A 57,671-nucleotide genomic window follows, 5' to 3' on the forward strand; every position below is an offset into this window, starting at 1 on the left:
TTCATGCCTCGGGGGGTGCGCCGCAACACCCTTAACCGGCAGGGTTGCGGGCGGTTCTCGCGCGCCCTACGGTGAGGGCCGGAGCGCCGGTTGGGGGTGGGGCCGGCGGGAGGAGGGGTGGGCCCGCCGAAGCCATGCCCGCGGCTCGGAGCGCCCCCTACGCCTCCCCCGCGAAGTGGCACGCCGCCAGCTGGTCCGCCTCCCCGTGCGGCTCCAGCACCGGGTCCCGCTCCGAGCAGATCCCCGGCGCCCGCGCGATCGGGCACCGCGGGTGGAACCGGCATCCCGACGGCGGATTCACGGGCGAGGGGATCTCCCCCTTGAGCGTGATCGGCGCCCGCCCCCGCTCGACGATCGGGTCGGGCACCGGGATCGAGCTCAGCAGCGCCTTCGTGTACGGGTGCTGCGCGTGCTCGTAGATGTCCCTCCGGTCCGCCGTCTCGACCACCTTGCCCAGGTACATCACGGCGATCCGGTCGGAAAGGTGCCGCACCACCGCAAGGTCGTGCGCGATGAACAGGTACGTGAGGTTGAACTCACGCTGAAGGTCCTGCAACAGGTTGATGATCTGCGCCTGGATGGAGACGTCCAGCGCCGACACCGCCTCGTCGCAAACGATGAACGACGGGTTGACCGCCAGGGCGCGCGCGATGCCGATGCGCTGCCGCTGGCCGCCCGAGAACTCGTGCGGGTACCGGTTGGTGAAGTTCGGATTCAAACCCACCAGCCGCAGCAACTCCTGCACGCGGCGCTGTCGCTGCTTGCCAGAGCCGATGCCGAAGTTGTCCAGCGGCTCCTCGATGATGTCCCCAACCGTCATCCGCGGGTCGAGCGACGCAAACGGGTCCTGAAAGATCATCTGCATCTTTCGCCGCATCCGCCGCAGGCGCGCGCCACGCATGGCGGTGATCTCCTGGCCTTCGAAGATGATCTTGCCCTTGGTCACCGGCAGCAGGGCCGTGATCAGGCGCGCAAGCGTCGACTTGCCGCAGCCGGACTCGCCGACCAGGCCCAGCGCCTCGCCGCGGCGGATCTCCAGGTCGACGCCGTCCACCGCCCGCACGGCCAGGCCCCCGAAGCCGGCAATCGGGAAATGCTTGTAGACGTCCTGCACGCGCAGGATGACCGGGTCGGCCTTGACCGCCGTCTGCGGAGCCTCTTCAGCCACCTGCACGAGCGACCGCCTTCACTCCTGCCGCCGGCGTCAGCATCCCAAGCTAGCCACCGGAGTTGTTGCCGTTACCGGCTGCGGGCGCCTTCAGCTTCTGGGCTACGTCGCGGCTGATGGCCGAGGTCTTGGCGGATTCGACCGCCTCGTCGCTGACATTGCGCATCAGCACCCAGCAGCGCGCCACCTGCCCGACCGCCACCTCACCCAGCGGCGGCTCCTCCGCCTTGCACCGGCTGATGACGAACGGACATCGCGGGTGGAACTTGCACCCGGGGGGCGAATTGGACAGGTCGGGAGGCAGGCCCTTGATGCTGACCAGCCGGTCTTTTCGCGCCTCATCGACTCGCGGCACCGAGCGGAGCAGAGACCAGGTGTAGGGGTGCTGGGGGCTCTTGAAGATCTGCTCGACCGGCCCCTCCTCGACCACCCGTCCCGCATACATGACGACCACCCGCTGGCACAGGCTCGCGACGAGCGCCATGTTGTGGGTGATCAGCATCATGGCGGTGCCGAGCTCGCGATTCAGCTGCTTCATGAGCTGGATGATCTGCGCCTGGACCGTGACGTCGAGCGCCGTGGTCGGTTCGTCCGCGATCAGCAGCGACGGTTCGTTGGCGAGCCCCATGGCGATCATCGCCCGCTGGCGCATGCCGCCAGAGAACTGGTGCGGGTAGTCATGGACCCGCCGTTCGGCCGAGGGCACCCGGACCCTGGTCAGTAGCTCGATGACGCGCGCCTTGGCCAGCTGAGGCGTGAACCGGTTGTGGGCGGTCATCGCCTCCTCGATCTGCCTCCCGATCTTGGTCACGGGGTTGAGCGAGGTCATAGGATCCTGGAAGATCATCGAGACGTCGTTGCCGCGGAAGTCTCGGATCTCCTCCTCGTTCATGTTGGTCACCTCCCGGCCGCGGAAGAGGATGCGGCCGGAGACGATCCGGCCCGGATCGGGGACGAGGCGCAGGATGGACAGCGCGGTGATCGTCTTGCCGCAGCCCGACTCTCCCACCACACCGAGGGTCTCCCCCGCATCGACATGGAAGCTGACCCCGTCGACCGCGCGCACCACTCCGCGCGAAGTGAAGAACTGCGTGTGCAGATCTTCGACCTGCAGGAGGGTTGGTGCCACCTGGGGGAAACTTTAGCTTTAGCGCCGCATGCGGGGGTCGAGAGCGTCACGCAGTCCGTCTCCGATGAAGGAGAAGGCCAGCAGCGTGAAGCCGATCGCGAGGGCGGGGAAGACGACCGACGACGGGTTCGCGTAGATGGCCTCGTAGCCGTCGAACACCATCTGGCCCCACGTCGGGGTGGGCGGCTGGATGCCGACGCCGAGGAAGCTCAGCACCGCCTCGAGGAAGATGGCCTGCGGGATGCCGAACGTGATGGTCACGATGATCGGCCCGAGCGAGTTGGGCAGCAGGTGCTTGAGGATGAGCTTGAGCGGCGGCGAACCCGAGGAGCGTGCCGCCTCGATGAACTCCTTCTCTTTGATGGAGAGGACCTGGCCGCGCACGAGTCGAGCCAGGCCGACCCAGTTGACCAGGGCGATGGCGCCGAAGATCGAGAGCAGGCTGGGCCCGAAGACCGACACCAGCACGAGGACGAAGATGAGGTCCGGGAACGCATACCAGATGTCGGTGAACCGCATCAGGATGTTGTCCACCCGGCCGCCGAGGTAGCCCGCCAGGAGGCCGATGGCCAGGCCGATCGGCAGGATGATGCCCTGGACCAGGATCCCGACCGAAAGCGAGATGCGGCTGCCGAACATCAGCCGGCTCAGCGTGTCTCGACCCAGCTCGTCCGATCCCAGCGGGTGTCCGGCCTGGCCCGGGCCGACCTCGATGTTGGCGACATCCTGCTTGAGCGGGTCGATGATGGCCCCGAGGTGCACCAGCAGCGGGGACAGGAAGGCAATCAGGATGAGTACGATCACGAGCCCCGCGCCCAGGACGGCCAGGCGGTTGCGGCGGAATCGCTGCCAGGCGTCCGACCATAGTCCGATCTGCTGCTCTGAGACCTCCCAGTCGACGGCCTGGTCGATGGCGGCCGCCGGCAGCGCCATCTAGGTGAGCCTCACCCGTGGATCGATGAACACGTAGGCCACATCGACGATCAGGTTGGCGACCGCGATCACCACGGAAAAGAGCACGGTGGTGCCCAGGATCATCGGGTAGTCGCGCGACTCGACCGCCGTCACGAAGGCGCGACCGATGCCGGGGATGTTGAACACCGTCTCGACGATGATCGAGCCGGTGACCAGGAAGGCAAAAGTCGGGCCCAACGTGGTCACGACCGGGATCAACGAGTTCTTGAGCACGTGCTTGATCACGACCAGGCGCTCGGTCAGGCCCTTCGCCCAGGCGGTCCGGATGAAGTCCTGCCTGATGGTGTCAAGCGTGCTCGCGCGCGTCAGGCGCGCGGTGAAGGCGATCGGCAGCAGCGACAGAGTGATCACCGGCATGATCAGGTGGTCGTCGAGCCCGAAGTCCGCCGCGGGAAGGAAGAAGGCGCGCTGGGTCCAGTTGGCCATCAGGACCGAGAACACCACCACCATCAGGGCTCCGACCACGAAGTTCGGAAACGAGGCCGCAACCGTGGCAAAGCCCATGGTCATGTAGTCGATGCGGCTGTTCTGCCGCAGCGCCGCCAGCACTCCCAGGCCGACGCCGACCGGGACGATCACGAGAAAGGCGAGCACGCCGATCGTCGCCGTGTACGGCCAGCCCTCGCCGATCAGGGCGCCCACGCTCTTGCCCTCGTACTGGTAGGACAGCCCGAAATCGAAGTGGGCGGCGTTCCAGAGGTACAGCCCGAACTGGGTGCTCAGCGGCTTGTTCAAGCCGTACTTGGCGTTGAGGTTGTTGACCACCACCTGAGACAGCTGGCGCCCGCCGGCCTTGTCCCAGGGACTGCCCTGGGCCATGTGCATGAGGACGAAGGTGATGAGGATGACGAAGAAGACGATCGGGATCATCCACAGGATCCGGCGGGCGACAAAGATCGCAAGGCTGCCGGCCCGGCTGTCCGTCAGCGCTGAAACGCGAAACGGGAGAAGGGCGCCCCGGTTGGGGCGCCCTTCGATTACTGCCAAATGAGCGGTCTCCTAGTGGGCCGTTATGTACGCGGACTGGTAGTTCTGGTTGCCAGGCAGGTTCTGGTCGTCGAATGCGGTGTGGGTGATGCTGACGTACGGCGCGACGAGGTCGTACTCATACGCCTGGAAGATGAACCCTACCGCGGCGTTGTCGATCAGCATCTTCTGAGCGGTCAGGTAGTCCTTGTTCCGCTGGTTCTGGTCGAGCTCCGTGTCCGCCTTCTGGACCAGGTCGTCGTAGCCCTGCAGTGTCGGGCATCCCCAGTTGAGGCTGTGGCAAGAGCCGGTCGTGAAGATGTCGAACCAGTCCTGCTGGTCGGGGTAGTCGGCGCCCCAGCCGTCCGGGCCGTAAATGTCGAAGTTGCCCTTGCGGATGCGGCTGGTGACGGTCTTGCTGTCGAGGACATCCAGCTGGATGTTCAGGCCGAGGTTGGTGTTCCACTGGTCGACGATGAACTGGTTGAGCGTCTTGTTGCGGGTGGTGTTGCGGGTGAGCAGCTTGTAGGTGTTGAGCGTGGAGGCGCTGACACCGGCGTCGGCCAGCAGCTTCTTCGCCGCTGCCGGGTCGAAGCTCTGCGCGTTGTCGGACGTGTCGTATCCCGCCATGCCCTTGGGGATGAAGCTCTGGATCGGCTGGTCGGTGTCGTGCTCGACGTCCTTGGTGAGCTTCTGGCGGTCGATCGACTTGGAGAACGCCATGCGCACCTTCGCGTTGTCGAACGGCGCCTTGTGGGTGTTGAAGGTCATCCAGAACGTGGTGAGCTGAGGGTACAGGTGCGCCTGCTTGCTCAGCGTGGCGTCGCCGCGGACCACAGTCACGTCGGCGACCGGGACGCCGATGATGTCGAGGGCGCCGGTCTGGTACTTGGAGTAAGCCGTGTTGCCGTCACCGATGAAGTAGTAGATGAGCTGCTGCAGCTTGGCGGCACCGCCCCAGTAACCGGGGTTCGGCACCATGGTCACGTGGTCCTTCGAGACGATCTCCGAGATCTTGAAGGGACCGTTGCCGATGATGGTCGAGGCGTTGTTCGCCCACACTTCGGGCTTGGTGGTGTCGGTCGAGGCGAACGACCCGCCGGCCGCCTGCTCGACGACATCCTTGCGGATCGGCACCGCGACCCACAGCGTGACCACCCACTTGAAGTAGGCGGCCGGGTGCTGCAGCTTGATGACGAACGTGTTGGCGTCGGGCGCGGACAGGCCGAGCCCCGAGATGAAGCTGTCGATCGCGCTGGCGCTCGCCACGTCAACGTTGCTGTAGTTCTGGGCACCGGCGATGGTGCCGTCGAAGAACGGGTCGACGTAGCCGGCGGCCAGGGCCGGGTTGAGCAGGTGCTGGTAACCGTAGACCCAGTCACTTGCCGTCACGGGCTTGCCGTCGCTCCACTTGGCGTTCGGGCGCAGGTGGAACGTGTAGGTCAAACCGTCTGACGAAACGTCGTACTTCTCCGCCGCCGCCGGCTGCACGTCGCTGAGGTCGGCCTTCGGCTTCAGCAACGCTTCGAATACCTGCCGGCCGACCGCCGCCTCGTAGCTGTACGTCTGCTGGGTCGGGTCGTAGCTGTTCGGCTCGGTGCCGTCGTTGGCGCGCAGGATCTGCTTGTCGGGTGGCGCAAGGTTGACACTTGTCGTGCTGGTGCCGCCACATGCAGCGGCGACGAAAAGCCCGGCGCTCGCGAGCGCGATGGCCCGGATGCGACTTAATTGCATACGCGTCTTACCTCTCAGACTGATCCTGCGGCCTTCTTCCCGGGGTCCGGGGCGAGAGTGCGCCGGCAGCAGGTCTTACTCAGAGCCTCTTCGGCTGCCTGAATTCTGTTGCTCGCCGCCATGGACTGTCAAGTCGTGTCGGTTACGGTTTACTGAACGCCTGTTCGCTCAATGCGGCGCGATCGAGACGGACGCCGGCGACAAATCTCCCGGCCAGTCCTCCCCAGGATAGGTGACGACGCCGCGCACGTAGGGCCTGACGAGGTTCCAGCTCACGGTCTGGGCGAGGAAGGCCACGGGCGCATCGCTCACCAGCATCTGCTGCGCCTCCTGATACTCCTGGTCGCGGCGCGCGGGTTGGATGTCGGTGCGCGCGACCCTGACGAAGTTGTCGTACTGCTGGTTCTGATAAAGGGCGACGTTGTTCGAGCTCGTCGTCAGGAAGATGTCGTACCAATCCGCCGGGTCGGGGTAGTCGGCGCTCCAGCCCATCGGACCCGCGATCTGGAAATCCCCACTCCCCAGGCGCGAGCTCAACGTGTTCGTGTCGAGGCCCTGCAGCGTGAGGTCGACGCCGAGGTTGGCCTTCAGCTGGTCGCGGACGAAGTTCGCGGTCGCTTTGCCGAAGTCCGATGACTGGTCGTACGCAAAAGTCAGCCCGGACAGCTGTTGTGGCGACGCTCCTGACGCCGCCAGCGATGCGCGAGCCTGCGCCACGTCGAACTTCTGGGCGGAGCCCAGGCCCGCAGCGTAACCGTGCATGCCTTTGGGGATGAACGTCTCGGCCGGCATTCCCTGCCCCTGGAAGATCTGAGCCACAAATGCCGCTCGGTCGATCGCCTGGGCGATCGCCTGCCGGACCTTCGGGTTGCCGAGCAGAGGCGAGTTGACGCGAAACACGATCCAGAAGACGGTCAGGTCCGGGGTCCTGATCAGGTCCTGCTTGAGCTTAGAGTCGCCGGCGGCGGCGGCCGCCTGCGCCGGCTGCACGGAGATCTCGTCCAGCTCGCCGTTCCGATACTTCGTCAGCGCGGCCGCGCCATCGTTGACGACGACAAACTCGATCTGTTTCAAGGTCGGCCTGGCGCCCCAGTAATGACCGCTGGGCGCCACCGTGATGTGGTCGTTGCGCACCATCTCGGTGACCCTGTAAGGCCCGTTGGTCACCAGCGACTCCGGGCTGGCCGCCCACCCGTCGCCGTTCTTGGCCACGACGTCCTGGCGGATCGGGGCGCCCGCGGGCATCGCCGCCAGCCAGATGAAGGCGGGGTCGGGCCGCGACAGGGTCGCCTGGAACGTGTGGTCGTCGACCGCCTTCAATCCCAGCGTCCCGAGCGCGGTGTCGATGCTCGGGGCGTCGCGCTGCGGGTCCATGACGGAGACCTTGTCGCCGTTGAGGATCGCGCTGGCGAAGAACGTCTCGTTCGGGGCGGCCAGGCGCGGGTCGATCAGCCGCCGCCAGGCGTAGACGAAGTCCTGCGCCCTCACGGGCGTGCCGTCCCAGTACTCGGCGTTGGTGCGCAGGTGGAACAAGTAGACGGTGCCGTTGCTCAACACGTCGTAGCTCTGCGCGGTGGCCGGCACGACACCGCTCAGGTCAGGGGTGGGCTTCAGCAGGGGTTCGGAGATCGCCCGGAGGATCGCGGTCTCGTACGGGTACTGCGTCTGCCCCGGGTCGAGCGAGAGCGGCTGGTCGTCGAGCTGCACGCGAAGCGTCTGATCCCCGGCCAGCCGGGGCCCCTGGGTGAGCCCGCCGGGGCTGCACGCGACGCTGACCGTCACCGCCAGCGCCGCCGGCGCGACGGCGCGCAGCCACCTGGCGCCTGGGATCACGGGCCCATCATCCCAGGTTCACACCCATAAGCAAAAGGGGCCACCCTTGGCGGGCGCCCCCTGTGCACGTAGCGCTGACTGTAAACCAAACCGGGGCCGCGTGCCTCCGGGTTTTAGACCGAGAGCGTCTCCAGGTCGATGGGCTCCTCCTCGAGGATCTTGGCCGCCTGCTCTCGCTGCTTTTTGTAGTAGTCCAGGCCGGTCCCGGCGGGGATCAGCTTGCCGATGATCACGTTCTCCTTCAGACCGCGCAGGCGGTCCACCTTGCCCGAGATCGCGGCCTCGGTGAGCACGCGGGTGGTCTCCTGGAAGGAAGCGGCCGACAGCCACGACGTGGTGTTCAGCGCCGCTTTGATCAGGCCGAGCAACACGGTCTGCGCGGTGGCGGGCTCGCCGCCCTCCGCCAGCGCCCGCGCGTTGGCCTCCTCGTACTCCCACTGCGAGATGATCTCCCCCGGCAGCAGGCCGGTGTCCCCGGCCGAGTCGATGCGGACCTTTCGCATCATCTGCCGGACGATCACCTCGATGTGCTTGTCGTTGATGTCGACGCCCTGGCTGCGGTACACCTTCTGGACCTCGTCGACCAGGAAGGTCTGGACCGCCTCCTTGCCCAGGATGTGGAGCAGCTCCTGCGGAGAGATCGAGCCCTCGGTGATCTGCTGCCCCGCCTTGATGACCACCTTCTGCCCGTCTCGGCGGTCGAGCTCCGGGCGGATGCGGACCTGGTGCGGAATCGGGTACTCGCGCACCTCCTCGTCGAGGGTCCGCACGGTGATCTCCTTGGCCGACACCGTCGCCTTGCCGGCGTGCCGGGTGCGGATGACGTTGTTCTTGGCGTCGCGGCCCAGCTCCTGACCTTCCATGACGTCGTCCTTGCTCTTGACCAGGAGCTGCATCGCGGGGTCGATCGGGTAGGAGACCTCGAACTCCTCCTTGGAGGTCACGCGCACCTTGCGCGAGCCTTCCTGGCGGATGATCTCGAGCTCCCCGTCGATCTCGGAGATGATGGCCTTGCCCTTGGGGATGCGAGCTTCGAACAGCTCCTCCACGCGGGGCAGACCCTGGGTGATGTCCACGCCGGCGACGCCGCCGGTGTGGAACGTGCGCATGGTCAGCTGGGTGCCCGGCTCGCCGATCGACTGCGCGGCGATGACGCCCACCGCCTCGCCGATCTCCACCACCTTGCCAGTGGCGAGGTTGCGGCCGTAGCACGTGCGGCAGACGCCCTCGCGCGCCTCGCACACGAGCACGGAGCGCATCTTGACGGGGACTCCCGCCGCGATGATCTTGCGTGCGAACTCGTCGGTGATCGCGGTGCCGGCGGGCACCAGGACCTGGTCGCCGACGGCCACGTCCTCGGCCGCCACGCGGCCTGCGATCTTCTCGAAGATGGGGTCGTTCTTGGCCCGCTCGGGACTGATGTCGCGGACCCAGATACCGTTGGTGGTGCCGCAGTCCTCCTCGCGCACGATCACGTCCTGGGCGACATCGACCAGACGCCGGGTCAGGTAGCCGGAGTCGGCGGTGCGGAGCGCGGTGTCGGCGAGTCCCTTGCGCGTGCCGTGCGTGGAGATGAAGTACTCGAGCACGGTCAGGCCCTCGGTGAAGTTGGCCTGGATCGGGAGGTCGATGATCCGGCCGGTGGGGTCGGCCATCAGGCCGCGCATGCCCGCCAGCTGGCGGATCTGCTGGATGTTGCCGCGGGCGCCCGAGCCCATCATCATCCAGATCGGGCTGAACTTGTCGAAGGCGTGCTCGGTGGCGTTGCCCACCTCTTCGTAGGCGCGCTGCCACAGCTCGATCACCTTGCGGTACCGCTCGTCGTCGGTCATGACGCCGCGGCGGTACATCCGCTCGACGTCGGCGACCTCCTTCTCGGTGGCGTGGATCGTCTGCCACTTCGACTCGGGGTGTGGGATGTCCATCGCGGAGACGGTGATCCCGGCCCTGGTGGCGTAGCGGAACCCAAGCCGCTTGATGTCGTTGACCACGATCGCGGTCACGTCGCTGCCGTACAGGCGGAACAGCTCGGCGACCAGGGTGCGCAGCAGCTTGCGGTCGTAGTGCGCGTTCTGGAAGGGCAGGGGCTGCATCGACGCTTCCATCGGCTCCTTGCCGACCGGCAGCGGCTGGTTGAACACCACCCGACCGGCGGTCGTGACCACACGCTGGTCGCCGATCCGCACGCGGATCCACTCTTGCAGCGTCACGACCTTGCTCTCCAGCGCCAGCAGCACCTCGTTCTGCGAGCTGAAGAGCCGGAGCTTCGACGGGTCGCTCGGCTGGTCGCCGCGCGCGGCGGTGAGCCAGTAGCAGCCCAGGACGACGTCCTGCGTCGGGGCCACGACGGGGTGGCCGTCGGCGGCGGACAGGATGTTCTGCGACGACATCATCAGGTTCTTGGCCTCGGCGATGGCGCCGCTGAAGAGCGGCACGTGCACGGCCATCTGGTCGCCGTCGAAGTCGGCGTTGAAGGCGGCGCACACCAGCGGGTGGATCTGGATCGCCGAACCTTCGACCAGCACGGGCATGAACGCCTGGATGCCCAGGCGGTGCAGGGTCGGGGCGCGGTTGAGCAGCACCGGATGGTCCCGGATGACCTCGTCCAGGACGTCCCAGACCTCGGTCCGGCTGCGCTCTACCATCCGCTTGGCCGACTTGATGTTGGTCGTGTAGCCCTTGTTGACCAGCTCGCGCATGACGAACGGTTTGAAGAGCTCCAGCGCCATCTTCTTGGGCAGGCCGCATTCGTGGAGCTTCAGCTCCGGGCCGACCACGATGACGGAGCGGCCCGAGTAGTCCACGCGCTTGCCGAGCAGGTTCTGGCGGAACCGGCCCTGCTTGCCCTTGAGCATGTCGGAGAGCGACTTGAGCTTGCGGTTGCCGGTGCCGGTGATGGCGCGGCCGCGCCGCCCGTTGTCGATGAGCGCGTCGACCGCCTCCTGGAGCATCCGCTTCTCGTTGCGGACGATGATCTCGGGCGCGCCGAGCTCGAGCAGCCGCTTGAGGCGGTTGTTGCGGTTGATGACGCGGCGGTACAGGTCGTTGAGATCGGAGGTGGCGAACCGGCCGCCGTCCAGCTGCACCATGGGGCGCAGCTCGGGTGGGATGACCGGCAGGACCTCGAGCACCATCCACGTCGGGCTGGAGTTCGACTTGCGGAAGTCCTCGACCACCTTCAGTCGCTTGATGGCCTTCTGCTTGCGCTGCCCGCTGGAGGACTTGGATTCCTCGCGCAGGCGGTACATCTCCGCCTGCAGCTCGATGCGCGAAAGGAGCTCGCGCACCGCCTCGGCGCCGATGCCGGCCTTGAAGCACCGGCCAAAGCGCTCCTGGAAGTCACGGAACTGGGTGTCGGTGAGGATCTGCTTGGGGTGCAGGCCTTCGAGATCGGTGCGCGTCGCCTCGATCTCCTGCTCCAGCGCCTCGAGCTCGCCCTGGATGCCTTCGCGCTGGGTCTTGGTGGCGGCTTCGATCTGCGCCTCGAGGGCCTTGCGGTCGGTGTCGAGGCGCTCCTTGGCGCGCTTCTGCGCGGCTTTGGTGTTGGATTCGAGCTTCTCGATCTTCTCCTGCACCTTGGCGAGGACGGCACGAGACATCTCACGGACGAAGGTCTCGCCCTTCTCGACGACGACCTCCTCGTCATCGTCGACGCCAACGGTCAGGTTGCGGCGAGCTTTGGTGCCGACGCCGGCCTTGATGGTCTCGGTCGCCTTCTTGCCGTGGGTGGTGAGCTCGTCCACGGCCTGCTGGAGCTCTTCCTCCAGACGCGCGACCTCGGCGTCGACCTCGGCCTTGAGCTGCTTGGTCTTGCCCTCGTGCTCGGCGCGAAGCTCCTTGGAATGGGCGTCGATGTCCGCGCGAAGGCGAATCGCCCGCTCGTCCCTGTCCATGTTGAGGACGGCCAGCATGTCGTTGCGGGCCTCCTCGTGGACGTCGGTGACGATGTAGTTGGCAAAGTAGAGGATCTTCTCGAGGTTGCGCGGGGACATGTCGAGCAGCAGGCCCATGCGGCTCGGGATGCCCTTGAAGTACCAGACGTGGCTCACCGGCGAGGCGAGCTTGATGTGGCCCATGCGCTCGCGGCGCACCTTGGAGCGGGTCACCTCGACGCCGCACTTGTCGCAGATGATGCCCTTGTAGCGGTAGCGCTTGTACTTGCCGCAGTGGCACTCCCAGTCGCGCGTCGGCCCGAAGATGCGCTCGCAGAACAACCCGTCGCGCTCCGGGCGGAGCGTTCGGTAGTTGATCGTCTCCGGCTTGGTGACCTCGCCGTGCGACCACGACATGATCGTCTCGGGCGAAGCCAACGAAAGCTTCAGCGCGTCGAAGTTCTCCAGCTTGAGCACTAGTACTCCTTCCTTACATCTGACTCATGGCGCCCGCTCCCCTCACAGCAGAGGGGTAGGGGTGAGGGGGCGGAGAGGGCGGCGACCGGCGTCGTAGGGGATATCCTCACTCGGCCGAGTCCTCACCCAGCTCCTCACGCTCGAGGCTGATCCCCAGGTCGAGCGGGATCTCGGGGATGTCCTCTTCCGACAACACGATCTGACGCTCGTCCTCGCTCAGGATCTCGACCCCGAGCGCGAGCCCCTCCAGCTCCTTGACCAGCACACGGAACGATTCCGGAATGCCGGCCTCGAGCGTGTTGTCACCCTTGACGATCGCCTCGTAGGCCTTGACGCGGCCGACGATGTCGTCGGACTTGACGGTCAGGATCTCCTGCAGGACGTGCGCGGCGCCGTAAGCCTCCAGCGCCCACACCTCCATCTCGCCAAAACGCTGGCCGCCGAACTGCGCCTTGCCGCCCAGCGGCTGCTGGGTGACCAGGCTGTACGGACCCGTCGATCGCGCATGGATCTTGTCCTCGACGAGGTGAGCCAGCTTGAGCATGTAGATCATGCCCACGGTCACCGGCTCGTCGAACTCCACACCGGAGCGGCCATCGCGCAGCCGGACCTTGCCGTCCGCCGGCAGCCCCGCCCTCTCCAGCTCGGCGACGATGGTGGCCATCGGTGCGCCGTCGAAGACGGGCGTGGCGATCTTGATGCCCAACGTGTGCGCCACCCAGCCGAGGTGGGTTTCCAAAACCTGTCCGAGGTTCATGCGGCTCGGCACGCCGAGCGGGTTGAGGACGATGTCGACGGGCGTGCCGTCGGGAAGGTACGGCATGTCCTCGGAGGGCATGATCCGTGCGACCACGCCCTTGTTGCCGTGGCGGCCGGCCATCTTGTCGCCGGCCGAGATCTTTCGCTTCTGCGCGATGTAGACCCGGACCATCTCGTTGATGCCCGGACCCAGCTCGTCCTTGTTCTCGCGGGAGAAGACCTTGACGTCGACCACGATGCCGCGCTCGCCGTGCGGCACGCGCAGGCTCGAGTCGCGCACCTCGCGCGCCTTCTCACCGAAGATGGCCCGGAGCAGGCGCTCCTCGGCCGAGAGCTCGGTCTCGCCCTTCGGCGTGATCTTGCCCACCAGGATGTCGCCCTGCTGGACCTCGGCGCCGATGTAGACGATGCCGCGCTCGTCGAGGTTGCGCAGCGCGTCGTCGGCGACGTTGGGGATGTCGCGAGTGATCTCCTCGGGACCGAGCTTGGTCTCGCGGGCCTCGGACTCGTACTCCTCGATATGAATCGAGGTGTACATGTCCTCTTTGACGACGCGCTCCGAGAGCAGGATCGCGTCCTCGAAGTTGTAGCCCTCCCAGGGCATGAACGCGACCAGGACGTTGCGGCCGAGCGCCATCTCACCGTCCTCGATCGCCGGCCCGTCCGCGAGGATGTCGCCCTTGGCGACGTGCTGGCCGGGTTTGACCCTGACTTTGTGGTTCAGGCAGGTGCCCTGGTTGGAACGCGCGAACTTCTGCAGCGGGTAGTGCCGTTCCGCGCCGCCGCCATCCGGCTTGACCACGATCTCGAACACCGGCGTGGCGTGCACGGTCTTCAGGTCCTTGGGGTGCGCGATGTCGGTGACCGTCCCGGCGACCTCGGCGACGATCATCTCGCCCGAGTCCTTGGCCGCGTAGTACTCGACACCGGTGCCGACCAGCGGCGCGTCGGTCACGAGCAGGGGCACCGCCTGGCGCTGCATGTTGGCGCCCATCAGGGCGCGGCCGGCGTCGTCGTGCTCGAGGAACGGGATCATGGCCGTGGCGACGGACACGATCTGCTTCGGCGAAACGTCCATGTACTGGATGTTGCCGACGTCTTCGATCTTGAAGTCACCCCGAGCGCGCGCGGGCACGCGGGCTTCCGCGAAGTGACCCTCGGGCGTGAGCGCGGCGTTGGCCTGCGCGATGCCGTACATGTCCTCCTCGTCGGCGGACAGGTACTCGACCTCGTCGGACACCCAGGGGACGATGTCGACCCCGGGGACGTGCGCCTTGAGCATCATCTGGATCGAGCCGGCGTCGAGGACGTCGTGGGTCGGGAGCATCTCCTTCCCCTTGGGGTCGAGCGCGGGCCGGCGCAGCGTGCGCCCGACCAGCTTGTCGGCCGATTCCTCGCTGAGGGAGACGCGGTTGTAGACCCGGCGGAACGGGGTTTCGACAAAGCCGAATTCGTTGACCTTGGCGTACGTCGCCAGGTTGCCGATCAGGCCGATGTTCGGCCCCTCGGGGGTCTCGATCGGGCAGATGCGGCCGTAGTGGCTGTGGTGGACGTCGCGCACGTCGAACCCGGCCCGCTCGCGCGACAGGCCGCCGGGACCGAGCGCCGAAAGGCGGCGCTTGTGGGTCAGCTCGGACAGCGGGTTGTGCTGGTCCATGAACTGCGACAGCTGGCTGGAGCCGAAGAACTCCTTGATCGCGGCCACCACCGGGCGAGCGTTGATCAGAGACGCCGACGTGACCGTGTGCGGGTCGCTGATCGTCATGCGCTCTTTGATGATCCGCTCCATGCGGATCAGGCCCATCCGGAACTGGTTCTGCAGCAGCTCGCCCACGGCCCGCACGCGGCGGTTGCCGAGGTGGTCGATGTCGTCAGGGATCTGCTTCTCACGCGGCGCGTTGTTCAGCTCGATCAGCTTGCGAATGAAGGCGATGAAGTCGCCCTTCTCCAGGATCCGCAGCTCGCGCTGGCGCACGCGCTCGAGGATGTCCTCCTCGTCGCGGCCGAGGCGCTTGTCGACCTTGTAGCGCCCGACGCGGCCGAGGTCGAACCGGCGCGGGTTGAAGAACAGGCTCTGCAGCAGGTTGCGCGCGTTGTCGACCGACGGGGGGTCACCCGGCCGGACACGGCGGTACAGCTCGAGGAGGGCGTCCTCGGTCTTGGTCGTCGTGTCCTTGTCGAGCGTCGATTCCATGTAGCGGTGCTCGGGGTTGTCGTCCACGTCCCCGAACAGCTCATGCATCGCTCGCTTCTGGGCCTCGCGGTCGTTCTCGGTCCCCTTCATCTGCGGCAATTCGAGCGCCTTGAGGAGGACGGTCACGGGGACCTTGCGCTTGCGATCGATCTTGACCGTGAGCAGGTCCTTGGCCGAGGTCTCGATCTCGAGCCAGGCGCCGCGGTTGGGGATGAGCTTGGCGCCGAAGAGCTTGCGGCCGGTGTTCGGGTCTTCGGCGGCGGTGAAGTACACGCCGGGCGAGCGGACGAGCTGAGACACGACGACCCGCTCGGTGCCGTTGACGATGAAGGTGCCCTCGTCGGTCATCATGGCGAAATCCCCCATGTAGACCTCGGACTCCTTGATCTCCCCCGTCTCCTTGATCGTCAGGCGGGTCTTGATCCGCAGCGGCGCGGCGTAGGTCATGTCCCGGTTGCGACATTCCTCGACCGAGAACTTCGGCTGGCCGAACTCGTAGTCCAGGAACTTCAGCTCGAAGTTCTTGCCCGTGTAGTCGGTGATGGGGTTGATCTCATCAAAGAGCTCGCGCAGACCGTCGGTCTTGAACCAGCGGAAGGACTCGACCTGCGTCGCGATCAGGTCCTTCAGCTCGACCAAGTTCGGAATGCGGCCGTAACTAAGACGCGAGGGAGCTCTCATCTCTGAGATCATTCGGTTCTCCTTTCCGGGAAAAAGGGCGCGCTCAGTTAAGGGGCAGGGTGAGCGGCCGGGCGTGCACGAACCGCCAGTATACGACGAAACGGCCCCGCGTGGGGACAAATCATCGGCACCAGGCGAACGCCCGCCTGGCCGAAGGGTTGCCGGGCACTATAGCACCGCGGTCGGGCTGCCGCTAGCCTGTTGCAGATGCCCGACTGGAAGGCGCTCCGATCCGAGTTCCCGCTTCTCGACCGGTACATCTACTTCAATGCGTGCTCGCTGGGTCCTCTCCCCCGTGCCGGCCAGGCCGCTCTGGCCCGTTACGCGCAGGACTGGGACGCCAAGGGCACCCCGGTCTGGTTCTCCGACTGGCTCCCCCTGCTGAGCCGGTTCCGCGAGAGGATCGCGGAGCTGCTCCACGCGCCCAGCGGGTCGACGGCGATCGCGCCGTCGGTGTCGGTGGCCTTGACCACACTGGCCTCCGGCCTGCCGCTGCCCGCCGGCCGGGACAAGGTGCTGATCGGCGAGCTGGATTTCCCCACCATCGGCCACCAGTGGCTCAGCCGGCGCCAGGCCCCGGGGCCCGCCCCCGCTCCGGCCGGCTTCCGGGTCGAGTTCGTGCCCAGCAAGGACGGCATGACCATCCCGCCGGAGGCGTTCGCGGAGCGGATCGACGAGCGCACGGCCCTGGTCGCGACCACGCACCTCTTCTACACGACCGGCTACCTGCAGGACGTCCGCGCGATCGCCGACATGGCGCACGCCAAAGGCGCGATGTGTCTGATCGACGGCTATCAGACCTGCGGCTGCGTGCCGATCGACGTCGCGCGGCTGGACTGCGACGCCTTTGTCGGCGGTTGCCTGAAGTGGCTGAGCGGCGGTCCCGGCAACGCGTTCCTGTACGTCCGGCCGGAGCTGATCGCGAGGATTCGACCGCAGGGGACAGGCTGGTTTGCGACGCGCGACCCCTTCTCGTTCACGCTGCAGGAGCTGGTCTTCGCGGACGACGCGCGGCGCCTGGAGACCGGCACGTGGGCGATGCCCTCGCATTACGCGGCGCTGGCCGCCCTCGAGCTGGTCCTCGAGGTCGGTGTGGCGGCCATCCAGGAGCGGCTGCGCGAGCTGACCACCCGAATCCTGGAGCGGTGCGACGAGGCGGGCGTCCGGACCTTCACGCCGCGCGAGCGAGAACGGCGCTGCGGCATCGTGGCCCTCGAATGCGAGCACCCCGAGGAGGTCGAGGCGAGGCTGCACGCGGACGGGGTGATCGTCGACTCGCGGCCGGGCCGGATCCGCCTGTCACCCCACTGGTGCGTGACCGAAGAGGAGCTCGAGCGCGGGATGGACCTGGTCCTCCAGCACCTCGAGGCACCCACCCAGGCCGGCTCAGACAGTGATCTCGAATCCATCAAGCCGACCGCTCGCGGTCAGCGGTCGACCACCTGACGCCAACAAAAAAGAGCCGGGCCCAGCGGCCCGGCTCTCGGTGAATCTCGCCTTACTTGAGCTCCGCCGTCGCTCCCGCTTCCTTCAGCCTAGCGACCGCCTTCTCGGCGTCCGCCTTGCTGACGTTCTCCAGGACCGGCTTGGGCGCCGCGTCGACCAGGTCCTTGGCCTCCTTCAGGCCGAGCTGCGTCAGCTCGCGGACCGCCTTGATGACATTGATCTTGCTCTCGCCGACCGCGGTCAGGGTGACGGTGAACTCCGTCTGCTCCTCTTCCGCCGCCGCGCCGTCGCCGGCCGCCGGCGCCGCTGCCGCCACCGCAACCGGAGCCGCGGCTTTGATGCCGAACTCGTCCTCGATTGCCTTGACCGCTTCCACGACATCCAGGATGCTCCAGTCCTTGAGCGCCTCGACGAAGTCCTTCGGGGTGATCTTGGTCGCCATTCCTACGCTGCCTCCAACTTGTTCTTGTACGCCTCGAGCACGCCACGGAGCTGCTGAAGCGGCGTCTGCATGATTCCAACCAGCTGGCCGACGGGTGATTGAAGAGTGCCCATGAGCTGGGCGATGAGCGTTTCACGGGATGGCAGATCAGCCAGCTGCTTCATCTGGTCCGGCGAAAACACCCGGCCCTCGACCAGTCCGCCCACGACCTCGAGCTTCAACCGCGTGGCGCGGATGAACTCGTTGATGAGCTTGGAAGGGACCCCGAGGTCGTCATAGCCGAAGGCTATGGCCACCGGCCCCTTCAGCTCCGGCTCCAGGGCGGAGTGGCCGGCGGCGGCGGCGGCGCGCCGGGCGAGCGTGTTCTTGACGACGCGGTACTCCACGTCGCCGCCGCGGAGCTTGCCGCGCAGCTCCTGGATCTGGCTGACCTTGAGCCCACGGTAGTCGGTGAGCACCGCCACCTTGGCCTTCCTCAGCTTCTCCGCCAGCAGCTCGACCTGCTCGGCCTTCTGTTCCTTACGGGCTTTCGGCAAAAAATCCTCCCTGCCCACACGCGTCGAGGCAGGAAGGATCCATCTGTCCTTCACTTGAGATGCCTCGGCAGGAAATTAAGCCGGCGCTCCCGCGCCGGACGCCTGCGGTCTAGGGCAGGCCCAAGATTATACGGGCGCCGCTCCTCGGTGTTCCCGCAGCTCAGGCCTCGTGGCCACCGGCCTGCCGCTTCACCCAGTCTTCGCGCAGGACCTCGGTCACGATGTGGTCGACCCAGCGGCCGTCGATGAACATCTCGGCCTTGAACCGACCGACCTCCCGATAGCCGGCCGCCGCCTGCGCGCGGGCGCTGGCCTCATTGCCGTCCAGGTAGGCGGACTTCAGCTTGCGCAGCGGCAGCTGCGTGAACGCGTAACCGGCGCGCAGCCGCATCAGCTCGCGGCCGAGGCCTTTTCCCCACAGGGATCTGTCGCCGATCACCGTGCCGGTGGTCCCGATCCCGTGCTTCCAGTCGATGTCGTGGATGGCCGTGGTGCCCACGGCACGCCCCTCGTGCTCCACGACCCACACCACCTGGTTCGGGTCCTTCGACATCCGCTCGATCCACTCCTTCTCGGCCTCGATGCCGGGAGGGTGGCGCAGGAGGAGGAAGCGCGTGACCTCCATGTCCTCAAACCAGCTGAGCATGACCGCAGCGTCCTCAGTCCTCGGCGGCCTGAGCCGGAGCAGCTTGCCCTGGATCACCGGGCCGTTCATGGCCCGTAAGTATGAGGGGCGACCGTTTCGTCTCTTCGGCGCGCCTGCTTCGTCGGGGCGCCCGCTCAGCTTCCCCCGGAAGGGCTGATCAGCTCGAGGAGTGGAGCTTTGCCGCTTCCTTGACGTCGACCGGGACCGAGGGGCCCTGGGTCGCGGTCAAAAAGAACGTGCGCAGGTACTGACCCTTCGACGCCGACGGCTTGTTCCGAATGAGCGCGTCGACCAGCGCCGCCAGGTTCTGGTGCAGCTTGTCCCCGTCGAACGACACCTTCCCGATCGGAGCGTGGACGATGCCGAACTTGTCGGTCCGGAACTCGACCTTGCCGCCCTTGACCTCCCTGACGGCGCGCGCGACGTCAAAGGTCACCGTGCCCGATTTCGGGTTCGGCATCAGGCCGCGAGGACCCAGGATCTTGCCCAGTGGTCCGACCTTGGACATGATGTCCGGCGTCGCGACCGCGGCGTCGAAGTCGGTCCAGCCCTCGGACACCTTCTTCACCAGGTCCTCGCCGCCCACAAAGTCGGCGCCGGCCTCCAGCGCCTCCTTCGCCTTGTCGGCGGTGGCGAACACGGCGACGCGCACCTTCTTGCCGGTACCGTTCGGCAGCACAACCGAGCCGCGCACCATCTGTTCGGCATGCCGGGGATCCACCCCGAGCCGGATGTGCGCCTCGACCGTGGCGTCGAACTTGGAGATCGAGGTCTCTTTCACCATCGCGCAGGCGGCTTCCGGGTGCAGCCCGCCGTCGCCGTTGCCGGCGACCGCCGCTTCGACCTTCTTGGCCGCCTCGATGTACTTCTTGCCGCGCGCCTTCGGCATTATTCGATGACCTCCAGGCCCATCGACCGCGCCGTGCCCTCCACCATCTTCATCGCCGCCACCGCGTCGTAGGCGTTCAGGTCCTTGCCCTTGGTCTCGACGATCGCGCGCAGCTGCTGCCTCGTCACGCGGCCGACCTTCTCCCGGTTCGGCTTGGCCGATCCCTTCTCGATGCCGGCGGCCTTCTTGAGCAGGTTGACGGCGGGCGGGGTCTTGAGGACGAACGTGAAGCTGCGGTCCTCGAAGATGGTGATCTCCGCGGGCACCACGTCGCCGGCCTGCTGAGCGGTGCGCTCGTTGTAGGCCTTGGTGAATTCCATGATGTTGATGCCATGCGGCCCCAGTGCGGTGCCCACGGGCGGCGCCGGCGTCGCCTTCCCGGCCTGCAGCTCGAGCTTGAGGATCGCTCGGATCTTCTTCTTGCCCATCTGAGTTAGCCCTTTTCTTCCTTATCTATGTGATTGCTGTGTTGCTGCTCAGTGGACCTTCTCGACCTGCAGCAGGTCGAGCTCGACTGGCGTTTCGCGACCGAACATGTTGACGAGCACCTTGAGCTTGCCCTTCTCCGGGTTGATCTCGTCGACCTTGCCGTGGAAGTCGGTGAACGGTCCGTCGACGACGCGCACCGACTCGCCCACCTGGAACTCGACACGAATCTTGGGCGCTTCCTGCTTCATCTGCTTCTGGATCGCGCGGACCTCCTTTTCCTGCAGGGGGACCGGGCTGTTCGCGGAGCCGACGAAGCTCGTCACGCCAGGGGTGTTGCGGACGACGAACCACGACTCGTTCGACATCACCATGCGGACGAGGATGTAGCCGGGAAAGATGCGCTTCTGGACGTGGCGGCGCTTGCCGTCCTTGATCTCGATCTCGTCTTCCATGGGCACCAGCACCTGGAGGATCTTGTCCTGCATGTCCATGGACTCGATCCTCTTCTCGAGGTTCTTCTTGACCTTTTCCTCGTGGCCCGAGTACGCGTGGACCACGTACCACTGGGCTTCCGGTTCGGCCGCCGTGCTCTTCTCGACCGCCATCAGTGAGCAACCCCGTTGTAGAGCGCGCGCTTGGTGATCTGTTCCAGTGAGTAGTCGACCCCACCGATGAACGCACCGAGCACGACCACCGTGAAGATCACGATCAGCGTGTAGCGATAGAGCTCGCCCGGCGTCGGCCAGACGACCTTGCGGAGCTCGTCGTAGACGTCGCGAATGAACCGCCCCGCTCTGAACTCGGAGGACGGCTCGACGCGCTTTTTGGCTGTGACAGCCACTACTTGGTCTCCTTGTGCGGGGTGTGCTTGTGGCACCACCTGCAGTATTTGTTCATCTCGATCCGGTCCGGATCGTTCTTCTTGTTCTTCACCGTGGTGTAGTTGCGCCGTTTGCAGACGCCACAGGCGAGGGTGATGATGTCTTCCATAGTTGGCTCTTTGGGTGGGGCTGAAAAGAAAAAAGCCTAGGTTACCTAGGCGCCGTCAATACTAGCAGACAGCCGCCACGTGTTGGCTCACGGCGGCCTGACCGCCACCCATATGATTGCCGTATGCCCGCTCCGGAGATTGTTGTCCTGCACGGCGACCAGACCGGGGAGGAGCTGCTGCGCGAGGCGCTGCGGCTGCTCGAGCCCGACGTGCTCGGGTTCGCGATCGCCAAGCGCGACTTCGACCTTGCCCTGCCGGAGCGGCGTAAGACCCGCAACCAGGTCGTGCTGGACGCGGCGGCGACCCTGCGCGAGCTCGGCTTCGGCATCAAAGCGGCGACGATCACCCCGGAGGGCACCGGCGACGTCGGCAGCCCCAACGCCATCCTGCGCAAGCAGATCGACGGCCGCGTCATCGTCCGAACCGGCCGGCGCATCCCCGGGGTGCGGCCGCTCGCGGGGGTCCACGCCCCCATCTCGGTCATCCGGATGGCCGTCGACGATGCCTATGGGGCCAAGGAGTGGCGAGAAGGCCACGACCTCGACGAATGGGCCTACCGGACGGAGAAGATCAGCCGCCGCACCTGCCGCATCGTCGCGGACCACGCGTTCACCCATGCCCGCCGCATCGACGCCAAAGTGTTCGGCGGCCCCAAGTTCACGGTCAGCCCGGTCTACGAGGGCATGTTCAAAGAGGAGCTGGACGCGGCGGCCAAGCGCCACCCCGACGTCCGCTACGAGCCCCAGCTGATCGACGCCACGTACGCGCTCTTGCTCGCGACGACCGGCGAATCCCTGGTCATCCCCGCCCTCAATCGCGACGGCGACACCCTGTCCGACCTGGTGATGCAGATGTTCGGCACCATCGCCGGCGCCGAGTCGACCCTGCTCGCGTTCGACGATGCCGGCGCGGTCACGGTCGCGATGACCGAAGCTCCGCACGGGACCGCGCCCGCGCTGCAGGGCAAGAACGTGGCCAACCCCATGGCGATGATCCTGGCCGTGGCATCGCTGCTCGGATACATGCAGGGCAGCCAGGCGCACCGAGCGTCGCGGGCGGTTTACGAGTCGGCGCTCGAGGCGGTGTCGGATGGAATCCGGACCGCGGACCTGGGCGGGCAGGCCTCGACCACGGACTTCACCGACGAGGTCATCCGCCGCGTCCGCACCAAGATCGACGTCTGGAGCGCGCTCGCCGACGTCGACAGATAGCACGGCGCCGCTGCGATATCTCGCCCTCGGCGATTCGTACACCATCGGCACCGGCGCGTCGGATGCCGCGCACAGCTATCCCTCGATCCTGGCCGCGCGGCTGACCGATCGAACCGGCCGCCAGGTCGAGCTGACCAACCCCGCCGTCAACGGCTTCACCACCCTCGACCTCATCGACCAGGAGCTCGGTCACGTCGATCGGATAAAGCCGGACCTGGTCACGGTCCTGATCGGCGTCAACGATCTCGTCCAGGGCCGCACGCCGGCGCAGTACCGAGCTTCTTTGGCCACGATCTACGACCGAGTCGCCGCGCTCGGGCGGCCGCCGGGCCGCATCGCGGCCATCTCGATCCCGGCCTGGTCGTACGTGCCGGCCGCCAACGAGTACGGCGGCTCCGACCGCGTGCACGCGCTGACGGACATGTTCAACGACGCCGCCGAGAGGGAGGCGCGAGCGCGCGGCCTCTCGTGGGTCGACATCACCGACGCGAGCACGTCAGGCCTCGGATCGCGAGGCTGGATCGCAGCCGACGACCTGCATCCGGGCGATGCCCAGTACGGCGCCTGGGCGGACGCGATCTGGGAGGCCGTGAAGGCGTCGTGGCTTGCGGCCGCCGGGATGGGGGCCTAAGCCCTCAGGCGGCTCTCTCCCCGATGGGAGAGAGAGGCTCTACACCGTTATGCGCTTGAACGACTCCGCGTAGCGGTAGCCGCCCCTCTTCCCCACCTCACGGTGCCGCTTGCGCATGAACTTTTCGAAATCCCACTCCTGGCCGGGCTTGGCGACCTGGCTCTTGTGCTTCTTCAGCGCCGCGATCTTGAGCTCGAGCGTCGCGCTGATGTCGACGAGGTGATCGCCTGACGTCCAGTAAGGGATCCAGACCTCCTTCACCTCGTGGGGCTGGAGGCCCTCCTTCAGCAGGCCGCGGAAGGCTCGGGGGTTACGGGAGTCCGGGTAGACCGCCGCCAGGGTCGCCTCCCCCACGGCCAGATGGTCCGGGTGAGAGCCGCCCATCGGCGCGTCGAGAACCCGGCCGGGAGTGTGGGTGATGACGAGCTCCGGCCGGTGCTTGCGGATCATGCGCACGATGTCCTGACGCAGCTTGAGGTCCGGCGCCACGTGACCGTCCTTGTAACCGAGAAACTCAACCTTCTTGACGCCGAGCACGCGAGCTGCCGCCTTCTGCTCTTTCTCGCGGATCGAAGTCAGCTCGGAGTCCTTCTGCTTCGGATCCTCGCCGCCCTGCGAACCGTCGGTGACGATCACGTAGGTGACCTGCGCGCCGTCCTTGGCCAGCTTGGCGATCGATCCGCCCGCGCCGAAATCCGGATCGTCGGGGTGTGCCGACACGACCAGCACCCGCTCGAACTTCGGTGTCTGGGAGTTGGACCTGGAGCCGGCCGCACCCCGGGTGCTCGCCGATTTCTTCGTCGATTTCTTCGTTGCCACGACCAAGACGATACGGGATGCAGGGCGCCGCGTTCAGCGTCGCGGCTTCGCCGGGGCTCCCAATGACGCGAGCGGGATCGCAGCCTGGATCGGCTTCCACAGCGCCTCGAGCTGCTCCGCCGTGAGGCGCGACCGCGACGCGATGACCCGGCCGCCGAACGCCGCGGTCTTCACCGCCGCCCAGCCTCCGCTGCCGGCCAGGCGCATGGGAACAGTCACCACCGCGGCCTGAGCCGCCGCCTCTTCCGCTTGCCTCGCGCTCCCATCCGCGATCGCTTTGGACAGGGCGTTGGCGACGTCGTCGTCGACCTGCCAGGGCTGCGCCAGCACGGCGCACTGGCTCGCGCCCAGCCTGCCGACGGCGGTGACGTATCGCGACACCATGGCCCCCAGCGCCCTTGGGTTGGAGACCGGGACGGCCGATGCGAACGGTGCGTACGACGCCGCGAACTTGATCGCGGTGAGTTGATGCCGGCGGACCAGCGCAGACACCGCGTGCCACGCCGCCACGGCCTCATCGTCCGTGCACCCGCCAAAGAATTCGATGAGCGCCGTGCCCGCATTGACGAGCGGCGCCACCGCGCCCTCGTTCGCAACCGGCGCGGCGGCCGCCACCTGCTTCCAATCGCTCTCGCTCAGCGAGGCCAGCTGGCGGGCGAAGCCGCCCGAGTCGAGCCTGACGATGGGGAACGACCGCGCGAAAGGTCCGTACATCTCCGTCAAGGGGTCCGGGCTCATGCCGTCATGCGTCTCCACGGCGTGGCCGGCGCGCTCGACGGCGGCAAAGGCCCGGCATCGCTCGAACATGTCCAGCTCCCGGGTGCCCGTGATGGCCGCCAAGATCGATCTCACGAGGCCGGCCGGCTCGGCGCTGCCCTCCCGCGTGACGCTCGCCACCAGCTTCCGGCGGTCCAGCACGCGCAGCCATTGGATCGGCGTGAGCTCCGCCACCGCCTTGATGAAAGTCGCCACCTCGGCGGAGTTGGGCCCGTAGGGCACCTGCGCCCTGGCCGGCGGCGGGACGGGTGCGCCCACCGAACTCCGGGACGGCTTGATGGTCTTGATGGCGCTCGTGACCGCGGTCCGCACCCGGGTCCCGGCCGTCACCTGGGCTTCTCCTTGCAGCGACGCGAACGGGATGGTTGCCTCGAGCGGCGCCCACAGCTCGGTGACCTGCTCTTTCGACAGGTCGGCCAGGCAGGCGAGCACACGCCCGCCGTGCACCGCAGTCCTCACCGCCGCCCACCCCGAGTCACCGCTGAGATGGACTGGGAGCACAGTCAGGGCCGCCATCGCGACCGCCTCTTCGCTCTTGACGTGGCGGTTCCTGGCCACGGCATGCAGCAGAGCGCGTGAGACCGCGGGCTCGAGGCGCCAGCGGCGAGCCAGGCCCTCGCAGTCAACCGCCGGCAGCGCCGCCAGCGCCACCAGGAACCGCCGGGTCACCGGGTCCAGGACATCCGACCCGGACGCAGGGATCAGGGTCGCGAACGGGGCGTAATGGGCGGCGAACTTCAGGGCGGGCAGATGCTGCCGCGTCACCAGCGCCGACATCGCCTGCCAGGCGGCCACCTGTTTCTCCTCGCTCTTCTTCGCCAGGGTGTCGAACAGCGCCTCTCCGGCCCGGGCCATGGTTTCAGACATGCGCCCGTCGCTGCTGCGGATCGCGGACTGGATCGAGGCCGCCGACTCCACCGCCTCCTCCCCGGTGCCCTCCTTGGTCACCGATGCGACCAGGCGCCGGGCCGCCAGGACCTGCCTCCACTGCCAGGGCGTGAGCTGGGCCGCGGAGTTGATGAACGCCTCCACCTCGGCCGTATTGGGTCCGAACCGGCGCGAGGCGTCGTCGTTGGCTCGCTGGATACGCCCTAAAAGACCATGAGGGGCCGGGGGCACAGCACAATTTTGGCCGGGTTTTGGCCGATCAGGCCCCCCTAAACGGTTTCGACCTTGAGCAGGTTGGTCTGGCCCGTCCGGCCCACCGGCACCCCGGCGACCACCACCACCCGATCTCCTGCTCTGACCAGGCCGCTCAGCCGGGCGGCCTCGGTGGCGTTGGCGACCATCTGGTCGGTGTCCCGCCCGGGACTGACCAGCAGCGGGATCACGCCCGAATACAGAGCCGTCCGGCGAAGCACCTGGGGGTGCGGGCTGGCGGCGATCACCGGCACCCTGGGGTGGGCCTTGCTGCACCGGAGCGCGGTCGTGCCGGACTCGGTGAAGGCGATGATCGCCCGGGCGCCGATTTCGTCGGCGCTGGTCGCCGCGGCGTGCGCGATGGCGCTTCCCACCTCACCAGGCTCGCGCCAGATCTGGCGCTCGCGCTCGAAGGCCGGATGCCTCTGGGCGGACATGCAGATCCGCGCCATCGCGCGCACGGACTCGACCGGGTGGGCGCCGACCGAGGTCTCCTGCGACAGCATCACGGCGTCCGTGCCGTCCCAGATGGCGTTGGCCACGTCGGACGCCTCCGCCCGGGTCGGGCGGTTGGCGGTGACCATGGACTCCAGCATCTCGGTCGCCGTGATGACGGGGACGCCCGCGCGGTTGGCCCGATCGATCACGTCCTTCTGCACCGCCGGCAGCTCGCCCAGCTTCAACTCCACGCCCAGGTCGCCCCGCGCGACCATCACGGCGTCCGCCACCTCGAGGATCTTGCTCAGCTGGCGGATCGCTTCCAGCTTCTCCAGCTTGGCGATCACCGGCGCGCTGCAGCCCAGCCCGCCGAGCGCGTCCTGGCACGCGTGAACGTCCTCCGCGCGGCGCACGAACGAGAGGGCCACGTAGTCCACGCCGAGCTCGACCGCCAGCTTGAGGTCGTCGAGGTCCTTGTCGGTGAGGGCGGGCAGAGGCAGGGGACGGCCGGGCACGCTGATCCCCTTGCGCTCGCCGAGCAGCCCTCCCCGGGTCACCGAGCAAACGGCCCGCCCGTCGCCGACGCTTCGCACCGAAAGCTCGATGCGGCCGTCGTCCAGCAGCACGCGGTCGCCCACCCGGAGGGCTTCGACCAGCTCCGGGTGACTAACCTCGATCTCGTTCTCGGCTCGGACGTGAGCCCCGTGCTCTCCAGGCGAGGTATGGGGCGTGCTGGTGAGGACGGCGAGCCTGCCGCGCACCAGGCGCTGGAAGGCGGATTCAAGCGGACCGGTGCGGATCTTCGGCCCCTGCAGGTCGCCCATCAGCGCGATCGGGCGGCCGACCGACTCGGCGGCCTCGCGCACCGCGGCGGCAGCCTGGCGGTGAGTGTCGGGCTCGCCGTGCGAGAAGTTCAGGCGAGCGACGTCCATTCCCGCCTGGACCATCGCACGCAGCACCGCGGGCGAAGCGCTGGAGGGTCCGAGGGTGCAGACGATTCGCGTGCGCCGGATCACTGGTATCTCTGGACGCGGCGCGTGAGCTCTGCCTCCGCGTCGAGGACGCGTCGCTCGAGCTCGAGGGCGCTGATCACCGCGCCGCCCATGCCGCGCACCAGGTCGCCCTGGAAGCGGTCGGAGGTGGCGACCGTGATCACGTCGCCGGTATTGCTCGCCTCATACGCGATGCGCTCGATCGCGTGGTCGGCGGAGTGACCCTTGCGCGTGAACCGCACGCGCACGCCTTCGACCATCTCCTCGGAATTGGCCCCCGCCTGGTTGGAGTCGAAGACCACGGTCACGTCGGCGCCGGCCACCATCCCGAACACCGACAGCCGCTCGACGAGCCGGTCACGCGCCGCCTCGAGCGACGCGTCACGGAGCAGGCGCTTGAGCGCCGGCCAGGCGTGGATGATGTTGTAACCGTCGACGACCAAGCGCTCCACGGCTAGTGCAAGCGCATGTGGAACTGGCCGTAGTAGATCAGCGCGGGATCGATGCCGACGGTCGTCGTGATCTGGAACACCGATTGGAAGAAGCCGTCGCGGATGGGCGCCACGTACCACAGGACGACGAAGACGGCGATGATCGCCGTCTGGCCGAACCGGGCGGCGAGGTCCTGGATGGAGTGGGGCAGCCACGGGCGCAGGATCCCGAAGCCGTCTAGGCCGGGTACCGGCACCAGGTTCAGCAGCAGCGCGATGGCTTCGATGAAGCCGAGGAACGCGAGCGCTTCGAAAAATGCGAGGTTGGTGCCGGTGATCCACGCGTCGTGGCCGGGGACCATGAACGGGGCGGCGACGAGCAGGCCGCACAGCAGCGTGCCCGCCGGGCCGGCGACGGAGACCGCCGAGTCCCACCCGCGGCTTCGCAGCGCCGAATGGTTGATGTAGACCGCGCCGCCCGGCAGCCCGATGCCACCCAGCAGGAGGAACGCGATGGGCAGGATCAGGCTCAAAAGGACGTTGGTGTAACGCAGCGGGTCCAGGGTCAGGTAGCCGGACGCCGCCACTCCACGGTCGCCGCCCAGGTACGCCACCAACGCATGCGCGAACTCGTGGACGCAAACCGAGGTGATCCATCCGGCGGTGACGAAAACGATCGTCAGCGGGCCGGCGAGGCCCGGCAGGATCCCGAACCAGAGCATGGCCCCCGAGACCGCGGTCCCCCCCACGAGGGCGAGGAACACCGGACTGACGGTCAGCACGCCGCGCAAGGACGGCCACGGCCTGCGCCGCAGCGCCGCATCCGGCCGGGAGCGGAGCGACTGCGACCGGTCGGACTCTCCGGGCGCGAAGTCGGGCTTGGCCCCCGTCTGCAGGTGGCGGCGGAGGTCGTAAAGCGTCACCCCCGCTTTCTGCAGCGCGGCCGAGGTCGCCGGCGAATCGCTGTACAGCATCGCCAGTAGGAGATGGATCGAATCGACCTGATAGTGGCCGAGCACCTGGGCCTCGCGGTTGGCGTTGACCAGCAGCTGCCGGAGCGGGATCGGCCGCGGGGCGGAACCGTCGGCCGATGGCAGCTGCGCGCCGATCGCCTCCGGATCGCCGCCCACAGCCTGTATCGCCAGGTCCGCCAGCGTGCCGCGGCTCTGCAGCGTCGCCGCGAGGACGTCGATCGGCTCGGCGTGAGCGGAGCCGCGCGCGGAGGCGATCGCTCCCCCTCGCTCCAAGATCTCGCGCGCGGCGCGAGTCAGCGGGATGTCGGCGGCAGCAAGCTCCAGCTCCGCGGTGGCGTCAGGCATCGACGATCAGTTTAGGAACGCTTGCCGGTGGAACCCGAACGCTGCCTCATCACCTCGTACAGCAACGCAGCCGCGGCGGCGGACGCGTTGAGGCTCGCGATGTGTCCCCTGACGGGCAGCCGGACCCGTGCGTCGCACCTCTCTTTGACCAGGCGGTGAACGCCCTCACCTTCGCTTCCGACCACCAGGCACACGTTCTGCGTCAGGTCGAAATCCCAGGCCGGCAACTCGCCGCGCGGATCGAGCGCCACGCACCAGACGCCGGCACGCTTGACCTCGGCGATGGCGGAGGGCATGCCCGAGACCTTGGCGATGCGGAGCAGCTCGCTCGCGCCGGAGCTGGCTTTGACCGCGGCCGGCGACAGCGGCGCGCTGCGGTGCTCTGGGAGGATGGCGCCGTCACAGCCCGCCACCTCCGCGCTGCGCAGGATCGCGCCGAGGTTCTGCGGATCCATGATCGAATCCAGGGCCACGAGCAGCCCTGGGCCGGTGGCGAGGAGCTCCTTCAAGGTCCAGTCGCGTCGCGGCTTCAACTCCGCGGCCACACCCTGGTGCACTCCGTGGGCCATCGCGTCCAGCTTCTCGGGCGGCACGACCTCGATCCGCGCGAGGCGCGCCAGCTCCTCCAGTCGAGGATCGTGGCCGAGGCCCGACGCCTGGTAGACCTTCACGACCCGGCCCCCACGCGCCGCCTCGAGCACCGCGTTGCGTCCGTGGATGAGGGCCGCGGCGGTCTCGACGGCTCGCCCCGGGGAGCGCCGCCCTGAACCCGGAGAGCGCCCCGGCCGTACGTTGCTCACTGGGCCCCCGGCTGGAGCCGGCGCCAGCGCAGCCCGTCCTTGGAGTCCTCCAGCGCGATGCCGCGCCGGCGGAGCTCGTCTCGGATCTGGTCGGCCCGCGCGAAGTCGCGAGCCTGGCGCGCCGCCTCGCGTTCGGCGATCAGGCGCTCGACCTCCGCCGCGAGCCCCGGCTCCCGGACGCCCAGCACGTCGAGGTGCGCGTCGACGTCCTCGATGAGCGAGAGCAGCGCGTCGCGGCCTCGTTCGCCGACACGGCCGCCATCCAGCGCGGTGTTGGCTTCGCGGATGAGCTCGAAGACCAGGCCCATACCCTGCGGCAGGTTGAGATCGTCGTCCAGCGCCTCGCGATAGCCGGCGCGCACCTCGTCGATCCGGCGCGGAAATTCAGCGTCATCGCTGCCGCCGGGGCTGGTCCGCTTCACCCGGTCCGCGAACTCGCGCAGGCGGCGCACCTGCTCGGCCGCCGCATGCAGCGCCTCGGAGCTCAGGCGAATCCGAGAGCGGTAGTGCGCGTTGGCGATGAGAAAGTAGCGGACCGCGAGCGGGTCGTGCCCGGCATCGACCAGGTCGCGCAGCGTCGTGAACCCACCGGCGCTCTTCGACATCTTCTCGCCGGTCGTGTCCGCCAGGTGCTCCGAATGCAGCCACACGCGCGCCAAGCTCGTGTGGTTGGCGGTCTCCGACTGGGCGATCTCGTTCTCGTGGTGCGGGAACATCAGGTCGACGCCGCCGGCGTGGATGTCAAACGTGGCTCCAAGGTAGCGCTTGCTCATGGCCGAGCACTCGATGTGCCATCCGGGGCGGCCCCGGCCGAAGGGCGCATCCCAGGCCGCTCCCAGCTTTTCGTCACCCGGCTGCGCCTTCTTCCACAGCGCGAAGTCGAAAACCGACTCCTTGTCGTACTTGTCTTGCTTGATGCGGGGAGACGTCCCCCCCTGCTGCGACCGCACGCCGGCCTTCAGCCCGCCGCGATCGAGGTGCGACAGCGCGCCGTACGCCGGAAAGCTCGCGATTCGGAAGTAGACGTCGCCGTCGGCGACATACGCACGCTCGTCCTCGAGCAGGTCCGTGATCATCGCGACCATCTCGGGGATGTGCTCGGTCGCCTTCGGATGGTCCTCCGCCGGCTGCGCGTGCAACGCCGCCATGTCCTCGAAGAAAGCGGCCACGTACGGCTTGACGTACTCGCCGATCGTCGTCCCGGCGTGCATCGCCTGGTCGAGGATCCGGTCGTCGATGTCGGTGAGGTTCATGACGTGATTCACCCGGTACCCGCTCACCTGGAGGTGGCGCCGCACCAGGTCGTAGAAAAGGAAGGCGCGCAGGTTGCCGACGTGGGCGAAGTTCCACACGGTCGGCCCGCACGTGTACATGCCGGCGCGCCCGGGTTCGAGCGGCGCAAAGTCGGCCTTCGTCCCGGTGAGCGTGTTGTGGAGCTTGAGGGTCACCGGGGTAGGTTAAGTGACTCACCACCTGTGGCGAGGGCGGCCAAGGCCGTGGGACGCACAGCCGCGGCTATTCGATCAGAGCCGCAGCCATCGCCGCGATGCCCGCCTTCTGACCCAGCGCGCCCAGCCCTTCGGGTGACGTGGCCTTGACGTTCACGTGGTCGGAGTCGATCTGCAAGCGCCTCGCGAGGTTGTCCCTCATCTCCTGCAGGTGCGGCTGCAACCTCGGCTCCTGGGCGACCACCGTGCTGTCGACGTTGACGATCCGGTAGCCCGCCGCGCGCACGGCGCCGGCAGCGGTCGACAGCAGGTCGAGGCTGGAAGCCCCCTCAAACCGCGGATCCTCCGCCGGGAAGAACTTGCCGATGTCACCCAGACCGGCCGCACCGAACAGGGCGTCGATCACCGCATGGGTCAACACGTCGGCGTCCGAATGCCCGTCGAGCCCGAGCGGATGGTCGATGCGCACCCCGCCGATGATCAGAGCGCGTCCGGCTCGGAGCCGATGAGCGTCGTAGCCCGTCCCCACCCTCACGGCCGGTCGATCGAATTCAAGAGCCCACCTAGCCCTCCCCCCGATGGGGAGCGGGCAGGACGGCGGCTTCCTGCTCTTTGATGAGAGCCTCCACCACCTCGAGGTCCTCCGGCGTGGTGAGCTTGATGTTCGCCGGCTCGCCCTCGACGACCGTGACCGCGTGGCCGGTGGCCGCAACCAGCTGCGCATCGTCGTCACCGACCAGGCCGGCGTCGGCGGCTTCGCGGTGGGCGCGCGCCAGCAGCTCGTAGGCGAACGCCTGCGGTGTCTGCGCCAGGACGACGCGGGATCGGTCGAGGCTCTCGATCAGGCGGTTGCCTTCGACGCGTTTCACGGCGTCGCGGGGGGCGATGGCCGGGAAGGCGGCGCCGGATTCCATGGCCGCGGCGAGGACACGGCGCACGAGCGTCGCGGTCGCCAGCGGGCGGGCCGCGTCGTGCACGAGCACGAAATCGCACTCACCGAGCGCCGCCAGTCCGGAGCGAACGGAGGCCTGCCGGCTTTCTCCGCCGGCCTGGACCACGACCGGCTTGCGAGGATGGACGGACTCCACTTCGCGCTCGGCGTTCTCGAGCCGTGCGGGCGGGGCGACGACCACGATCCGGTCGACCTCGTCGAGGGCTAAGAACAGCTCGAGCACCCTGGCCAGGGTCGTGCGGCCGTTGAGCGGGACCAGGGCTTTGCTGCCGCGGCCCAGGCGCGAACCTGAGCCGGCGGCGGCGACGATCGCGCCTATCTTTGGCAACTAGCCCGCCTCCTCACGCTTGGTGCGGTTGTTCGGGCGCCGGCCCTCGGTGCCTGCCGGCTCGGCGAAGATCATCCTCCCGGCTGAGGTCTGGATCACCGACGTCACCACGGCGGTGATGGTCTGGTTGATCAGGCGACGGCCGTTCTGGATCACGACCATAGTGCCGTCGTCCAGGCTGCCCACGCCCTGCCCGGGCTCCTTCCCCTCGCGGGCGATCGTGACCACGATCTCCTCGCCGGGGATCGCCACCGGGCGCATGGCCTGCGCCAGCTCGTTCAGGTTGAGCACCGATACGCCCTCGAGGCGCGCGATGCGGTTGAGGTTGAAGTCGTTGGTCATGATCCCCCAGCCCTTTCGCTTGGCGGTGCGAACGAGGTGGGCGTCGATCTCCGGGCCGGGAGCCGTCTCGTCCTCGGTCACCTGGAGATTGACGGCGGGATCCTTCTGCATCTCGGTCAGCACCTCGAGCCCGCGTCGGCCGCGCCGCCGCCGGGTGGCGTCCGCCGAGTCGGCCACCATCTGCAGCTCACGCAGCACCGAGCTCAGGATGACCAGCGGCAGGTCGACGAAGCCGGTCTTCGCGATATCCAAGATGCGGCCGTCGATGATGACCGAGGTGTCGAGCAGCACCGCGCTGAGTCGATGGCCCTCGGTCCTCTCACCGCCGCCGAAGAACAGGGCGGTGAGCTCCGAGCGCCGGGTGAGCCCGACCGATGCGCCCTGCGCCGCCAGCAGCACGGCGAGGATCGACGAAAGCGTGTAGCCGTAAGGAAAGTCGCGGACGAACACGCCGATCAGCACCGCGATCACAAGGCCCACGACCATGCCCAGCAAGCCGCTCAGCAGGTCGGGCAGCGGAGTGCTCGTGAGCCGGAAGTTGAACGTCCGCCACCCGCCCAGCACGTACGGCGTGCCCAGGTAGGCGAAGATCAAGCCTTCCAGCGTGGTCAGCCCGATGATCACGTAGCCCGGATGTGGATTGCCCACGCCGCGCACCATGAAATAACCGAGCGTAAAACCACCGACCACTCCGAGTCCCGCCCCCAGCCATCGGGCGAGATACTCGGAACGCTTCACGGGTTACCTCCTCAGGGGACCGAAACCCCGGCCCCCCTGATGAACATGCCAGACCTGATGGGTGTAGAAAAGGCGGCGGAGACCGCCTCCGCCAGGGTCCGGACCTCAACCACGTCGAGGCCGGATGGCCGTCCGGCTTTGGCGCCGGCCGGAATCAAAGCGCGCGTGAGCCCGTGCCGGGCGGCCTCGTGGAGGCGGCGCTCCAGTTGACCCACGCGACGCACCTCGCCCGCCAATCCCAGCTCACCGATCACGACCAGGCCGTCTGGCAGTTGCCTGTCGTCCCGGTTGCTGACGATCGACAGCGCGAGACCGAGGTCGGCGGCCGGCTCGGTCACCCGGATGCCGCCCGCCACGTTGACGAAGATGTCTGAGGACCCGAATTTGTGGTTCTGGCGCTTCTCCAGCACCGCGACGATCATGTGCAGCCGATTGATGTCGATGCCGTTGGCAATCCGGCGGACGATGTTGTTGGTCGTCGCGTTGACCAGGCTCTGGATCTCGACCAGCAGCGGTCGCGTGCCCTCGAGCGCGGCGACGATCGCGGTGCCCGGCGAGGCGACCGTGGCGTTGCCGAGCAGCGCGGCAGAGGGATCGGGGACCTCTTCCAGGCCCGCCTCGCCCATGGCGAACACGCCGATCTCCTCGGCTGAGCCGAAGCGGTTTTTCATCGCGCGGAGGACGCGCAGCTCCTGCCTCCGGTCGCCTTCCAGGTAAAGCACGGCGTCAACGATATGCTCCAGGACCCTGGGTCCGGCGATCGCCCCGTCTTTGGTCACGTGGCCGACCAGGAAGATCGGAACGCCGGTCTCCTTCGCCAGGCGCATGAGCCGTCCCGCCGACTCCCGGACCTGCGTGACGCTTCCGGCGCTGCCTTCGAAGCCCGCGTCGGTCACGGTCTGGATGGAATCGACGATGGCCAGCTGCGGCGCCTCGGCCCGGATCGACTCGCAGATCGCATCCAGGTCGTTTTCGGCCAGCAGCAGGATGCCAGGCTCAAGGGCGCCCAGCCGCCGCGCCCGCATCTGCACCTGCTGCCCCGATTCCTCGCCCGAGACGTAGAGCACCCGGCCGCCTCGCTGGGCGACCTGGTGAGCGGCATGCATGAGCAGCGTCGACTTTCCGACCCCCGGCTCGCCGCCCACGAGGACGAGGCTTCCCGACACGATCCCACCGCCCAGCACCCGGTTGAGCTCGTCCCAGGCCAGCGAGCGTCGCGGGGCCGCTTCGGCGGCGATCTCGGTCAGCGGAATCGCCTGGGCGGCGCCGGCCGGGTGGGCGCGTGCCTTGCCGGGAGCGGCCTTGCGCAGCTGGAACTCCTGAAGCGTGTTCCAGGCACGGCAGTGCGGGCACTGGCCGGCCCAACGAAGGCTCTCGCCGCCGCAGTCGGTGCAGACGAAGGTGATGGTCGATTTGGCCATAGGGTGACTTTCCGCCCATGATCGGGCTTTTACAAGTGGGTCCGTAGCCTTTTACCGGCGCCGGCGTTATCCAATGCGAGGAACGGGAACCCCCGCTTCTTGAAGCGTCGAGGCGCCGCCCTGACTACCCCCGGGGCGGCGTCCACATTACACGACCCCTTTGGACCGCACGCCGGCTATCGCCTTTCCAGGTCGGCGAGGTGGTCGAGCGCGGCGAGCGGTCCGCTCTCGGCGAAGATATCGGGAAGCGCGTGGCGAAGGCTCGGCTGGACCTGGTTCGCCAGCTGCACCCGCAGTTCGAACGACAGCTCTGATCGACGCCGCGCGTAGGACGTGACGAAGCGGCGCAGCTCCGGGTCGAGGCGCCGCAGCGTGAGCTCGGCGGGCGTGACAGGTATGTAGGGCGCGGGCGGCGCCGAGGCCGGGTACGCGGCGGGCGGCGAAGGTGGAGCGCCTGGCGGGGGCGCGGGCCGGCCGCCGGCGAGCTGCCACAGCCAGACGTGGTCTGAGTCCTTGACCACGATCGTGCCCGCCGCCAGGTCGCCGAGGCGCTTGCCCCTGCCGTTGACGAACAGCACGATCAGCCCGACCCCATAGGCGTACGGCAGGAAGTCGACGATTCGCACGACGTTGCGGATCCCCGCCTGGACGAAGGTGAGCGGCTCGCCGCGATCCCCCACCGCACGGAGACGGAAGACCTTTTTGCCGACGGTCTGGCCGGACCACAGTGCCTCGCTGATCCAGAAATAGCCGAAGACGACGACGAAGCCGCCGATGACGCCGATCAGCACCGCGAGGTCGTTGGCGCCCGCCGCGGCGGCGGCGATGGCGACGAAGTACACGGCCGCCAGGATCCCGAACACGATCAACAGGTCGAGGACCTGCGCGATGGCACGCGTCCCCAGGCCGGCGACCTGGTAGTCAAACGACACGCGCTCGGGCGTGGCGACGACGAGGTCGCTGTCGGGTAAAGACTCCATGTCGGGTATTTTCCTTCCATGCGCGCGGAGGACTTCGTCGCGCTGCGTCGCGACGATTGGAACCGGCTCGAGGACCTGCTCGCAAGCGCGGGCCGCGGGCGACTCAACGGGCTCGCGCCGGCGCAGGTGCTGACCATGGCCGCGCTCTACCGGCGGGCGACCGCTGACCTCGCGCGAGCTCAGCGAGACTGGCCGGGCGAACCGGTCCAGCGTTACTTGAACGGCCTGGTCGCGCGCGGTCACGGCGTCGTCTACCGTCGCGGCGGAGAGGTGTGGCGGCGCGCACGCGCCTTCTACACCGAGACCCTTCCACGCACCTATCGCGGCGCGTGGCCGTACCTGCTGGCCGCCGCCGGGCTCATGTTCGTGCCCGCGTTCGTGAGCTACTTCGTCGTCCTGGTCAACCCGGATTCGGCATACGCCCTCGCACCGCCCCAGCTCATCGACTCGGTGCGCCATCACCAGCTCTGGACGAACATCCCGCCTGAGGCTCGCATCCAAGCAGCCGGGCTGATCATGACCAACAACATCTGGGTGTCGATGGTCGCGTTCTCGCTGGGCGTGTTCTTCGGTCTACCCGTGATGTGGGTGATGATCAGCAACGGCATCAGCCTCGGCGGGCTCTTCGGCCTGACCCAGGCTTACGGCCTGAGCGCCGGCCTGTTCGACTTCGTCATCGGCCACGGAGTGCTCGAGCTGTCGATCGTGGTCGCGCAGGGCGCGGGCGGCCTGCTGATGGGCTGGGCGCTGATCTCGCCCGGCAACCGGACGCGCTCGGACGCGCTCGCCCTAGCGACCCGGCGCGCTTTCATCCTGCTGCTCGGCCTCGCGCCCCTGCTCGTGCTCGCCGGCACGATCGAGGGCAACCTCTCGCCTTCCGGCGCTCCGTTCGCGGTCAAGCTCACGATCGGGCTGACGACCGGGCTGCTCCTGTACTCGTACCTGCTGCTCACCGGCCGGCCGCGCCACCGGCGCCGGGCGCGCGCAGGGCTTTGACGTGATCACAGAAGCGCCCGCTCCTTAAGTTCGAGATAGCGTTCCACCAACGCCGGGCTGAGGCTCCCGGCCACCACGTCGAGACCCAGGACCCCACCGCGGCGCAGCAGCTCGAAGCTCTCGCGCCGGGTGGCGACGAACTCCTCCGCCGCCGCCCATTCGTACGCGCGCGCAGAGCTCGTGATCGGAGCATCGCGCGCGCTCAGGACCGCGGGGTCGGACATGGCGACCACCAGGACGAGGTGGCGCGCCGCCAGCCGGAGGCAGTGGGCGACCAGCTCTTTGGAGGCTTCCGGATCCTGGACGTCGGTGAGCACGACGATCATCGACCGCCGGGTCACCCTCAGCGCCAGGTGGGTCAGCGCATGGCCGAAGTCAGGCTCGACGTACTGGGCCTTGACGGCGTACAGGGCTTCGGTCAGACGCCGCAGCTGGACGCTGCCGCGCTCGGGTTGGATGAAACCGGTGACGTGGTCGTCGAAGGTCATCAGGCCGACGCGGTCTCCATAGGCCTGAGCGACCCACGCGAGCATGAGGGCGGCGTTGACGGCGTGGTCGAGCTTGTCCAGGCCGCCTGCGGGCGCCGTCATCAGCCGGCCGCAGTCGATGGCGATCATCACCTGCTGGCCGCGCTCCGCCTCGACCTCCACCACCACCGGGTGGTCGCGCCGCGCGGTTGCGGTCCAGCTCACGCGCCGGATATCGTCGCCGCGCACGTAGTCGCGCAGGCCGGCGAAGGCGGTGGAGGCGCCGGGCGGCCGGGCGCGGCGCAGGCCGGCCATCGCGCGCACGCCGCGGCGGAGCGTCAGCTGTACGCGTTTGATGGCGACGACGTTGGGAAAGACGGCCGCCGCGTGGGGGTGCTGCAGGCGCACCTGCCGGCGCCACCAGCCCTCGGCGCGCGACACCTGCAGGTCGAGCGGGCCGAACCGGTACGCGCCGCGCCTGGGCGAGGTGGTGCGGTACGTGAGCTGCAGACGGCCGTCGCGGTCGAACCTTCCACACACCTCCCTTGGCTGGGGCTGCAGCTCAGACGGAGCGTGGTCGGCGATCTTTGCCAACAGGCCGGCGGCGGCGGGGTTCTCCACCACGACCGTGACCTCCTCGCGTTCGCCGAGCGAGAAGGGTTCGGGCATGACGCGGCGGACGCGGTAGCCGGCGCGGCCGGGCAGCAGCGCAAGGTCGCGCGCGGCGATGATCACGAGCCCGGTCTGATAGACGAGCGCGACCAATCCCAGCACCGGCGACGCGACCGCGAGGGCGATCAGGCCCGCGCCGATGGCGATCGCCCACAGCAGGCGAGGCTGCGGCGCAAGTCCCCTGATCAAGCTGTCAGCGGGGCGGGACGACCCGGCCGGCCACCGCCTCGAGGATGCTGTCCGGCGTCTGGCCGGCGACCTCGGCTTCCGGGCGAAGGATGAGGCGATGCCGGAACGCGGGCGCGAGCAGCGCCTTCACGTGGTCGGGCGTGACGAACTCCGATCCATCGAAGGCCGCGTATGCGCGCGCCGCGAGCATGAGGAGGACCTCGGCCCGCGTGCTGGCGCCCAGCGCGATCTCGGGGGCGGTGCGCGTGGCTGACGCGAGGTCGACGACGTAGCGGCGGATCTTCTCGTCGAGCACGACCTTCGCGACCTGCGCACGGCAGGCTTCGACGTCGGCGGCCCCGAGGACCGGCTCGACGCCGGCCTTCACGGGATCGCGGAGCTCGATGCCGGATTCCCAGCGCCGGAGGACCTCCATCTCGTCCGGGGGCGAAGGGTAGTCGAGCCGGACTTTGAACAGGAAGCGGTCCTGCTGCGCTTCGGGCAGCGGGTAGGTGCCTTCGTACTCGATGGGGTTCTGCGTCGCAAGCACGAGAAAGGGCGCCGGGAGCGCCAGCTGCCCGCCTTCAAGGGTCACACCACGCTCCTCCATCGCCTCGAGCAGGGCCGACTGGACCTTGGCGGGCGCTCGGTTGATCTCATCGGCGAGCAGGATGTTGGTGAAGATCGGCCCGCGGCGCAGCGCGAACGTTCGGTTGGCCAGGTCGTACACCGACGTGCCGACGATGTCCGCGGGCATGAGATCCGGCGTGAACTGGACGCGGCCGTAGTCGAGCGCCAGGGCTCGGGCGATCGACTTGGCGAGCAGGGTCTTACCGGTGCCGGGGACGCCTTCCAGGAGGACATGGCCCTGCGCGACGAGAGCGATGGCGCACAGACGGATGGCTTCTTCTTGGCCCACGACCGCCTTGACGAGCTGCTCACGAAGGCGGGCGTAGAAATCGGGCGCGGCGATTGAAATGGTGCCGGTCATCAGGCCTCCTTGGTCGATGCTGGACGCCGATGGCGGCGCTCTTCGGTAACAGGATGGGCGATGTGATGCAGCCGGCGGGCCGCCTTCAACAACCCGGACTCGGTGGCGGCTGCGCTGTCAAGCGTGCTCTCGGCGTCGGCGAGCTCGGCCGCCAACGCGGGTGCGCGCACCCACAGAGCATTCCAGAAGCGTTCGCGCGGCTGCAGCCCAAGCCCGGTTTGCGCCGCCACCGAACGCTCGGTGGCGGAGGCGAGCAGGCCGAGGGTGACGGCGCGTGCGCTGGAGCGGCGGAGCAGCTGACCGACCGCAGCGGCCCATTCGACGTCGGTGCGCGCCGCCTCCGCCGGGCGCGGGAGCAGCGGCCCGAACGACCGGCCGCGCAGGACGAGGCCGGCGAAAACGGCGACGAGCAGCCACAGGAGAGCGGCGCCCCACGGAGTCGCGACCCATGCCTGGGGCGCAAAGTCGCTGAGGATCAAGCCATGGTGGTACTCGTCGAACGCGACCGGCGCGCTGCCGCCGGCGATGCCGGCGAGGTCGGACAGCAGCCGGCCGTTGTCACGCTTCTCCAGGTATCCGTTGCACAGCACGAGCGGGTCGGCCAGGACCACCACGGTCCCCGTCTCCATCCGCTGGAGGTAGCCGAGCACGAAGCCGTCCGGAGTACGCAGGAAGGGGACCTGACCGGCGGATGGGTCCAGGGGCACGGCTGAATCGCTCCCCGATACCGTGGTGACGCCGTCGACGACCGGACTCGCCACCTCGGTGCGGCTGGATGCGAACCCGCCGAGACGCCTCACCCCGAACGCGCGGTCGAGCTCGGGATCCCCTTGCTCGGAGGCATAGATGAGAACGCCTCCGGCGCGGACCCAACGCAGGGTGCGATCCGCCTCGTCGGACGTGTAGGGACTGGTGGGGGTGAATACGAACATCAGACCGTGTGGTTCGGGAAGCGCGAACCTGCCTGCGATCTGGTCCGTCGGGTGGCCCATCGCCTGCGTGAACAGGCGGGCGGCAGAGGTGCCGTTCGCGGCGTCGCTGTTGGAGCTGTGCTCAGGCGAGTCGTGATGCGGCTGGCCGAAGTAAGCCGCCGCCGCCACGACCACCGAAACCATCCCCGCGATCGCCCAGCCACGCGCTCCTCTCATGCGGCAAGCTCCGCCGGCGGGCGGAAGGGAGCCGCCACCCGCGCGGCGCGTTGGTAGGTTTCCGGATCGACCGCACGGCCACCATAGATCGCGGCTTCGAACGGGATGAGGAGCGGTCGCAGTCGAGCAGGATCCGGCGAGCGCTCGAAGATCTCGCGCACGGTCAGCGGACTGCCTTCCCAGGTGCGCTCACCGGCAAGCGTCGCCGCCACGCCGGCGCAGAGCGCGCGGACGGCTCCGACGCGATCGCCGGCGGCGGCCAGGCGGTCCGCTTCGGCGAAGTAGTCGGAAGGAGCGCGCGGTCCCGCGGGCGTGCCGGCCATGACCGCTTCTGTGAACCGGCCGCGTGCGGAGCGGAAGACGATCCACGCCACCGCCGCCAGCCCGGCGGCGCCCGCGAGATAGAAGAACCAATCGGGTGCCTGGGGTCCGCCGTGGCCGCCGAACAGCAGGCGCAGCAGCTCGGTGATTCGATCGCTCACCCACTGCACGAGCCGGTCCAGCAGGGAGGGCGGCCGGTGCAGCCCGTCGTATCGATGCATGGCCAGGACGTCGTGCAACCGCTGCTTCGCCAGGATGGGGTCGGTGGTGCTTGCAGGCTGGTCGAGCGCGGACAGCAGGGATCGAAGGCGGGCGGCGGCATCCTTGTAATCAGGAGGCCGGCGGTGAAGGTCGGCGAGGATCTCCGGCTGGCTCCGCTCGGTGCCGGCCTCGAGCGCGTCGATCGCCATGCGCGCCGGGGCGGCGTCGGTCGGCGCCGCGGCGCCGACCAGGTTGTAGGCCTCCTGGACCGCCTCGCGGTAGCTCGGCGGATTCGGTGGATCGGCCGATGCCGGCGCCGCGGTGACGACGCCGAGCGCGATCGCCACCACCAAAGGTGCCGTCGCCCGGAGCGCGAAGAGCATCCTCAGGGGAGGGTGCGCCCTGCGCGCGCCCGGTTGAGAGTGCGCCCTGCGCGCGCCCGGCTGAGAGTGCGCCCTGCGCGCGCCCGGCTGAGAGTGCGCCCTGCGCGCGCCCGGCTGAGAATGCGCCCTGCGCGCGCCCGGCTGGCTCACTGCGCGGGCTGCGGATGGGCAACGCGTTGCGCGAGCTGAAAGAGGTCCAATCCCTCACGGCGCACGCGAAGGTCGAAGTAGATGAGGACGATCGCGATCTGGATGACCGGGTTGACGAGGGAGTCGATGATCACGGTGGTGGTCCCAGAGATCCACAACACGACGACCGTGGACAGGACGAGCTGCAGAAGCGCTTGCCCGAGCGCGACGAAAGCGCTGAGCGCGATGCGAATGACGTAGTAAACGATGAGCATCAGGAACAGGATCAGGAAGGTGCGCCACCATCGCCCCTCCACCAGGCGCCAGCTTCGACCCATGGCCGTGCCGAGCCGCGCGTTCTCGATGAACATCACCGGCATGACCACGGCCCAGCCGACCCAGATCCAGGCCCACAGCGGGATCAGGCAGAACATGATCAGCATCAGCCCGATGAGAAGCCAGTAACCCAGCAGGGGGAAATACCGGCGCGCGATCGCGGTGAACACTCCGACTGGACCGATGGGCCTGCCGAGCGCCGATTCACACGCGGCATAGGTGACCGCGCCGTAGAAGAACGGGATGAACAACACGTTGATCAACGCGCCGATGCCGAAGGCGACCAGCGTCGACCCGAGCGTGCGCAGGTCGGGCTGACCTGAGCCCATCTGCCGGAGCAGGCCGCTGAACAGCGTGTAAGAGCCGTACCCGGAAAGCGCAGCGGACGGGATGGAGACGATCACCGAGATGCCGGCGAAGAGGAAGAAGTGCCGGCGGTACATGCGAAACGTCTCATCCAGCAGGTCGCCGATCTCGAGAGGGCGCAGGCGAAAAGGGACCGGGGCACTCACGCTTTGACAATTGTGCGGCTGCGCTCACCGAGTCGCAGTCGAACGCAAGGGCGGAGTTCGCGACACGTTAACCTCGTTCGGAGGGTTGAGGTGAACAACGAAGCGACTGCCAGCCGTGAAGACCTCCGGGTTCTCTTCGTCGAGGACGACCCCACGGTCGCACAGCTCTACAAGTTGAAGCTCGAGCTGGACGGTTATCGAGTCGACGTCGCATCCGATGGCGAGCTGGCGCTGGAGATGGCGCGCCGATCGCTGCCGGACATCATTTTCCTGGACATCCGCCTGCCGAAGCTGGACGGCATCGCGGTCCTCGAAGCCTTACGCGCCGACCCCATGACCAGTGCCGTTCCGGTCGTGATCCTTTCCAACCACGACGAGAAGGAACTGGTCGACCGAGGCGCCAAACTGGGGGCGCTGGACCATCTGATCAAGAGCCAGACCACGCCCGCCAAACTGGCTGGTGGCCTGGGAGGCTGGCTCAAGAGCTAGTCCGGAGCCTCGCCGATTTCGGCCCCCGCCCGGCCCGCCCCCTACCCCCCGGTGCGGGGGGCCTTCGAGGTCAGGCCATGGGGCCCGGCCAACACGCGGGGTCGTGGCCGACATCGGGCACGCTTCCGGTGCGCCAGTAGATGCTTCGAGCGCGCTGCATCAGCTCCTCATCCACCAGGTACCTACGGAGCGCCGCGAAGTCAGGATGCCGCTGCCCCATGATGCGATTGACCTCCGCCTCCCGGTACCTGCGCCCAGGCTGGAAGTCCTCGACCAACCAGCGCAACACCACCATCCGCTTCTTGCGCTGGGCGGGAATGCCGAGCAGGCGACCGCCGGCGCGGACGAAGCTCCCCAGCACCCGGGTGTCGAAGTCGAGCTTGTACGCCAATCCAGCCGGGTAGGCCTTCGGCGGGGACTACGGTTTGGCGCCCGCCCCGGTGCCGGCCGGCTCCTTGTGCCGATGCTTCAGCGGCGTGAACTTGAGCCCGTCCTCGCCGTCGAGATCGATCTGCACCGTGTCGCCGCGGGCGATCTTCCCTCGGAGCAGGTGCTCGGAGAGCTGGTCTTCGATCCTGCTGGTGATGACGCGCCGCAGCGGCCGGGCGCCATACACCCGGTCGTAGCCCTCCTTCGCCAGGAGATCTTTGGCCGCGTCGCTGACCTCGATCGTTATTTGCTGCTCGACCAGGTGCTTGCCCAGGCGCAGCAGCTGTAGATCGACGATCTGCCGGATCTGCTGCGTGGTCAGGCTCTTGAACACGACGACCGCGTCGACGCGGTTCAAGAACTCTGGGCGGAACATCCGCTTGAGCTCCTCGTCGATCTTTTCCTTCGTGTTCTTGTGGCGGCGCTCGACCTCATCGGCCTCATCGACCACCGCAGGCTGGAACCCGAGAGAGGTACCCGCCTGGTTGACATCGCGGATGCCGAGGTTCGAGGTCATGATGATCACGGTATTGGCGAAGTTGACCACCTTGCCCTTGGCGTCGCTGAGCCGGCCGTCCTCAAGGATCTGCAGCAGCATGTTGAAGACTTCGGGATGTGCCTTCTCGATCTCGTCGAACAGGATCACCGAGTAAGGCCTGCGTCGGACCGCCTCTGTCAGCTGACCGCCCTCGTCATAACCGACATAGCCGGGAGGCGAGCCGACCAGACGTGCTGTCGTGTGCCGCTCCATGAACTCGGACATGTCCAGCTTGATCAGCGAGTCCTCCGAGTCGAACAGGTACTCGGCGAGGGCACGAGCCAGCTCGGTCTTGCCGATCCCAGTCGGGCCCAGGAAGATGAACGAGCCGATCGGCCGGCGCGGGTCCTTGAGTCCGGCGCGAGCGCGCCGCACCGCCTGCGAGACGGTGACGATCGCTTCGTCCTGTCCGACCATCCGCCGGTGGAGCTCCTCCTCCATGCGGAGGAGGCGCTCGGTCTCCTCCTCGACCAGGCGAGAAACCGGCACGCCTGTCCACGCCGCCACGATCTGAGCGATGTCCTCCTCGCCGACCTCGGGGACCGTCTCGCCCAGCTTGTCCCGCCACGCGGCTTCTTTGAGCGCCAGCTTGTCCTGAAGCTTCTTGACCTTGTCACGCACGCCTGCGGCCGCCTCGAAGTCCTGCTTGTTCACCGAATCGTCCTGATCGGATCGCTGCTTCTTGATCTCCTTCTGGAGCTCTTTGAGCTCGTCGGGTGTCGTGGTGAGCTTCATGCGGACGCGTGCTGACGCTTCGTCGATCAGGTCTATTGCCTTGTCGGGAAGCGCACGGTCGCTCACGTATCGATCGCTGAGCACGGCCGCCGATCGCACGGCCGAATCCGTGATGGTGACGCGGTGGTGCTTCTCGTAAAGCGACTTGACCCCGTTGAGGATTTCAATCGTCTCGTTCAACGTCGGCTGATCGACGTACACCGGCTGGAAGCGGCGCTCCAGGGCGGCGTCCTTCTCGATGTACTTGCGGTACTCGTTGAGGGTGGTCGCGCCGATGCATTGGATCTCACCGCGGGCCAATGCCGGCTTGAGGATGTTCGCGGCGTCGATCGCGCCTTCAGCGGCGCCTGCGCCGACCAGGGTGTGCAGCTCATCGATGAACAGCACCACCTCCCGGCTGGACCGGATCTCGTCGAGGATCTTCTTCAGCCGCTCCTCGAACTCGCCGCGGTACTTGGTCCCGGCGACGAGGGCGCCCATGTCGAGCGTCAGGACGCGCTTGTGCAGAAGTGATTCGGGCACGTTGCCGAGATTGATCTGCTGCGCGAGGCCCTCCGCAATGGCGGTCTTACCGACGCCCGGCTCACCGATGAGCGCGGGATTGTTCTTGGTCCGCCGGCTCAGGATCTGGATGACGCGCTCGATCTCGGTCTCGCGGCCGATCACGGGATCGAGCTGATTGCGGCGCGCAAGCTCCGTCAGATCGCGGCCGAACTGATCCAGCAGGGGAGTCTTCGACGGCTTCTTGGGAGCCGGCTCCACTTCGGTCTCGGCGGTCGAGTCATGGAGAAGTCGCTCGATCTCGGAACGCACCTTTTCCAACGTCGCGCCCAGATCCTCGAGCACATGGGCCGCGATGCCCTCACCTTCGATGAGAAGTCCGAGCAACAGATGCTCGGTGCCGACGTAGTTGTGGCCCATGCGGCGCGCTTCCTCGAAGGAGATCTCGATGACCTTCTTGACCCGCGACGTCGGGATGATCTGCTGGATGATGATCCGCTCGTTCCGGCCCAGCACAGACTCGATCGTCTGGCGGACCTTGCCGATCTCCACGCCGAGGTTGTTGAGAACCTTGGCGGCAAGGCCTTCACCCTCACGAAGCAAACCCAGGAGAAGGTGCTCGGTCCCGATATAGCTATGGTGCGACCGTTCTGCTTCTTCTTGGGCGAGCGTCAGAACCTTCTTGGCTCGCTCAGTAAATCTCTCAAACGGATACAAGGTCCTTATTCCTCCTGGATGTCTGCGACTCGGGTGGGGCCAGCACCTCCTCGAACGTTGCTCTGGCCACCTGACGGTAGCCTCTGCACCTAATATAACCTCCAACTCAACCGGCGGATTTCCCTTGGGCGGAGGCGCTTGCACAGCATCGATCCCGGATGAGGCCGCTACTCGAGCGCCTCGGTGATCTCCTCCCCTCCGCAATCGCCCTGGCCCTTCCCACGGCTTTCCTTCCCGCCGCCCAAGACTCGTTCATTCTGCCCCGAGCCTCAATCGTCATCGCGGGCGCATGCCTCGGCGCCGGCGCGGCGCTGCTCACCCCCGGTGGGCCCGGTCTTGGCAGGCTTCGCCGGCCGGTGGCGGCCTCGGCTGCCGCAGCCGTCCTGGCCTTCCTGCTCTCGATTTCGTGGCCGCTCGGCCTTGCCGGCGCGTACACACGATACGAGTCACTCCCGATGCGCGTCGGCTACCTCGGCCTGCTTGCGGCGGGGGTGTGGCTCCTTCGCACGAACCGATCGCGTGATCGGTTGGCAGCCGCATTCGTGTTCGGCACGTCTGTCGCCTGCCTCGAAGCGCTGCTGCAGGCGGCCGGGCACGTCTTTTTTCGGCCCGACGGCAACCTCGGTAACGCCAACCTCCTAGGCGCGCTGATCGCGATGGCCCTCCCCCTCGCGGTCGCTCACGGCCTGCGCGGCGGTCGCTTCACGTTGGCGTGGTGGATCGGCGTCGCGACCATGGCCGGCGGCCTGGTGGCCACGACCTCTCGGAGCGGAGCCCTCGGCGCCCTCGCCGGCTGTCTCGCGCTGATCGTGTTTGCCCTGCGGGGAAGGCTGGCCGCCGGGGCTGCTGTGGGCGCGGCGGCCGTGATTGCCGGCTCGCTGGTCTTGATCTTGCTTTCCCCGCTCCGCGCGCTCAACGACGACCCGGGTCCAACCCGAGTCCACCTGTGGCAAGACGCGGCGCACATGATCGCTGCACGGCCCCTCACCGGCTGGGGCGAGGACTCCACCGGGCTCGCGCTGGGCCAGTTCCTGAGCAGCGACTGGTCTCCTGGGGTCACGTTCGACCGCGTCCATTCCGGACCTCTGGACATCGCTGCCGCCCAGGGTCTCCTCGGACTGGCGGCCCTGGCCTGGCTGCTCGTGATTCTCTTTCGCGGCGCCTGGCGCTGGCGCTTCAGCGGCAGCGTCGCCGCCTTGAGCGCCGCGTGCGTGGGGTACACGGTCTGGGTTCTCTTCAACTTCGATTGGGCGCCCGCGACCGGCGCCTTCTGGCTCTTGGCCGGCGCCACGTGGTCGGGGGTTCAAGCGGCCGAGGGCGAACTCGTGCCCACCGCCGCCACCAGGAGCCCGGTGATGCCGGCGCGGGCATGGTGGCGTTCAGGTCTCGCCGTGGTCATGGCCCTGGCAGCGGTCTGGCTGGGGGCCATGCCGCTTCTCGCCGATGTCTGGTATGACCACGGCCGGGCCGACCTTTCGGTGGTCGTCGATCCGCTTCAGGCCCGCTACCACTGGGCGCTCGGCCAGGGCCTGGCGGCGCAAGGCTCGGTGGCGCGTGGAGTGGAGGAAATGAAACGGGCGGCGGAGCTGGGCGAGACCGAGCCGAGCTTGTACGTCGAGCTCGGCGACCGCGAAGCGCAGCTCGGGCGCTCGACTGCGGCCCGCGGCGATTACCTAAGGGCGCTGGCGATCGACCCCTACTTCTCGCCCGCCCGTCAGCGCCTGGCAGCGGCCGAGCGGAGCGCCACCCAGCCGGTAAAGAATCAGGCGGGCGTCAGCTGACGGTTAGGATCCGTCCTCTACGTCGTACTCGTCTGGGCGCCGGTCGGTCCGGGCCCCCGCCAGGCTCGCCGGCGGTGCCGAGAGCTGCTTCAGGCTGAGCGAGATGCGGCGCCGGGCAGTGTCGATCCCGATCACCTTCACCTGCAGGGTCTCGCCCACCTTGAGCACGTCTTCGGTCCGCTCGACGTGATCCCAGGACAGCTCGGAGATGTGCAGCAGCCCCTCGATCCCGGCCATGATCTGGAGGAAGGCACCGTACTTCTTGGTCTTCGTCACCTGGCCTTCCACGATCGAGCCGATCGGCATCGACAGGACCAGCCTCTCCCATGGATCCTGCTGCAGCTGCCGCAGCGAAAGCGAGATGCGCGTCTGCTCAGGGTCGAGCTTGATCACCTTCACGGTGACCTCGTCGCCCAGCTGGAGGACATCCGTCACCTTCGACACGCGGTCCCACGACAGCTCGGAGATGTGGATGAGGCCATCCGCGCCACCGATGTCGACGAACGCGCCGTAGCTGGTGATCCCAGACACGGTTCCCTTCACCGTCGTGCCGGTCTGCAGGCGGCTGAAGAGCTCCTCGCGCTTGCGAGCGCGATCCTCGTCTTCGGCAGCCTTCTGGCTGACGATCAGACGGTTGCGCTTGCGATTGACCTCGAGGATCTTGACCGGGATGCGCTGGCCGACCAGCGACTCCAGGCTGCCGGCGTACGCCCGGGCGACCTGGCTCGACGGCAGGAATCCCCGCAGGCCGAGGATGTTGACGATGAGCCCGCCCTTGTTCTGCTCGCGCACGTCCGCCTCGATGACCGACCCGTCGACCTGCTTCTCGGCAGCCACGAGCCAGGTCGTCTCGGCACGCGCACGGCGCAGGCTGAGGACGACGTTGCCTTCCTCGTTCTCCGGCTGGAGGACATAGACCTTGATCTGGTCGCCAGGCTCCAGGCCGACCGCATCGACCTCGCCGCGCAGGCCTAGCTCTTTGCTGGAGATGACCCCTTCGGCTTTGGCGCCGATGTCGACGAGGACCTCGTCCGGATCGACGCGAACCACGATGCCATCCACGATGTCCCCGTGGTTGGGGGTCTTGAAGGCGTCCTCTTCGTAGTGGAGGTAGTCCTCCATCGTCATCGGGGCGGATGAGTCCTGGTCGGTCGCCTCCTCTTGTTCTGTCAGGACGGCACCGGACTCAATAGACAACGCGTATACCCCCTAAGGATTATTGGTGTGGTCTTGGTCGTCAGATCAGCCTCCGCCAAAACGAACTGCAATTGTAACGTACATTCGGGCCTCATCCAGGAAACGGTTGTGACAGATCGTGGTTGTCGATCAACCGCGTGTGCCCGATCCGGACGGCCAGCACCGCCAGGAACCCCGGTGCGACAAACGTCTCCAGATCGACCAACTCCGCGTAATCGACTCTCGCCAGAGGCTCGACCTGGATCCCGGCCAGCAGCACCGCCCGGAGCTCGCCCGGCCTTCGCTCCCCCGCCGCGTAGGCGGCCCCGGCGAGCCTGAGGGCGGAGCTCAGGCACATGGCCGCCTGGCGTTCCTCAGGGCTCAGGTAGGCATTGCGGGAGCTGAGCGCCAGGCCGTCGTCCTCCCGAACCGTCGGGCACACTCGGATGACGACCCCGGTGTCGAGGTCGTGCGCCAGGCGCCTGACCACCGCCACCTGCTGGGCATCCTTTTGGCCGAAGTAGGCGCGGTCCGGTTCGACGGCGCCGAAAAGCTTGGCCACCACAGTGGCGACGCCCTCGAAATGACCGGGTCGCGCCGCGCCCTCGAGGCGCTCGGCAAGGCCCCCAACCAGCACCCGCGTGCTCGCCCCAGGTGGGTACATCGCATCCGCCGACGGCCTGTAGACGGCGTCCACCCCAGCCCGGCCCAGCAGCTCCCCATCACGGTCGGGATCGCGCGGGTAGCGCTCGAAATCCTCGCCCGGCCCGAATTGAATCGGGTTGACGAACACGCTCACCACCACCTTCGCGTTCTCGCTGCGCGCCTGCTCCACCAGGCTGAGGTGGCCGGCGTGCAGTGCGCCCATGGTCGGAACCAGGCCGATCGAGCGGCCTTCCCGGCGCCACCGGCGCGCGGCCTCGCGCATCGCGTCGGGAGCATCCAAGACGGCGGGCTCTTTACCCGGCGCCGTACTTGACCTCGTCTCGCTCCCCCGCCGGCGCGGCGCCGTTGGCCGAGTAGGCGTGCTCCGGCCCGGGGAACACCCCGCTGCCGACCTCCTGGGCGAACGTTTCAGCCGCTTGGTGGATCTCCCCGGCGAGGTTGGCGTACCGCTTGACGAACTTGGGCGCCTTGCCCGTGGTCAGACCGAGCATGTCGTGGAAGACCAGGACCTGACCGTCGGTGCCCGAGCCCGCGCCGATGCCGATGGTCGGGATGCGCAAGGCTTGCGTGACGCGTGTCGCCAGGTCACCAGGCACCCCCTCGAGGACCAGGCTGAACGCCCCGGCCTGCTCGAGCTCCTCGGCGTCAGCCAGGATGCGTGCCGCCTGCGCCTGGCTCTTGCCCTGCACCTTGAAGCCGCCCATCTGGTGGACGAATTGAGGCGTCAGGCCGAGGTGACCCATGACCGGGATGCCGAGCTCGGTCAGGCGCCGGGTGATCTCGACGCTCCTGCCGCCACCCTCGAGCTTCACGGCATGCATGGCGCCCTCCTGCAGGAAGCGCCCGGCGCTGGTGATCGCCTGTTCGACGGAGGCGTGATACGACATGAAGGGCAGGTCGCCGACCAGCAGGGCCTGTCGAGACCCACGAGCCACCGCTTTGGCATGGTGCAGCATCTCGTCGAGCGTCACCGGCAGGGTGGTTGGGTAACCGAGCATCACCATGCCCAGGCTGTCCCCGACGAGAAGGATCGGTATCCCGGCCTCGTCGAGAATTCGGGCGCTGAGGTAGTCGTACGCGGTGAGCACGGCAAAGCGGCGGTGCTCATCCTTGAATCGCTGAACGTCCAGCACCGTGGTCATGTCCTGCGCCTCCTTCGGGTCGCTGCCGCGTGCTGGGTCAGCGCCCTTCGCATCCGCTCGGCCGCGGCAGGCTCCAGGCCTGCCTCCCTGGCGATCTCGAGCGCGATCTGGCCGAGCATACGATAAAGGTCGGTCACTCGCGACCCGCGCTCCGGCTCCGCCCCTTCGTCGATCGCCTCGAGAGCCGCCACATGTCGCCGCACCGTCTCCACGTCACCGCGCCGGACGGGGCCGGTCAGGGCGGCCACCGGACCATGCCGGCGGAGGTTCGCCAATGCCCCTTCGGCCAGGGGCCCCAGCCCGTCCATGGCTTCCTGCTCGTTCCAGCCGGCGGCTTTGAGCAGCTCCACCGCCTCGCGCAGAAGAGCGTCGACGTAGTTGGAGGCGAACACGGCGGCCGCGTGATACAGGACACGCTGGCTGTCGTCGACGTGTTTGGGTCGGGCGCCCAGATCGCAAGCCAGCCCGGCGAGCTGCCGGCGCAGCGGCGATGTGCTGGCGTCAACCGCGACCACGATCCCGCGAAACGATGCGGGCGGCCGCGGCTCGGGGAAACTCTGCAGGGGATGAAACGACCCGACGGCGTGGCGGGCGCGAAGCGGTTCGAGCGACGCCAGGTCCAGGGCTCCGCTGAGATGGCAGAAAGCCACCCTCCGGGGAATCGGCCCGTGAGCCGCCAGTCCGGCGGCCATGCCCGGCACAGCGCCGTCGGGGACGGCGAGGAAGACGATCGCCCGCGGCAGCGAGCCGAGCCTCTCGACGAGACTTTCCTGCCCCGTCCGCGCCGGCCACAGCTGCGCCGGGTGACCGGCGGCTTTCAGCGCCCGAGCCAGGCTGCGGCCGAGGTTTCCCCGACCGGCGACGATCAGCTGCGGCGGCGCCGGCGTGCTAGGAAGCGGTCGAGCTGGCGGCGGCGGATTCCGGCGCCTCGTGGGCGAGGATCTCGTCGAGCTCTTTCCCATCCAGCGTCTCGACGACCTTCAAGCGTTCGACCACGGCGTCCATCTTGTGGCGCTGCGCCGTGAGAATGACCTTCGCCGTCTGGTAGCCGTGGTTGACGATGCTGCGGATCTCTTCGTCGATGACCGCGGCCACCTCTTCTGAATAGTTCCTCTGCTCACCCAGGTCACGGCCCAGGAAGACGAGCTCTTCGCGATGCCCCATCGCCACCGTCCCCAGCTTGTCCGACATCCCCCACTGGGTCACCATGCGTCGCGCCATCTGGGTCGCTTTTTGAATGTCGTTCTCGGCGCCGGACGTGATGTCGCCGAACACGATCTCCTCCGCGACGCGCCCACCCATGATGCCGGCAATCTGGTCCATCAACTCATCACGCGAGATGAGGTACTTGTCCTCTTCGGGGAGGCTCAGCGTCCAGCCAAGCGCCATTCCACGCGAGATGATCGAGACCTTGTGCACCGGATCGGCGTGCGGCAGCGCCTTCATCACCAGCGCGTGGCCGGTCTCGTGGTACGCGATCACCTCTTTTTCGTGATCCGAGATACGACGGCTCTTGCGCTCCGGACCCGCGATCACACGAGCGATGGCCTCCTCAAGCTCATCCATGCCGATCACTTTCTTGTTGGCGCGGGCGGCGAGGATGGCGGCCTCGTTGATCAGGTTGGCCAGGTCGGCGCCGCTGAAGCCCGGTGTCTGGCGGGCCAGCACCTCCAGGTCGACGGTGGAGTCGAGCGGCTTGTTTCTCGCGTGCACATCGAGGATCGAGCGGCGGCCTTTGATGTCAGGCCGGTCGAGGGTGACGTGGCGGTCGAACCGGCCCGGCCGCAGCAGCGCGGGGTCGAGCACGTCCGGCCGGTTGGTCGCGGCGATGATGATGACGTGGGTGTTGGTGTCGAAACCATCCATCTCGACGAGCAATTGGTTGAGTGTCTGCTCTCGCTCATCGTGCCCACCGCCCAGGCCGGCGCCGCGCTGGCGCCCGACGGCGTCAATCTCGTCGACGAACACGATGCAGGGTGAGTTCTTCTTGGCCTGGTCGAACAGGTCCCGCACGCGGCTCGCGCCCACACCGACGAACATCTCGACGAACTCCGAACCCGAGATGGAGAAGAACGGCACCCCCGCCTCTCCCGCCACCGCCTTGCTCAAAAGCGTCTTACCGGTCCCGGGAGGCCCGACGAGCAACACGCCCTTCGGGATTCGCGCGCCCAGGGCGACGAACTTCTCGGGGTACTTCAGGAACTCGACGATCTCAGTCAGCTCCTGCTTCGCCTCATCGACGCCGGCAACGTCCGCGAAAGTGATCGCCGGTTTGTCGCCCGCGATCATGCGGGCGCGCGACCGTCCGAAGGAGATCGCCTGGTTGTTGCCGCTCTGGGTCTGTCTCAGCACCCACCACATGAAGGCGGCGATAAGGATGACCAGGATGATGTTCGGGAGCAGCACGCTCAGCAGGTAGTTGCCGCCGTTGTTCTTGTCGTACTTGATCGTCACGTGGTTGGTCATGAGGTCATCGACGAACTTGCACTGGCCAGAGCAATCGGGCAGGGTGACGCTGTGCTTGTGGCCTTCGGAGTCGAGCGCCGTGCCATCGGTGCCGCTGATCTCGAGCGATCTGACCGTGCCTGACGAAGCGTTGCTCATCAAGGTCGAGAAGTCCCAGTCGCTTGCGTTCTGGCCGCTCTGGATCGACTGCCAGGTGAACCAGAACACCAGGCCGAGGACGACGACCAGTGCGAAATAAAAAAGGCTGGAGCGGGGGAATCGGCTCAACTGGGCTCTCCTCGAGGGCTGATCGGCGTTTCTAGCCTAGCAACTTTCGGCCTCCAGCGGACCGGCATCGGAGTGATGCCGACATGCACCGCCGCCTGACCCGGCGGGCTCATCAGCTCGGAGTCCACGGCGACGCCAGGGACCCAGGCCAGCCGGTCCCCGGCGAAAACCAGAGGCCAGGCATCGCGCTCCTCGCGCGGGATTCGCGCGTCCACAAAGATGTCCTGCAGCTTGCGACTGCCGCGCCCGCCAAACGGCCGCATCCGCAAGCCCGGCCGGCGGAAACCCACACGCAGTTCGAGCTCGGGGCGAAGGTGCGTCGCCGCCGGGTCGTCGCAACCGCGGCACCGCACGACCTCCAGGCGCGGGCGCGCACCGTTTTCCACGGGCCGCTTCGGTGGCGACGCCACGACCTCCATGCGGTCCCCCACGATACGGAAACGCAGCCCGCCGGGAAGGTCGACGCCACGCCCGCCGCGGCCGGGGCGGGCCAAATTGAGCATCGAGTCGAGGTGGGCTCGCGACAGTGAGGGTTCCGTGCCCCCGGCCCTGGTGTACAGGAGCTTCATCACCTCCGCGGCCACCGGCTCCGGCATGCGGGCCAGGTCCGATTTGGAGGCAACGCCCGTCTGCAGCGCGTTCAACGCCTGCGCGGCGACCGACTCCTGGGTGGCCGCCGCTTGCATGGCTGCGGCGAAGAACCTGCGGCCGATGCCCGGCCGGTCGCGTTCGAGAGCGGGAAGGATTTCCCGCCGCACCCGCACGCGCGCGAACCTCGTGTCGGCGTTCGACGGGTCTTCGTAGGCGACGATTTCGCGGCGGCGCAGGAAGTCCACGACCTCGCGCCTCCAGACCAACAGCAGCGGCCGCACAAAGGCACCGCGCCGGCTGGGCATGCCGCGCAGGCCGGCCAGCCCACAGCCGCGCATCAGGTGCATGACCGCGCCTTCGACCAGGTCGTCCGCCGTGTGCGCGAGAGCGACCACGTCGGCTCGGGTCTGACTTCGGGCCCGGCTCAGGAATGCGTAGCGAAGCGCGCGCGCCCCCGCCTGGATTGAGCCCCGCGGCATCGCTTCACTCCGGCGCTCACTGACGACATCGACGCCCAGGCGCACGCACAGGGCGCGAACTTGATCGGCCACCAGCTCCGAGCCGGCTCGCAAGGCGTGGTCGTAATGGGCGACGATCACGTCGCAACCCAACTCGTGAGCGGCGACGAGCAGGGCGCACGAGTCAGGCCCGCCCGACACCGCGACCAGGACGCGATCTCCGGGTCGGATCAGGCCGGACTCGCTGATGCCGGTCAGGACCGGATCGGAGGAATGTTTTCGCAGCATGGTGGTGCCGGCTGGACTCGAACCAGCGACAACGCGATTATGAGTCGCGCGCTCTACCACCTGAGCTACGGCACCGCGGGCGCCACCTGACGAGGCCACGCGCTGGTGCGCAGCCCCGGAAATGCTAGCGCGCGGCGATCGCCCGCGCCTTCAACTTGCGCTTCTTCGTCCGGCGCTTGGCGAGCGCGACCTTCTTCCTCTTGTTCACGTCCTCTCCTAAAAGCGACGGAGCCGTGCGCGGCTCCGCGGGGATTCAATTTGGTTGCGGAGGTCGGATTCGAACCGACGACCTTCGGGTTATGAGCCCGACGAGCTGCCGCTGCTCCACTCCGCGATTGGATTATACCCGCGGGTTCGCCGCCCACCGAGGCGGGAGCCGGCTTCAGTGCGCTTTGGGTGAAACTTTGGGAGGCGCGCTCGGCGGCGGTTTGGGTGACGGGCTGGGGGCGGTCGTCACCAGATAGAGGCGTTCCTGTGGTCGGGCGTACCCGTTGAGCCGGGCCTCCTCCTCGTTCGCAGCTCCCGAGGTGATCGCTTCGGCGTCCTTGCGGTACCCCTGGTTTTGCCCGGCGAGCACGGCGTTCTGGCGCCGCAGGTCGGCGACCTGCTGGTTCAATTTGTGGCCGATGTACGCCTCCTGGGCGAAAGCCACTCCGGCCCAGATGACCGTCACCGACACCGCGGCGACAAGGATCGCGTGGCGCATTCCGAGCGCATTGGTGCGCACGGTCCCGGCGGCGACTATGGCTCTGCTGTGTCTCATGCTGCGTCGTGTTCAAGAACTGCCGAGCGGATGCCGGATGCGCCCACGGACGCACCGGTGCCCGACTATAACAAACGCCCCCGGCGCCGACTCGTCAGGTGGTCTTTTCCCAGCGGCGCGCCAGCTCGTCCGCGTCGAGGTCCCGGAAGCTCACGCCGTCTTGGCGCAGCGACGCTTCGGTGGCGGCGAAGCGCCGGCGGAATCGCTGCCCGGCGACCCGCAGGGCGTCCTCGGGATTGACCTTCAGGCGCCGTGCCAGCGAAACGACGGCGAAAAGCAGATCGCCCATCTCCTCGAAGTTCTTGCGCGCGTCGGCGGACACGGCAAGCTCGCGGGCCTCTTCCGCAACCGACTCCGCGGACTCGATCGGTGAGGTGAAGTCAAAACCCACGCGCGCGGCGCGTTTCTGCAGGCCGAGGGCCCAGGCCAGGGCCGGCAGCGTCGTCGGCACGCGGTCGACGACCGACTCCTCCCGGCCTGCCTTGCGCGCCTCATGCATCTTCTGGTGCTCCCAGTTGCGAAGCACCTCTTCCGCGTCGGCGACCGTCGTCGTGGCGAAGACGTGCGGGTGCCTGGCGACCATCTTCGCGGCCACCGCCTCGGACACCTGAGCCGCATCGAAACGGGATTGCCCGGCGGCGATCTCGGCATGCATCGCGATCTGCAGGAGCAGGTCTCCCAGCTCTTCTTTCATCTTCGCGTCGTCGCCCGAATCGATCGCCTCGAGGAGCTCGTACGTCTCCTCGAGCAGGTAGGGACGCAGCGACTCGTGCGTCTGCTCGCGGTCCCAGGGGCAGCCTCCAGGCGCGCGCAGCCTGGCCACGACCTCGAAGATGGCCGCGATGCCCGGCGAGTACGGCTTTTCCGGCTCGTTCGTCATCGAGCCTGATTCTGGCACGGACGCTTCACCGGCCAGGCACCGCGGCCGCGCTGCGGCCGGATGCGTAAAGCCCGGCCATCTCGTCGAGGAGCCGCAGCAGGTCGCCCTGCCAGCCCTCGCCCTGCCGCCTCAGCTTCAGGCGGTTGGGCGCGACGGCGATGCGCCCCGCCATCCGTCGAGACAGCTCGTCGACGTCCAGGTAGCGCTGCGGATCGACGCGAATCACGATGTCGTGGCCGTCGGCCACCACGCCACGCAGGCCCATCCGCTGGCCTCGCAGCTTGACGCGCAGCGAGTACGCGAGGTTGTCCAGCTGCGCCGGGCCTGGGCCATATCGGTCCTCGAGCGAGCGCAGCACGGCGTCCAGCTCCGGCTCATCCTCGGTGGCGGCGAGTTGGCGGTAGGCACCGAGCCGCAGCTTCTCGTCTCGGATGTAAGAACGCGGAATGAAGTGATCGAGCGGCAGGTCGAGGTTCATCTCCGCGGTGGAGAGCACGTCGCCGACGGCCGTCTCCTCGGAGCCGGAACGCATCTTCGCCACCGCGCTCTGCAGCATCTGCAGGTACATCTCGAATCCGACCGCGGCGATGGCGCCGTGCTGTTCGGTGCCGAGGAGGTTGCCCGTGCCGCGGATCTCGAGGTCGCGAAGCGCGATCTTGAATCCCTGCCCGAGCTCGTGCAATCCGGAGATCACGTCCAACCGCTTGTCCGCCTGCTCGGTCAGCGAGCGGCGCGGGTCGTAGAGGAAGTAGGCGTAGGCGCGCCTGCCCGACCGTCCGACGCGCCCCCGCAGCTGATACAGCTGAGCCAGCCCAAAACGGTCAGAGCGCTCGACGATGATGGTGTTGACATTGGGGATGTCGAGCCCTGATTCGATGATGGTCGTGCACGCGAGCACGTCGAACTTGGCCGATTCGAACTCGACCATGACCTCCGCCAGCTCGTCCTCGGCCATCTGGCCGTGACCGACCGTGACCCGCGCCCCAGGCACCAGGCGCCGGATCCTTGCGGCGGCCTTCTGAATCGTGCGCACCCGGTTGTGGACGTAATAGACCTGGCCGCCACGCTGCAGCTCGCGTTCGATGGCTTCCCTGACCAGGTCGTCATCGTCCGCGGTGACATACGTCTTGATCGGCTGCCGTTCCTCCGGCGGGGTCTGAATCACGCTCATGTCGCGGATCCCGCCGACGGCCATGTGCAGGGTCCGCGGAATCGGCGTCGCTGAAAGGGAGAGGACGTCGAGCTGGGTTCGCAGCTTCTTCAACCTCTCCTTCTGCATGACGCCGAATCGATGCTCCTCGTCGACGATGAGCAGCCCCAGTCGCTTGAAGCGCACGTCGCGCTGAAGCAGGCGGTGGGTGCCGACGACGATGTCCACCTGCCCAGCCTTGATGCCTTCGATCGCCCGGGCCTGAGTCTCGTCGTCGACGAATCGCGAGAGCATTTCGACTGCGACCGGGAACCTGCTCAGCCGCTCCCGAAAGACATGGAAATGCTGCTGGGCCAAAACCGTTGTCGGCGCCAGC

At 67.7% G+C, this 57,671-nt stretch carries 48 protein-coding genes, 2 tRNA genes and 1 pseudogene (1 of these 51 running past the window's edge); 6 read left to right on the forward strand and 45 right to left on the reverse strand.

Annotated elements, in window-relative coordinates:
• Nucleotides 1–157: 157 nt before the first annotated feature.
• The 8 genes from EPN29_08680 to EPN29_08715 form a co-directional block, all read right to left on the reverse strand.
• A complete protein-coding gene (locus tag EPN29_08680) occupies nt 158–1,168 on the reverse strand; it encodes an ABC transporter ATP-binding protein (GenBank protein TAN32245.1) in 1,011 nt (336 codons plus the stop codon).
• A gap of 49 nt (nt 1,169–1,217) precedes the next feature.
• Nucleotides 1,218–2,297, reverse strand: a complete 1,080-nt coding sequence (locus EPN29_08685; protein TAN32246.1) for an ABC transporter ATP-binding protein — start codon at nt 2,295–2,297, stop codon at nt 1,218–1,220.
• A gap of 18 nt (nt 2,298–2,315) precedes the next feature.
• On the reverse strand, nt 2,316–3,230 hold the full coding sequence (locus tag EPN29_08690) for an ABC transporter permease (protein TAN32247.1): 915 nt from the start codon (nt 3,228–3,230) through the stop codon (nt 2,316–2,318).
• Nucleotides 3,231–4,142: an ABC transporter permease gene (locus EPN29_08695; protein ID TAN32478.1), complete on the reverse strand. Its 912-nt coding sequence runs from the start codon at nt 4,140–4,142 to the stop codon at nt 3,231–3,233.
• A 129-nt stretch (nt 4,143–4,271) separates the two neighbouring features.
• The gene (locus tag EPN29_08700; GenBank protein ID TAN32248.1) at nt 4,272–5,972 is read right to left on the reverse strand and encodes a peptide ABC transporter substrate-binding protein; all 1,701 of its coding nucleotides are present in this window, start codon (nt 5,970–5,972) and stop codon (nt 4,272–4,274) included.
• A 168-nt stretch (nt 5,973–6,140) separates the two neighbouring features.
• Entirely contained in the window at nt 6,141–7,805 is a 1,665-nt protein-coding gene (locus EPN29_08705; protein TAN32249.1) for a peptide ABC transporter substrate-binding protein, read from the reverse strand.
• Nucleotides 7,806–7,918: 113 nt separating this feature from the next.
• The gene (gene rpoC / locus EPN29_08710; protein ID TAN32250.1) at nt 7,919–12,154 is read right to left on the reverse strand and encodes a DNA-directed RNA polymerase subunit beta'; all 4,236 of its coding nucleotides are present in this window, start codon (nt 12,152–12,154) and stop codon (nt 7,919–7,921) included.
• Between the two features lie 106 nt (nt 12,155–12,260).
• A complete protein-coding gene (locus EPN29_08715; GenBank protein TAN32251.1) occupies nt 12,261–15,800 on the reverse strand; it encodes a DNA-directed RNA polymerase subunit beta in 3,540 nt (1,179 codons plus the stop codon).
• A 195-nt stretch (nt 15,801–15,995) separates the two neighbouring features.
• On the opposite strand from EPN29_08715, the gene EPN29_08720 reads away from it, so the two are divergent.
• Nucleotides 15,996–17,234 (forward strand): aminotransferase class V-fold PLP-dependent enzyme, encoded by a 1,239-nt coding sequence (locus EPN29_08720; protein ID TAN32252.1) that lies wholly within the window; start codon nt 15,996–15,998, stop codon nt 17,232–17,234.
• A 52-nt stretch (nt 17,235–17,286) separates the two neighbouring features.
• Here the strand turns inward: EPN29_08720 and EPN29_08725 are convergent, their stop codons facing one another.
• The 8 genes from EPN29_08725 to rpmG all read right to left on the reverse strand — a co-directional run bounded on the left by EPN29_08725 (nt 17,287) and on the right by rpmG (nt 21,166).
• The gene (locus EPN29_08725; protein TAN32253.1) at nt 17,287–17,676 is read right to left on the reverse strand and encodes a 50S ribosomal protein L7/L12; all 390 of its coding nucleotides are present in this window, start codon (nt 17,674–17,676) and stop codon (nt 17,287–17,289) included.
• 2 nt (nt 17,677–17,678) lie between these two features.
• Nucleotides 17,679–18,266: a 50S ribosomal protein L10 gene (locus EPN29_08730; GenBank protein ID TAN32254.1), complete on the reverse strand. Its 588-nt coding sequence runs from the start codon at nt 18,264–18,266 to the stop codon at nt 17,679–17,681.
• 106 nt (nt 18,267–18,372) lie between these two features.
• Entirely contained in the window at nt 18,373–18,927 is a 555-nt protein-coding gene (locus EPN29_08735; protein TAN32255.1) for an N-acetyltransferase, read from the reverse strand.
• An 88-nt stretch (nt 18,928–19,015) separates the two neighbouring features.
• Nucleotides 19,016–19,747 (reverse strand): 50S ribosomal protein L1, encoded by a 732-nt coding sequence (locus EPN29_08740; protein ID TAN32256.1) that lies wholly within the window; start codon nt 19,745–19,747, stop codon nt 19,016–19,018.
• A complete protein-coding gene (gene rplK, locus EPN29_08745) occupies nt 19,747–20,175 on the reverse strand; it encodes a 50S ribosomal protein L11 (GenBank protein TAN32257.1) in 429 nt (142 codons plus the stop codon). Before rplK ends, EPN29_08740 begins: the two co-directional genes overlap by 1 nt.
• A gap of 48 nt (nt 20,176–20,223) precedes the next feature.
• Complete coding sequence (gene nusG, locus EPN29_08750) at nt 20,224–20,781, reverse strand: transcription termination/antitermination protein NusG (protein ID TAN32258.1); 558 nt, start codon at nt 20,779–20,781, stop codon at nt 20,224–20,226.
• The gene (secE, locus tag EPN29_08755) at nt 20,781–21,017 is read right to left on the reverse strand and encodes a preprotein translocase subunit SecE (GenBank protein ID TAN32259.1); all 237 of its coding nucleotides are present in this window, start codon (nt 21,015–21,017) and stop codon (nt 20,781–20,783) included. Before secE ends, nusG begins: the two co-directional genes overlap by 1 nt.
• Nucleotides 21,017–21,166 carry a 50S ribosomal protein L33 gene (gene rpmG, locus EPN29_08760; GenBank protein ID TAN32260.1) on the reverse strand — a complete coding sequence of 50 codons (150 nt, stop codon included), beginning with the start codon at nt 21,164–21,166 and terminating at the stop codon, nt 21,017–21,019. The genes secE and rpmG overlap by 1 nt, the downstream gene beginning before the upstream one ends.
• Before the next feature lie 123 nt (nt 21,167–21,289).
• On the opposite strand from rpmG, the gene EPN29_08765 reads away from it, so the two are divergent.
• Nucleotides 21,290–22,378: an isocitrate dehydrogenase gene (locus tag EPN29_08765; GenBank protein TAN32261.1), complete on the forward strand. Its 1,089-nt coding sequence runs from the start codon at nt 21,290–21,292 to the stop codon at nt 22,376–22,378.
• Nucleotides 22,257–23,009 carry an SGNH/GDSL hydrolase family protein gene (locus EPN29_08770; GenBank protein TAN32262.1) on the forward strand — a complete coding sequence of 251 codons (753 nt, stop codon included), beginning with the start codon at nt 22,257–22,259 and terminating at the stop codon, nt 23,007–23,009. Before EPN29_08765 ends, EPN29_08770 begins: the two co-directional genes overlap by 122 nt.
• Nucleotides 23,010–23,048: 39 nt before the next feature.
• Here EPN29_08770 and EPN29_08775 read toward each other — a convergent pair whose 3' ends face one another.
• The 12 genes and pseudogenes from EPN29_08775 to EPN29_08830 form a co-directional block, all read right to left on the reverse strand.
• Nucleotides 23,049–23,840 (reverse strand): PIG-L family deacetylase, encoded by a 792-nt coding sequence (locus tag EPN29_08775; protein ID TAN32263.1) that lies wholly within the window; start codon nt 23,838–23,840, stop codon nt 23,049–23,051.
• Nucleotides 23,841–23,861: 21 nt separating this feature from the next.
• Complete coding sequence (locus EPN29_08780; protein TAN32264.1) at nt 23,862–25,637, reverse strand: hypothetical protein; 1,776 nt, start codon at nt 25,635–25,637, stop codon at nt 23,862–23,864.
• A gap of 125 nt (nt 25,638–25,762) precedes the next feature.
• On the reverse strand, nt 25,763–27,205 hold the full coding sequence (gene pyk, locus EPN29_08785; protein TAN32265.1) for a pyruvate kinase: 1,443 nt from the start codon (nt 27,203–27,205) through the stop codon (nt 25,763–25,765).
• On the reverse strand, nt 27,196–28,263 hold the full coding sequence (locus EPN29_08790; GenBank protein ID TAN32479.1) for a hypothetical protein: 1,068 nt from the start codon (nt 28,261–28,263) through the stop codon (nt 27,196–27,198). Before EPN29_08790 ends, pyk begins: the two co-directional genes overlap by 10 nt.
• On the reverse strand, nt 27,630–28,925 hold the full coding sequence (locus EPN29_08795) for a hypothetical protein (protein TAN32266.1): 1,296 nt from the start codon (nt 28,923–28,925) through the stop codon (nt 27,630–27,632). Before EPN29_08795 ends, EPN29_08790 begins: the two co-directional genes overlap by 634 nt.
• 11 nt (nt 28,926–28,936) lie before the next feature.
• A complete protein-coding gene (gene rlmB / locus EPN29_08800) occupies nt 28,937–29,752 on the reverse strand; it encodes a 23S rRNA (guanosine(2251)-2'-O)-methyltransferase RlmB (GenBank protein TAN32267.1) in 816 nt (271 codons plus the stop codon).
• Nucleotides 29,722–31,173: a cysteine--tRNA ligase gene (locus EPN29_08805; GenBank protein TAN32268.1), complete on the reverse strand. Its 1,452-nt coding sequence runs from the start codon at nt 31,171–31,173 to the stop codon at nt 29,722–29,724. Before EPN29_08805 ends, rlmB begins: the two co-directional genes overlap by 31 nt.
• Before the next feature lie 67 nt (nt 31,174–31,240).
• On the reverse strand, nt 31,241–31,708 hold the full coding sequence (locus EPN29_08810) for a 2-C-methyl-D-erythritol 2,4-cyclodiphosphate synthase (GenBank protein ID TAN32269.1): 468 nt from the start codon (nt 31,706–31,708) through the stop codon (nt 31,241–31,243).
• Between the two features lie 28 nt (nt 31,709–31,736).
• On the reverse strand, nt 31,737–32,453 hold the full coding sequence (gene ispD / locus EPN29_08815; GenBank protein ID TAN32270.1) for a 2-C-methyl-D-erythritol 4-phosphate cytidylyltransferase: 717 nt from the start codon (nt 32,451–32,453) through the stop codon (nt 31,737–31,739).
• A complete protein-coding gene (locus EPN29_08820; GenBank protein ID TAN32271.1) occupies nt 32,454–33,533 on the reverse strand; it encodes a PIN domain nuclease in 1,080 nt (359 codons plus the stop codon).
• An 11-nt stretch (nt 33,534–33,544) separates the two neighbouring features.
• Nucleotides 33,545–34,954 carry a DNA repair protein RadA gene (gene radA / locus EPN29_08825; protein ID TAN32272.1) on the reverse strand — a complete coding sequence of 470 codons (1,410 nt, stop codon included), beginning with the start codon at nt 34,952–34,954 and terminating at the stop codon, nt 33,545–33,547.
• Nucleotides 34,955–35,481: 527 nt separating this feature from the next.
• A pseudogene (locus EPN29_08830) lies at nt 35,482–36,393 on the reverse strand (RDD family protein).
• Between EPN29_08830 and EPN29_08835 the strand changes: the two are divergent.
• On the forward strand, nt 35,953–36,930 hold the full coding sequence (locus EPN29_08835) for a stage II sporulation protein M (GenBank protein TAN32273.1): 978 nt from the start codon (nt 35,953–35,955) through the stop codon (nt 36,928–36,930). The pseudogene EPN29_08830 and the gene EPN29_08835 sit on opposite strands and share 441 nt — an antisense overlap.
• 5 nt (nt 36,931–36,935) lie before the next feature.
• Here the strand turns inward: EPN29_08835 and EPN29_08840 are convergent, their stop codons facing one another.
• Genes EPN29_08840 through EPN29_08855 form a run of 4 tightly spaced genes read right to left on the reverse strand, consistent with a single transcriptional unit; the run spans nt 36,936 to nt 41,281 of the window.
• Nucleotides 36,936–38,258, reverse strand: coding sequence for a DUF58 domain-containing protein (locus EPN29_08840; GenBank protein ID TAN32274.1), 1,323 nt, complete (start codon nt 38,256–38,258; stop codon nt 36,936–36,938).
• Between the two features lie 4 nt (nt 38,259–38,262).
• Nucleotides 38,263–39,228: a MoxR family ATPase gene (locus tag EPN29_08845; GenBank protein TAN32275.1), complete on the reverse strand. Its 966-nt coding sequence runs from the start codon at nt 39,226–39,228 to the stop codon at nt 38,263–38,265.
• Nucleotides 39,228–40,376, reverse strand: coding sequence for a DUF4350 domain-containing protein (locus EPN29_08850; GenBank protein ID TAN32276.1), 1,149 nt, complete (start codon nt 40,374–40,376; stop codon nt 39,228–39,230). The genes EPN29_08845 and EPN29_08850 overlap by 1 nt, the downstream gene beginning before the upstream one ends.
• The gene (locus EPN29_08855; protein TAN32277.1) at nt 40,373–41,281 is read right to left on the reverse strand and encodes a hypothetical protein; all 909 of its coding nucleotides are present in this window, start codon (nt 41,279–41,281) and stop codon (nt 40,373–40,375) included. Before EPN29_08855 ends, EPN29_08850 begins: the two co-directional genes overlap by 4 nt.
• 794 nt (nt 41,282–42,075) lie before the next feature.
• On the opposite strand from EPN29_08855, the gene EPN29_08860 reads away from it, so the two are divergent.
• A complete protein-coding gene (locus tag EPN29_08860) occupies nt 42,076–42,747 on the forward strand; it encodes a response regulator (protein TAN32278.1) in 672 nt (223 codons plus the stop codon).
• A gap of 70 nt (nt 42,748–42,817) precedes the next feature.
• On the opposite strand, the gene EPN29_08865 is transcribed toward EPN29_08860, so the two are convergent.
• Both EPN29_08865 and EPN29_08870 read right to left on the reverse strand, forming a co-directional pair.
• Complete coding sequence (locus EPN29_08865) at nt 42,818–43,138, reverse strand: DUF2087 domain-containing protein (GenBank protein ID TAN32279.1); 321 nt, start codon at nt 43,136–43,138, stop codon at nt 42,818–42,820.
• 27 nt (nt 43,139–43,165) lie between these two features.
• On the reverse strand, nt 43,166–45,667 hold the full coding sequence (locus EPN29_08870) for an ATP-dependent Clp protease ATP-binding subunit (protein ID TAN32280.1): 2,502 nt from the start codon (nt 45,665–45,667) through the stop codon (nt 43,166–43,168).
• 158 nt (nt 45,668–45,825) lie between these two features.
• Here EPN29_08870 and EPN29_08875 point away from each other — a divergent pair, with 158 nt between their 5' ends.
• On the forward strand, nt 45,826–47,448 hold the full coding sequence (locus EPN29_08875) for a hypothetical protein (GenBank protein TAN32281.1): 1,623 nt from the start codon (nt 45,826–45,828) through the stop codon (nt 47,446–47,448).
• 3 nt (nt 47,449–47,451) lie between these two features.
• Here the strand turns inward: EPN29_08875 and rpsA are convergent, their stop codons facing one another.
• From rpsA to mfd, 11 genes are all read right to left on the reverse strand, one after another.
• Nucleotides 47,452–48,645: a 30S ribosomal protein S1 gene (rpsA, locus tag EPN29_08880; protein TAN32282.1), complete on the reverse strand. Its 1,194-nt coding sequence runs from the start codon at nt 48,643–48,645 to the stop codon at nt 47,452–47,454.
• 91 nt (nt 48,646–48,736) lie between these two features.
• Entirely contained in the window at nt 48,737–49,552 is an 816-nt protein-coding gene (locus tag EPN29_08885; protein ID TAN32480.1) for a pantoate--beta-alanine ligase, read from the reverse strand.
• Between the two features lie 31 nt (nt 49,553–49,583).
• Nucleotides 49,584–50,432, reverse strand: a complete 849-nt coding sequence (gene panB, locus EPN29_08890) for a 3-methyl-2-oxobutanoate hydroxymethyltransferase (GenBank protein TAN32283.1) — start codon at nt 50,430–50,432, stop codon at nt 49,584–49,586.
• On the reverse strand, nt 50,429–51,394 hold the full coding sequence (locus EPN29_08895) for a DUF2520 domain-containing protein (protein ID TAN32284.1): 966 nt from the start codon (nt 51,392–51,394) through the stop codon (nt 50,429–50,431). Before EPN29_08895 ends, panB begins: the two co-directional genes overlap by 4 nt.
• Nucleotides 51,321–53,165: an ATP-dependent zinc metalloprotease FtsH gene (gene hflB, locus EPN29_08900; protein TAN32285.1), complete on the reverse strand. Its 1,845-nt coding sequence runs from the start codon at nt 53,163–53,165 to the stop codon at nt 51,321–51,323. The genes EPN29_08895 and hflB overlap by 74 nt, the downstream gene beginning before the upstream one ends.
• Complete coding sequence (tilS, locus tag EPN29_08905) at nt 53,162–54,502, reverse strand: tRNA lysidine(34) synthetase TilS (protein ID TAN32286.1); 1,341 nt, start codon at nt 54,500–54,502, stop codon at nt 53,162–53,164. Before tilS ends, hflB begins: the two co-directional genes overlap by 4 nt.
• Nucleotides 54,502–54,577, reverse strand: a tRNA-Met gene (locus EPN29_08910). The genes tilS and EPN29_08910 overlap by 1 nt, the downstream gene beginning before the upstream one ends.
• Nucleotides 54,578–54,761: 184 nt before the next feature.
• Nucleotides 54,762–54,836 (reverse strand) — tRNA-Met (locus EPN29_08915).
• A 48-nt stretch (nt 54,837–54,884) separates the two neighbouring features.
• Nucleotides 54,885–55,265, reverse strand: coding sequence for a hypothetical protein (locus EPN29_08920; protein ID TAN32287.1), 381 nt, complete (start codon nt 55,263–55,265; stop codon nt 54,885–54,887).
• Nucleotides 55,266–55,359: 94 nt separating this feature from the next.
• On the reverse strand, nt 55,360–56,145 hold the full coding sequence (locus EPN29_08925; protein TAN32288.1) for a nucleoside triphosphate pyrophosphohydrolase: 786 nt from the start codon (nt 56,143–56,145) through the stop codon (nt 55,360–55,362).
• Between the two features lie 25 nt (nt 56,146–56,170).
• Nucleotides 56,171–57,671, reverse strand: the final stretch of a protein-coding gene (mfd, locus tag EPN29_08930) for a transcription-repair coupling factor (GenBank protein TAN32289.1). 2,063 nt of this gene lie beyond the right edge of the window; the window shows 1,501 of its 3,564 coding nt (coding positions 2,064–3,564); its start codon lies beyond the right edge, outside the window; the stop codon is at nt 56,171–56,173.

The sequence above is a fragment of the bacterium genome, from assembly GCA_004299235.1.
Taxonomy (GTDB): Bacteria; Chloroflexota; Dormibacteria; order Dormibacterales; family Dormibacteraceae; genus SCQL01.

Excerpts from the sequence above, each read along its gene's own strand:
- EPN29_08850 (TAN32276.1), bottom strand. The coding sequence starts at position 40,376 with ATGAGAGGAGCGCGTGGCTGGGCGATCGCGGGGATGGTTTCGGTGGTC.
- EPN29_08875 (TAN32281.1), top strand. The coding sequence starts at position 45,826 with ATGAGGCCGCTACTCGAGCGCCTCGGTGATCTCCTCCCCTCCGCAATC.
- EPN29_08720 (TAN32252.1), top strand. The coding sequence starts at position 15,996 with ATGCCCGACTGGAAGGCGCTCCGATCCGAGTTCCCGCTTCTCGACCGG.
- EPN29_08695 (TAN32478.1), bottom strand. The coding sequence starts at position 4,142 with ATGATCCCGATCGTCTTCTTCGTCATCCTCATCACCTTCGTCCTCATG.
- EPN29_08770 (TAN32262.1), top strand. The coding sequence starts at position 22,257 with ATGGAATCCGGACCGCGGACCTGGGCGGGCAGGCCTCGACCACGGACT.
- EPN29_08715 (TAN32251.1), bottom strand. The coding sequence starts at position 15,800 with ATGATCTCAGAGATGAGAGCTCCCTCGCGTCTTAGTTACGGCCGCATT.
- EPN29_08835 (TAN32273.1), top strand. The coding sequence starts at position 35,953 with ATGCGCGCGGAGGACTTCGTCGCGCTGCGTCGCGACGATTGGAACCGG.
- EPN29_08690 (TAN32247.1), bottom strand. The coding sequence starts at position 3,230 with ATGGCGCTGCCGGCGGCCGCCATCGACCAGGCCGTCGACTGGGAGGTC.
- radA (TAN32272.1), bottom strand. The coding sequence starts at position 34,954 with ATGGCCAAATCGACCATCACCTTCGTCTGCACCGACTGCGGCGGCGAG.
- tilS (TAN32286.1), bottom strand. The coding sequence starts at position 54,502 with ATGCTGCGAAAACATTCCTCCGATCCGGTCCTGACCGGCATCAGCGAG.
- EPN29_08790 (TAN32479.1), bottom strand. The coding sequence starts at position 28,263 with ATGGATCACCTCGGTTTGCGTCCACGAGTTCGCGCATGCGTTGGTGGC.
- nusG (TAN32258.1), bottom strand. The coding sequence starts at position 20,781 with ATGGCGGTCGAGAAGAGCACGGCGGCCGAACCGGAAGCCCAGTGGTAC.
- EPN29_08920 (TAN32287.1), bottom strand. The coding sequence starts at position 55,265 with ATGAGACACAGCAGAGCCATAGTCGCCGCCGGGACCGTGCGCACCAAT.
- EPN29_08735 (TAN32255.1), bottom strand. The coding sequence starts at position 18,927 with ATGAACGGCCCGGTGATCCAGGGCAAGCTGCTCCGGCTCAGGCCGCCG.
- EPN29_08895 (TAN32284.1), bottom strand. The coding sequence starts at position 51,394 with ATGGGAAAGAGCTCGACGAGATCCTCGCCCACGAGGCGCCGGAATCCG.
- EPN29_08765 (TAN32261.1), top strand. The coding sequence starts at position 21,290 with ATGCCCGCTCCGGAGATTGTTGTCCTGCACGGCGACCAGACCGGGGAG.
- EPN29_08855 (TAN32277.1), bottom strand. The coding sequence starts at position 41,281 with ATGCTCTTCGCGCTCCGGGCGACGGCACCTTTGGTGGTGGCGATCGCG.
- EPN29_08725 (TAN32253.1), bottom strand. The coding sequence starts at position 17,676 with ATGGCGACCAAGATCACCCCGAAGGACTTCGTCGAGGCGCTCAAGGAC.
- panB (TAN32283.1), bottom strand. The coding sequence starts at position 50,432 with ATGACCACGGTGCTGGACGTTCAGCGATTCAAGGATGAGCACCGCCGC.
- EPN29_08795 (TAN32266.1), bottom strand. The coding sequence starts at position 28,925 with ATGCCTGACGCCACCGCGGAGCTGGAGCTTGCTGCCGCCGACATCCCG.
- EPN29_08925 (TAN32288.1), bottom strand. The coding sequence starts at position 56,145 with ATGACGAACGAGCCGGAAAAGCCGTACTCGCCGGGCATCGCGGCCATC.
- EPN29_08845 (TAN32275.1), bottom strand. The coding sequence starts at position 39,228 with ATGACCGGCACCATTTCAATCGCCGCGCCCGATTTCTACGCCCGCCTT.
- EPN29_08740 (TAN32256.1), bottom strand. The coding sequence starts at position 19,747 with ATGCCGAAGGCGCGCGGCAAGAAGTACATCGAGGCGGCCAAGAAGGTC.
- EPN29_08885 (TAN32480.1), bottom strand. The coding sequence starts at position 49,552 with ATGCGCGAGGCCGCGCGCCGGTGGCGCCGGGAAGGCCGCTCGATCGGC.
- EPN29_08700 (TAN32248.1), bottom strand. The coding sequence starts at position 5,972 with ATGCAATTAAGTCGCATCCGGGCCATCGCGCTCGCGAGCGCCGGGCTT.
- rplK (TAN32257.1), bottom strand. The coding sequence starts at position 20,175 with ATGGGCAAGAAGAAGATCCGAGCGATCCTCAAGCTCGAGCTGCAGGCC.
- rpmG (TAN32260.1), bottom strand. The coding sequence starts at position 21,166 with ATGGAAGACATCATCACCCTCGCCTGTGGCGTCTGCAAACGGCGCAAC.